Genomic DNA, 56,112 nt, shown 5'->3' on the forward strand with positions numbered 1-56,112 from the left:
CTTGCTGCCGGCATCGGCCATGTCGTGATCAACCTGCCGCTGTGCTTTGCCATCATCTACAGCCAGATGGGCGACCACCAGATCAACATCGAGCGAGCCGCGCGCGACCTCGGCGCGCCCGAATGGAAGGTGCTGCTGCTGATCACCGTGCCTGTCATGGCGCCGGCGATCTTCGCCGGTTTCTTCCTGTCGATGACCTTCTCCTGGGACGAATTCGTGATCTCGTTCCTGCTGACGCGCTTCGACACGACGCTGCCGGTCGAGATCTGGAACCTCCTGCGCTCGGGCCTCAATCCCAAGACCAACGCCGTCGGCTCGCTGGTCTTCGCCGTCTCCATCGTGCTGATCGTGCTTTTTGAACTGATGCTGTTGCGGAGGAAGCCGGCATGACCGCGCCACTGGTCGATGTCCGCGCTGTCTCGCATCGCTTTGGCCAGAACACCGTGTTGAGGAAAGTGTCGCTGCAAATCGAGCCGGGCAGCTACACCATCCTGCTCGGGCCGTCGGGCTCCGGCAAGACGACGCTTTTGTCCATTCTCGGCGGCTTCGTCACGCCGAGCGAAGGCAAAGTGCTGATCCGCGGCGAGGACTGCACCGCGGTGCCGCCGGCGAAGCGGCCGACGACGACGGTTTTTCAGGACTATGCGCTGTTTCCGCATATGAGCGTCGGCAGCAATGTTGGCTTCGGCCTGCGCATGCAAGGCGTCGATGCCGCGACACGGACCGCGCGGGCGCGTGACGCGCTGGCGCTGGTCGGGCTGGCCACCGCCTTCGACAAGAAGCCGCACCAGCTTTCCGGCGGCCAGCGGCAGCGCGTCGCGCTGGCCCGCGCGCTTGTCGTCGAGCCGGCCGTGCTGCTGCTCGACGAACCGCTCGGCGCGCTCGACCTAAAACTGCGCCGGCAGATGCAGGACGAGTTGAAAGCGATCCAGAAACGCGTCGGCACCGCCTTCATCCATGTCACCCACGACCAGGAAGAGGCGATGGCGCTGGCCGACCATTGCGTGGTGATGAATGACGGGCGCATCGAGGACGAAGGGCCGCCGGAGCGCGTCTATGCGCGGCCGGCGACGCGCTTTTCCGCAACCTTCATGGGTGAGAGCACGCTGATATCGGGAACGGTGACGGCGGCGAAGCACGGAACAATCACTGTCGCGACGCAGGTCGGACCGCTTTCGCTGCCCGGTGCAGTGCCTGCTGGCGCTTCTGTCGCCCTCGCCGTCCGTCCGGAGCACCTTGTCCTCGGTGCGGCCGGCGGCGCGGTAAGGCTCGGCACGGCCAAGGTGAGCGACGTGGTGTTTCAAGGCAGCTTCAAGCGCGTGCTTGCTGTCTCCGAGAAAGACCCGGCGCTGCACTTCATCGCCAGGGTTCCCGCTGCTGCGGCCGTCCAGCCGGGCGACATCTCTGCGGTTTCGTGCGACGCTGGCGATGTCATCCTTCTGGCGGACTGAGCCATGGGCACGCTTCCGATCATCGACGCTGCGAATTGGTATGAAGCTATCCGTATGGGCGATGGCGTAACGCTGATCCACGAGCCGTGGATCAAGCCGTTCTTCCGCTGCAACATCTGGCATGTGCGCGGCCGCGATCGCGATCTTCTGTTCGACACCGGCCTCGGCCATTTCAGCCTGCGGCGCCACGTCCCGCTGGTGACGGAGCGAAAGCTCGTTTGCGTGGCCAGCCACACGCATTTCGACCATATTGGCTGTCATCACGAATTTCCGGACCGTTGCGTGCATGCGGCCGAAGCGGAAATCCTCGCCGACCCGCGCAATGAATGGACGGTCGCCGACCGCTACGCGACCGACGCCATGTTCGACGCAATGCCGCAAGGCTGGGATGCCACGCGCTACCGGATCCAGCCGGCGCCGGCCGATCGTTTGCTTGGAGAAGGCGATTTCGTCGATCTCGGCGACCGTGCCTTCGAGGTGATCCACACGCCGGGCCATTCACCCGGTGGCATCGCGCTCTACGAGAGGAAGACCGGCATCCTGATTTCCGGCGACATCGTCTATGACGGCCCGCTGATCGACGATGTCTATCATTCCGCTGTCGACGACTATGTCGAGACGCTGCTGCGGATGCGCGAGCTCGATGTTGCGGTCGTGCATGGCGGCCACTTCCCGAGCTTCGGCAAGGTGCGCTACCGCCAGCTTATCGACGAGTATCTCGCACAAAAGCGGCAGGCCGGCTGCCATCTGCTGCAGGCGCGCTAAGCACCGGCCTCCTATCGCTAGAAGTGCTTGGCGAAGTCACAACGCCCGTTGCGGGCACGGCGTGCCGGCGGCATCGCCGCAGCGTGAAGCCGTGGGTTGGGGTCTCAAACTCGTCTGTTCCGACTGGCGCACCAGTTGGGCAAAGGCAAGCGCAAAACTTCCCAGCATCAAGACGATGACAATCAGGCGTGTTACCGGCAATAAATCGGTCCGACTAGCTGGCCCCACGCCGCCCATCCACTGCCGGCTAACATGGTCGATCCGGCTTTACGAGAGTTTAATTCCCGTCTTAACCATCACATTCGCTTGTCACTCGACACGATGCGCGAGCAGCAGGCCGGCGGCTCCTCCCGGCGCTGTATCAAGCGGCGCCAGATGTCTTGCTTTGCAGATTTGCCAGCCCATGCTAACCCGGCGCTGGCGCGGCCCAAGCAAACCGGTCGCCACCGACCGGTCGCCATCAACACTCGCCATTGGGGAGCCATGAACAAAGCCGCCAGCCGCTTCGCCTTCGTCTCGTCCGACACCGCCGACGCCAAGGCGGCGCTGGAGAGCCTTTCGGCGCGCTATGGCCAAGCACCCATCGAGGATGCAGAGATCGTCGTCGCCCTCGGCGGCGACGGCTTCCTGTTGCAGACCTTGCGCGACACGATGAGCACGGGAAAAAAGGTCTACGGCATGAACCGTGGCACCATCGGCTTCCTGATGAACCAATACCGCGCCAGCGGTTTGACCGGGCGCATCGCGGCGGCCGTTGCCGAAACCATCCGTCCGCTGGAGATGCAGGCGGTGACCGCAGAAGGCGAAACGATCTCGGCGTTGGCGATCAACGAGGTTGCGCTATGGCGCCAGTCCTACCAGACGGCCAAGATCCGTATCACCGTGGACGGGCAAGTGCGGCTGGAGGAATTGAACTGCGACGGTGTGATGGTCGCGACGCCGGCGGGCTCGACCGCCTACAACCTTTCCGCGCACGGACCGATCCTGCCGCTCGACGCGCCGCTGCTGGCGCTGACCCCGGTCAGCCCGTTCCGCCCGCGCCGCTGGCGCGGCGCGCTGCTCTCCAACAAGTCGACCGTTCGTTTCGACATTCTGGAGGCGGAAAAGCGGCCGGTGAACGCCGCCGCCGACCATACCGAGGTGAAGGCCGTAACCTCGGTTACGGTGCAAGAATCGCCAACGGTAACGGCGACGCTGCTGTTCGATCCGAGCCATTCGTGGAACGAGCGCATTCTCGCCGAACAGTTCCGCTATTGAGCCGGCGCAGCGACAGCAGATCGATTAAGCATCGCGATTAAGGTTACGACTTCACAATCGTGCCGTCCCCCGCCTGTTTGTGTTGACAAATCGTGGGCTTGCGCCTACCTGCAATGCCAATCTTGCAGGCGCGCGGCGCTTGCCGCGACCGCTTGCGTTGCGCCCCCGAACCAGCCAAAGACAGCCAAACTTGTCCTCAGACACCCAGATCGCTCAAGACGTGTTGACCTTCGCAGACCTCGGCCTGTCGCCGAAGGTCCTTTCCGCAGTCACCGACGCCGGTTACACCGAACCGACACCGATCCAGGCCGGCGCCATTCCGCACGCCTTGCTCGGCAAGGATATTTTGGGCATCGCCCAGACCGGCACCGGCAAGACGGCCTCGTTCGTGCTGCCGATGCTGACCCGCCTCGAAAAAGGCCGGGCGCGCGCGCGCATGCCACGCACGCTGATCCTTGAGCCAACGCGCGAGCTTGCCGCGCAGGTTGAAGAGAACTTCATCAGATACGGCAAGAACCACAAGCTCAACATCGCGCTGCTGATCGGCGGCGTATCCTTCGACGAGCAGGACAAGAAGCTGGAGCGCGGCGCCGACGTGCTGATCGCGACGCCAGGCCGCCTGCTCGATCATCGCGAGCGCGGAAAGCTTCTGCTCAACGGCGTCGAGATCCTGGTCATCGATGAGGCCGACCGCATGCTCGACATGGGCTTCATTCCCGACATCGAGCGCATCTGCGAGATGATCCCGTTCACGCGGCAGACGCTGTTCTTCTCGGCGACGATGCCGCCTGAGATCACCAAGCTCACCGAGAAATTCCTGCACGCGCCGGTGCGCGTCGAGGTTTCGAAGGCGGCGTCCGCCGCGACCAACATCATCCAGCGGCTGGTGAAATCCGGCTCGAAACCCTGGGACAAGCGCGAGACGCTGCGCAATCTGATAAAGGCCGAGGATGCGGAACTGAAGAACGCCATCATCTTCTGCAACCGCAAGATCGAGGTCTCGGAGCTTTTCCGCTCGCTGCTGAAACATGATTTCGACGCCGGCGCGCTGCATGGCGACATGGACCAGCGCGCGCGCATGCAGATGCTGGCCAATTTCCGTGACGGCAAACTGCGCTACCTCGTTGCGTCGGACGTCGCGGCGCGCGGCCTCGACATCCCCGACGTCAGCCACGTCTTCAATTACGACGTGCCGATCCATGCCGAGGACTATGTCCATCGCATCGGCCGCACCGGCCGCGCCGGCCGCTCGGGCAAATCCTTCACCATCGCCACCAAGTCCGACACCAAATACATCGAGGCGATCGAACGGCTGATCGGCAACAAGATCGAGTGGCATGACGGCGATCTGTCGACAGTCGTCGCCAGCGAGAGCGGGGACGACGATGCTCCCCGCCGTGGCCGCGGCGCGCCCCCCCCCCCCGGCCGCAAGGACGATGGCAAGGAGAGGGGCGAACGCAGGCCACGCGAACGCCACGCCAAGCAAAGGGAAGCTGCAGCACCGGATGCGGCGCGCGAGGAACAGCCGGTGGCAGCCGAGCCCCCGGTCGCCGATGCCGGTGAGCGGCGCGCGCGCAAGGAAGCGATCCGCTCGGAAAACACCGAGCGCCACACTTCACCCGAACGCCAAGCTTCACCCGAACGCCAATCTTCCCCCGATCGCAAGGCTTCCCCCGATCGCCATCGCAACGAACAGCGCGCGCCGGAACGTGGCGACACCAGGCCGCAGCGCGACGGCAATCGCCCGGCCCGCCATCGCCAGGAAGACAACGATGGGACCGTCGGATTCGGTGACGACATGCCCGCGTTCATGCGCATCGTCGCCAAGGGCTGATCACAGCAGAAATTGGGCTGATCACAGCAGAAATTCTCAAAGACCAGCAAAAACGGTCCCTTGCGGGGCCGTTTTCATGTGCAAAGCCGTCTTCTTGCGTGTCTTGCTCAGGTGAGCGGTGAGAGCTGGATCTCGACGCGGCGGTTCTGGGCGCGGCCGGCGGCCGACGCGTTGGAGGCGATCGGACGCGTCTTGCCGAAGCCGGTGACGGCGAAGCGGCGGGTATCGACGCCCTGCCCGGACAGATAATTGGCGACCGCCAGCGCGCGGCGCTGCGACAGGTCGAAATTGTGTTCGTCGCCACCGGTCGAGTCGGTGTGGCCGAACACGTCGACGGTGGTCTGGCGGAACTTGTTCAGCACAACCGCGACCGAATTCAGCACTTGATAGAAGCCGGGCTTCACCGCGTCCTGGTCGACGTTGAAGGTGATGTCGGACGGCATGTTGAGGATGATCTGGTCGCCGCTGCGGGTGACGCTGACGCCGGAACCCTGAAGCTGCCGGCGCAGTTCGGCCTCGTTCTGGTCCATCGTGGCGCCGATGGCGCCGCCAGCGAGAGCGCCGACGCCAGCGCCGATCAGCGCATTGCGGCGATCGTTGCCGCCGGCAAGCAGGCCAAGTCCCGCACCCGCCAGCGCGCCGATGCCGGCGCCGGCCGCAGTGTTGGAAACTTTCTGTTGTCCGGTATACGGATCGGTGGTGGTGCAGGCACTCACGAGCACAGCCGTCGCCACTGCGACGAGCACAGTCTTTTTCATCAGGTAGTCCCTCTCCAGTCCGCGGTCCCACCAGTGGCGCGCCGCATCCCTTGTGCGTCCAAGTGGACGCACGTCGCTCTATGCTTGTAACATGAAATGCGGCGAAAAATGGAAGGGGAAAAGCGGCTGGCCACGGCTTTTCCCGGTCAATTCAACCGCCGCTATTTGCGCAATTCCGATCGGCTGGCAGAGACTGTCGGCTACCAGAGATTCTTGCCGTCGATGACGACGACCTCGACCTGATCGAGGTCGAAATCGTCGAACAGGCGAGAATTCACGCTGATTTTCGGCTTGTCGAAATCCGGCTTGCCGGTCGACCAGTCCGGCGTTTCGGTGAAGGTGCCGCAGCCGCAGGTGGCGCAGAAACCATGTTTTACCGTTTGCGAGCCCCATTGATAGAAAGAGACATTCTTGAGCGGGCTGGTGAGCTTGAATTGCGACGGGACGTAATAGGCCCACAACGAGCCGCGTTTCGAGCAGAAGGAGCAGGTGCATTGCGTCACGGTTAGCGGCGCTTCCGAAACCTCGAACGTCGTCGCCCTGCAGTGGCAGCTTGCCTTTATGGTCATGACGCCTCCCTCGCGATTGCTTCGCGCCAGCGCGGTAAGGCAACATAAAGAGGCGCCGTTGACAACCGTCTGTCAGCAGACTCGGCTTACCTGCGTCGGACGCGTGGCGCGCTTCACTCTTGTTGATGCATGTCGTATCCCAAAACCGCTGCGCAGCCTCGGGTCAGGCCATGGCCCTCGGAGCAAGCTTTTGGGCGACATGCATCAAAACGACGACGGTGGCACGAACAGGCAGATGGTCTTTCCGTCATTGGCGCCGGCGACCGAACACCAGTGATATTCGCCGTCGGGCGAATTCTTGATCCGTGCATCGCTGTAGCCCACGACCTCGCCTGTTCCCTTGATGACATAGCCCTCCGGACGCTCGCTGATCGACGTCTGCGAGACCGCGCGACAATCGTAGCCGGAACAACAGGAGAATGGGTAACTCCAGCCTTGCGGCTTCGCTGCAGTCGGCGTGGCGTCGTGCGCCAAAGCCGGCGCTGCAAATACAATGGTGGCGGCCGTCAGAACCACCACCGCAATGATCGAATTCAGGAGGCGGCGCGCCGTCTTGACGGCAGAGGCCAGTCGGGTTGTGGAAGCAGGCATGGGCGCAATTCCTATCACCGAGTTATCAAGCGTTTCGCTTGCCCGTTCTTGGAACGTATCTTCCCAGTGGCCGGCTCGTCAGGTCGCAGATACGCCGCGTCCGGCCATAAATGCTTTTTCCCCCAACGTTCGGATGCTGGCCTGATTCCTTTGCTGGCGCAAGAAATTGCTGTGCAATCGAGCACCGACATCTGCAGCCGGAACCACCCTGCCGGGGCTGACGAGAGTGACTTCATCAACCCCGGCAGTGGGATCGCGCGGATAACGAGATTGAACTCGCAGTGGTTCCGGGCCAGGCGACGGCAGGCCTGCAACAATGAACCCGGAGGTAGAAGTAATTGTCGAAAATTCGATGAAAAAACAAAGCCATAAAGCACCCGCTCAATTACAGTGAAGAGCCTGTTACTCTAGCGTGATGTTCCTGCTGCTTGGGGCGTAGGAGCTTCAGTCGATGTCGGCCACCACTTCGCCGGCGCCGCCCTCGATGCGCTGCGACAGCGAGGCCTCCATGAAATCGTCGAGGTCGCCGTCCAGCACGCTCGACGGGCTTGTGCTCTCGACGCCGGTGCGCAGATCCTTCACCAGTTGATAAGGCTGCAGAACGTAGGAGCGTATCTGATGGCCCCAGCCGATATCGCTCTTCGACGCTTCGGTGGCGTTGGCCACCGCCTCGCGCTTCTTCAGTTCCTCCTCGTAGAGCCGCGAACGCAGCATCTCCCAGGCCTTCGCCTTGTTCTTGTGCTGGGAGCGCTCAGCCTGGCAGGCGACCGCGATGCCGGTGGCGAGATGGGTGATGCGGACCGCTGAATCGGTGGTGTTGACGTGCTGGCCGCCCGATCCGGACGAACGATAGGTGTCGATGCGGACATCCGATTCGGAAACGTCGATGTCGATCGTATCGTCGATCACGGGATAGACCCAGACGCTGGCGAAGGAGGTGTGACGGCGCGCATTGCTGTCATAGGGGGAAATACGCACGAGACGGTGAACGCCGGATTCCGTCTTCAGCCAACCATAGGCGTTGTGGCCCTTGATCAGCAGCGTGGCGGACTTGATGCCGGCTTCTTCGCCGTCATGCACCTCCAGCACCTCGACCTTGAAGCGGCGCCGCTCGGCCCAACGCGTGTACATGCGCAGGAGCATCGAGGCCCAGTCCTGGCTTTCGGTGCCGCCGGCCCCGGCATGGATTTCGAGATAGCTGTCGTTGGCGTCGGCCTCGCCCGAAAGCAGCGTCTCGATCTGGCGGGCCTTTGCTTCGCCGCGCATCGAGCGGATCGCCGCTTCCGCCTCGGCGACGACGCCCTCATCGCCCTCTTCCTCGCCAAGCTCGATCAAGCCGATATTGTCTTCCAGCGCCTGGGTGAGGCCTTTGACTGCGGCGATGCCTTCCTCGAGGCCCTGGCGCTCACGCATCAGCTTCTGCGCCTCCAGCGGTTCGTTCCAGAGGCTCGAATCCTCGGCACGCACATTCAGGTATTCAAGCCGCTTTATGGCTTGATCCCAGTCAAAGATGCCTCCTCAGCAGGGTTATCGCCTGCCTGATTTCGTCGACAATATTCTGCGTTTCCGCGCGCATGGCTGGCCGTTCTGTCCTGTGCTGAAATGGTGCCCTGTCGCTTAAGCAGAGCTTGGGTTGGCGCGATACATAGGGACGGCACCGCCGCCTGTAAAGCGAAATGGGCCGGCTCGAAAGCCGGCCCAAATACCCTATCCTATGTCAGTAGAGCCCGCCGCCGCCGGACTGGATGGCTTGGTTGGCCTGTGGCGACAGCGCGCCGCCGGAGGCGTTGGAGCCGTCCTCACCCATGCCGATCACCCAATAGCTGTCGGCGGGGCCGGTGCCCGGCTTGAAGGCTTCGATAAAGGCGCCGGCGTCGTCCGGGTTGGCCCGCATGCCGGTTTTGCGATTGATGGCGATCAGCTTCATGCCTTCGGGAACCTGGAAATCGACATTGGGCGTGCCATCCAGCGCCACGCGCATGAAGTCCTTGAAGATCGGCGCAGCAAGGCCGCCGCCGGTCGCGCCCTTGCCAAGACCTTTGGGCTGATCATAGCCCATATAAAGGCCGACAACGAGGTTGGGCGTATAGCCGATGAACCAGGTATCCTTCTCATCGTTTGTCGTTCCAGTCTTGCCGGCGATGTGGCGGCCGAGTTCGGCAACGGTAGCGCCGGTACCGCGCTCGACGACGCCCTCCATCATCGAAGTGATCTGATAGGCGGTCATCGGATCGAGCACCTGCTCGGAATTGTCGACCAGTTCCGGCTCAGGCTGGTTCTGCCATTCAGCCGCATTGCAATTTTTGCAGCCGCGTTCGTCCTGCCTGTAGACCGTCTTGCCGTAGCGGTCCTGGATCCGGTCGATCAGCGTCGGCTTGATCGACTTGCCGCCGTTGGCCATGATCGAATAAGCCGATACCATGCGCATCACGGTCGTCTCGCCCGACCCCAGCGCCATCGGCAGATACGGCGCCAGTCGATCATAGACGCCGAAGCGCTCGGCATATTCGGCGACCAGCTTCATGCCCATGTCGTTGGCCAGGCGCACAGTCATCAGATTGCGCGACCTCTCGATGCCGGACCGCAAGGTCGCCGGGCCCGCAGTCCTTCCATCGTAGTTTTTCGGCGTCCAGGTCGTGTTGCCGCTCTTGATGGTGATCGGGCCATCCATGATCACCGAAGCCGGCGTATAGCCATTGTCGAGAGCGGCCGCATAGACGATCGGCTTGAACGACGAACCCGGCTGCCGCATGGCCTGCGTGGTACGGTTGAATTCGGATAGCGAATAGGAGAACCCGCCGACCATGGCCAGAACGCGCCCGGTATGCGGATCCATGGCGATCAGGCCGCCCTCCACTTCGGGGGCCTGGCGCAAGATATAGGCCCCATCCGTATCTTCTTTCTTCTGCACGAAGATGACGTCGCCAGGCTTCAGCACGTCCGCCGGCGATTTGGCCTTGACGGTCTTGCCGCCGACCACATGACGCATGGCGAAACTCATGTCCTCGCGGCTGACGGTGCCTTCGATGCGATCCTTGACGAGTTCGCCCGAGATCTGCCGGGTCGGCCGAAGGCCGATCGACAGGCCGCTCTCCGAGCTGTCGAGCACGACGGCGAGCGACCATTCGGGCACGTCGTCCAGTCCCTTGACTTCGCTCAAAGGCACGCCCCAGTCGCCGGATACGTCGATGGTCTTCACCGGCCCGCGATAGCCGCGCAGCGTATCGAACTTCATCAGGCCGTTCTGCATGGCTTTGCGGGCGATGAGCTGCATCTTGGGATCGAGCGTCGTACGGACGGACAGGCCGCCCTCGTAGAGCGCATTCTCGCCGTAGCGCGCGCTGATCTGGCGACGCACCTCCTCGGTGAAATATTCGCCGGCGAACAGATAGGTGCCGGAGCGGCGTGGCTTGACGCCGAGCGGCTCGGCCTTGGCCTTGGCGCCTTCCTCTTGCGTGACGTAGCCGTTGCCGACCATCTGGTCGATCACCCAGTTGCGGCGCTCGATGGCGCGGTCGGCATATTTGAATGGGTGATAGTTGGAGGGGCCTTTCGGCAAAGCCGCCAGATAGGCTGCCTCCGCCACGGTGAGTTCATTCACCGCCTTGTCGAAATAGGTGAGTGCTGCGCCGGCGACGCCATAGGCGCCAAGCCCGAAGAAAATCTCGTTAAGGTAGAGCTCGAGGATGCGGTCCTTCGAATAGGCCTGCTCGATGCGGAAGGCGAGGATCATCTCCTTGATCTTGCGCTCGTAGGTCTGGTCCGAGGACAACAGGAAGTTTTTCGCCACCTGCTGGGTGATCGTCGAGGCGCCGACCTGGCGCTTGCCCGAGCCAGCATTCTGCAGATTGACCATGACTGCGCGGCCAAGGCCGGTCATATCGATGCCGGGGTGATTGTAGAAGTTTTTGTCCTCGGCAGACAGGAAGGCTGCCTTGACACGATCCGGCACCGCCTGGATCGGTAAATACAGGCGCCGCTCGCGCGCATATTCGGCCATCAGCGCACCGTCGGACGCATGGATGCGGGTCGTCACCGGCGGTTCATACTTGGCCAGGACCTCGTAATCGGGCAAATCCTTCGACAAATGGCTGATATAGATCGCCACCCCGGCCGCGACCAAAAGGGCCAGCGCGGTGCCGATGCCGAAGAAATAGCCAATAAGACGAATCATGCCCGCTCCAGTCCTTGGTTCGGGAATTGCCTAAACGAAGCCGCCTTTCGCGCAAGCTTTCGAGACGATCCCGACCGGTAATCGAAAATCCATGTCGCCACCATGTGGGCAAAATGCGGCAGCCTGGAATTTCGGCTTCGAATGGCGAAAATATAAGTGCAAAGTGTTGTCGTCGTGCAACGCTGCCTCTGGTTGTGGCGAGGGCTGGCATCTCAGCCTCCGGTTCCGGCTCCGGCCTTGGCTGAAGCGAACAGGGCGATGGCATTGGTTATGCTCTGGGCCGCCTTGCTGCGCCAATCGGCGCTGAGCAGTTGTGCCTCGTCCTTGGCATTCGACAGATAGCCGAGTTCGACCAGCACGGAGGGAACATCCGGCGCCTTCAACACCTTGAAGCTGGCCGAACGCTGCGGATTGTTGATGAGGCCGACACTGGTGGAAAGCTGGCCGACCAGCGTTTGGGCAAAACTCATCGAGAAACTGTGCGTCTCGCGGCGAATCAGGTCGATCAGGATGTCGGTTACTTCCTTGTTGTCGTCCTTGATTTCCATGCCGGCGAATTGGTCGGAAAGGTTTTCACGGTCGGCGAGCGCCTGCGCTTCGGGATCGGAAGCCTTGTCGGAGACGGTGTAGACGGTTGCGCCGCGAAGGCCCTTGACCCTGATGGTGTCGGCGTGGATCGAAATGAGCAGGTCGGCCTCGTGCTGGCGGGCAATGCGCACGCGGTCGTCCAGCCGCAGGAATTGGTCCGTCTCGCGCGTCAAGAACACGTCGTATTTGCCGACTGCGGCGAGTTTGTCCCGCAATTCGGTGGCGAAAGCGAGCGTGACGTTTTTCTCGACGGTGCCGTTCATGCCCTCGGCGCCGCCGTCGATGCCGCCATGGCCTGGATCGATGACGACGGTGAAGCGATGGCCTGGATTGGAGACCGGGCCGGTGCCGACCCTGCCGCCCTTGTCGGAGGAGACCGTCGAGCCGGTGGTCAACGCCTGATTGGCAAGAGCGGCGTCGAACTCCCGCACGGACGCCGCCGACATGTCGATGGCGATGCGGTAGCCGTTGCCGTCATCGTTCTTGAGCACGTCGAACCTGTCGACGGCGAACGGGCCCTTGCCGGTGAGAATCAGCCGCGACACCCCCTCGCCGAGATCGCCGTAGCGCACGCTCCTGACCAGGCCGCGCGCCTTCACGTCCTTGGATTTGATGGCGAATCTCGTGCTTGGCAGGTCGACGACCAGACGGTGGGGGCCGCGCAGCAGGAACCATTTGACGTCGGGCTCACGATCGAAATTCATGACGATGCGCATCTTGGTGGCGTCACCGGCCATTTTGTAGCTCGTCACTGCCAGCGGCGCGTCGGCGGCAAAGGAAACTGGCGAAAGAGCCAGGCAAGCGACAACCAGCAACAGCAGACAAGCGGCGTGGAAGCGGGCGGCGTAGAAAAAAATGCCTCCGGCGCGACCACTCATGTGCGTGAAGACTGCCAGTGCCATCTCTTCCAGTCGCTCCGGTTTGGCGTGAGGCGCCCGATCCTGTTGTCGGCCAATCTTGCTTGTCGGAGTGTCGTCGTCTTGTCGAAACGCCGGTCAGGCCGCGAACTCGATTAACGGTTGGTAACCAGAGAAGGTTAACCAAGCCTTTTCACGCAAAGCTTAAAGCCGTGCTTCCGTTGCGGAACTGCATTTTGCCGGCATCGGAAATCGGGGTTGCCTTCCAACCCGCCAAATCATAAAAGCGATGGTGGATCACTGCAATCCTGGAACCGTCCCTCTCCGCAGCTTCCTGCTACAGGTGAGATGAACGACGGCTCCTTTCGCGTCAGGCGAAAAGGCAACAGGTGATCGCGACGAATTTCGCAGGTGTAAGCCCGTGGCGGGGGAAGCGCCTGCGTGAGGAAAACGGCCGGGATTGTCCCGCGCCGGCTCTGTACGAGCAAACAAGCTGGTCCGGTTTTCCCGGGCTTTGGTTCAAAAAGGTTCTGCTGGTTACGATGGCTTCAAGCGCAATCATGGAAAGGTCCGCAGCAAACCGCGCCATTATGGCTGCGGGCGGCACCGCCATGGCGCTCAGGCAGCGGCCGGCGGACATTCAATTGCCCGGTACCCATGTTCATCCACACTCACAGCGGCGGGCTTTGCCTCGCAAGCTGCGGCTGACGGCTGCCGGGGGGAAACGAAATAATGCCCAACAAAATGCTGATAGACGCCTCCCACCCGGAGGAAACACGAGTTGTCGTCGTTCGCGGTAACCGTATTGAAGAATTCGACTTTGAATCCCAGGACAAGAAGCAGCTCAAAGGAAATATCTACCTCGCCCGCGTAACCCGCGTCGAACCCTCGCTTCAGGCAGCCTTTGTCGAATACGGCGGCAACCGTCACGGTTTCCTCGCCTTCAGTGAAATTCATCCCGACTACTACCAGATTCCGGTCGCCGACCGTCAGGCGCTGTTGCGCGCGGAAGCGCAGGAGGCTGAAGACGAGGACGATGAGGACGGCGATGGCGACGATCGCCAGAACCGCGATCGCGGCCGGCGCGGACGCCGCCGCGGCGGCAAGAGCCGCGACCGAGGCGAACACAAGCGTGATGCAGGTGCGGCCGATTCGGACGCTTCTGGCGATTCCAATGACAGCGGGTCCAATGACAGCGGGTCCAACGACAGCGGCTCCAATGAGGGCGGCGAACACGGCGAGGATGCGGTCGCGCAGAACGTCGATGCCTCAGAAAACGTCGACACGCCGTCCGCTGCTTCGGAACATGGCGAGGATGTCGCCAGTCATAGCGAGGCAAGTCCTGATGAGACGAGCCGTGACGAGACGGGCCATGGCCGTGACGAAACTGGCGGTGACGAAACTGGGCCTTCCGAAGGCAGTCCGAACTCCATCGCCGCCAGCATCGAATCGGATGTGATTTCCGAAGCCGTGCCGCAGGCTGAGGCGGCCGGCGAAGCCACCTCCACCGACAATGATCGCGGCATGCTGGAAGAGGTGCAGTCATCGCATTCGGATGACCATGAGGTCGAATCGGTCGGCGCCGAGGATGCGCTGGAAGAAGCGCGCAACCGCCGCAAGCCGGTGCGCCGCCAGTACAAGATCCAGGAAGTGATCAAGCGCCGGCAGATCCTTCTGGTGCAGGTCGTCAAGGAAGAGCGCGGCAACAAGGGCGCGGCGCTCACCACCTACCTGTCGCTTGCCGGCCGCTATTCGGTGCTGATGCCGAACACGGCGCGCGGCGGCGGCATCTCGCGCAAGATCACCAACGCACAGGACCGCAAGCGGCTGAAGGAGGTCGTCGCCGATCTCGAAGTGCCGCAGGGCATGGGCGTCATCCTGCGCACGGCCGGCGAAAGCCGCACCAAGGCCGAGATCAAGCGCGACTACGAATATCTGATGCGGCTTTGGGAAAACGTCCGCAACCTGACGCTGCAGTCGACGGCCCCTGCCCTCGTCTACGAGGAAGGCAGCCTGATCAAGCGCTCGGTGCGCGACCTCTACAACAAGGACATCGACGAGATCCTGGTCTCCGGCGAAGAGGGCTATCGCGAGGCCAAGGATTTCATGCGCATGCTGATGCCGAGCCACGCCAAGGTCGTGCAGCCGTTCCGCGACACGACGCCGATCTTCGTGCGCAACGGCATCGAGGCGCAGCTCGACCGCATGCTGCAGCCGCAGGTGACGCTGAAGAGCGGCGGCTACATCATCATCAACCAGACCGAAGCGCTGGTCGCCATCGACGTCAATTCGGGCCGCTCCACCAAGGAGCACTCGATCGAGGACACAGCGCTTCACACCAATCTGGAAGCGGCCGAGGAGGTCGCACGGCAGCTGAGGCTGCGCGATCTCGCCGGCCTGATCGTCATCGACTTCATCGACATGGAGGAGAACCGCAACAACCGCTCCGTCGAGAAGCGGCTGAAGGATCACCTCAAGAACGATCGCGCCCGCATCCAGGTCGGCCGCATCTCGCATTTCGGCCTGATGGAGATGTCGCGCCAGCGCATCCGTGCCAGCGTGCTGGAATCGACGATGAAGCCTTGCCCGCATTGCGGCGGCACCGGCCATGTGCGGTCCGATTCGTCCGTCGCGCTGATGGTGGTGCGGGCGATCGAGGAATTCCTGCTCAAGGATTCGCGCAGCCACATCACGGTGCGGACGCCGGCGGCGACCGCGCTCTATGTGCTCAACCACAAGCGCGGCACGCTGGTGGAGCTCGAAAACCGCTTCGGCCTGACCATCACCGTCGAGGCCGACGACACGGTCGGCGCCCAGCACTATGCGATCTTCCGCGGCGCGCTGGCCGAAAAGCCTGAAGGCTTCGTCGAGGTGCGGACCTTGCCCGCCTATGTCGAGCCGGAAGAGCCCGCCGACGAAATCGTCATCGAGGAGGAGGAAGACGAGGTCGTTGCACCGGCGGAACAACCGCGCCAGGCGCAGCAGCCGCAGCAGCCAAGGCCCAGCGAGGATGGCGAAGGCCGCGACCGCAAGCGCCGCAAGCGCCGCAGACGGCGCGGCGGCAAGGATCGCGACCGCGAGCATGGCGCCCCCGTGGAAGGCGCGTCCATCTCGGCCGCTGCCGATGGCGTCTCCGAAGCCGCAAGCGATGAAGGCGCCGAAGCAGACCACGAGGACCAGGTCGGCGTCACCGAGGCGGTGGAAGCGTCGGATGAGGGGCAAGAGCCTGAAGGTCGGGAGCCTGATGAAGGTCCGGAGCCTGATGAAGGTCTGGGCAAGAAGCGTCGGCGCGGCAAGCGCGGCGGCAAGCGCAATCGCCGTGAAGACGGCGAAGGCGAGGTCGATGCAGGCACTGCCGAGTCGGCTGACCGTCCCGAGGTCTTGGAGGCCGTCTCCGGCGAACCGGCAGCAGCAACGCCGGTCGAAGCCACGCCGGTCGAAGAGCCTGTGGACCTTGCTCCGGCCAATGACGACATGCCAAGCGCCGAAAAGCCGAAGAAGCCGCGCCGCGCCGCCAAGCCGAAGAAGGCTGCGGCGGACGTCGTTGCCGAGACGCAGGTAGCCGAGCCGGAAATTTCTGCCGAGGCTCCCGCAGCTGTTTCGGAGGAAACAGCCGTGGCCGCCGTCGACGAGAAACCGAAGGTCCGCCCATCGCGACGCAAGCCCATACCGGTCGATGCTCCGGTTGAGCCGATCGTGTCCTCGACTGTTGCCGAAGAGGAAAAGACCGAGGAGAAGCCGAAGCGTGCCGGCTGGTGGCAGCGGAAAGGCTTTTTCTAAACTTTTCGGTAGTTTAGCCTGATCTTTTGAACAAAAAAATCCCGCGCTGTCCTGTCGACAGCGCGGGATTTTCTTGTCTGAAGCGGGCAAATCTCTATGGCGCCCCCAAATCTCTATGGCGCAAAGACCGACCAGTTCATCATCTTCGCCAGCCTTTCCAGCGCAATCGAACCCAGCCTGGAATTGCCGTTGGCGTTGAGGCCGGGCGACCAGACGGCGAGCGAGGCCACGCCCGGGACGATCGCCAAAATGCCGCCGCCGACGCCGCTCTTGCCGGGGATGCCGACGCGGAAGGCGAAATCGCCGGAGCCGTCATAGTGGCCGCAGGTCAGCATCATCGCGCCGATGCGGCGCGCGCGCTCGGCCGACACCACGGAATGGCCAGTCGCCGGGTTCTTGCCGCCATTGGCGAGGAAGCGGCCGGCCAGAGCCAGTTGCCGGCAGCTCATCGCGATGGCGCAATGGTGGAAATAGACGCCCAGCGCCAGATCCGGCGCGTGGCTGAGATTGCCGAAGGACTTCATGTAGTTGGCGAGCGCCAAGTTGCGAAAACCGGTGGCTCGTTCCGAAGCCGCGACCTCGCGGTCGATGATGATGGTCTCGTCGTCGGCCAGGAACTGGATGAAGCGCAGGATCTCGCCGATCGCCTCGCGCGGCTGGTGACCGGCGAGCAGAATGTCGGAAATGACGATGGCGCCGGCATTGATGAACGGATTGCGCGGAATGCCGTTTTCGTGCTCGAGCTGGACGATCGAGTTGAACGGGTTGCCCGAAGGCTCGCGCCCGACACGCTGCCACAGCGCGTCGCCGACATTGCCGAGCGCCAGTGTCAGCGTGAACACCTTCGAAATGCTCTGGATCGAAAACGGCTCATCGGCGTCGCCCGCCATCAGCACGCGACCGTCATTGGTCACCGCGGCAATGCCGAACTTTTTCGGATCGACCTTGCCGAGCTGCGGTATGTAGGTCGCGACGTCGCCGCGATCCGTGCGCTCGGCCATTTCGGCGGCAATCTCGGTCAAAGCCTGCTCGAGGTCCGGCATCACGCTATCTCAGCCAGCGCTCGATGCGCATCATCGCCTCGACCATCTCGTCGTGGCTGCCGGCGTAGGAAAAGCGCATGGCTCGATGGCCTTGAAGCGGATCGAAATCGCGGCCGGGCGTCGCCGCCACATGCGCCTCGGCCAGCATCTTGCGCGCGAAGGCCATGCTGTCGTTGGTGTGCCTGGTGACATTGCAGAAGGCGTAGAACGCCCCGTCCATCGGTGCCGCCAGGGTAAAGCCGAGTTCGGGCAGGCGTTTCATCAAAAGCTCGCGATTGCCCGCGTAGCGCGCCTTCACAGCTTCCAATTCCGCGGTTGCCTTGAACGCCTCGATCGCGGCGATCTGGGACAGTTCCGGCGGTGAGATGTAGAGACTCTGGGCGATGCGCTCGACCGGCCGCACCAATGGTTCCGGCAGCACCATCCAGCCGATGCGCCAACCGGTCATGCAGTAGTATTTCGAGAAGGAATTGATCACCGTCACGTCAGGGCCGCAGGCAAGTGCTGTGCTGTCCGGCGCAGCGTAAGCCAGCCGGTGGTAGATCTCGTCGGAGATCACGGCGATGCCGAGCTCTTGTGCCGTCGTCACCAGCGCCGACAGCTCGTCGGCGGGGATAATCGCCCCGGTCGGATTGGCGGGGCTGGCAAACAACACGCCCTTCAGATTCTTTTCGCGATGCGCAGCCTTCAGATGTTCGGCGTGGAGATAGGCATCACCGTCGAGCTCGATCTCGACGATCTCGATGCCGAGCGCGGCCGTGATGTTGCGATAGGCCGGATAACCGGGTGCGGCGATGGCGACACGGTCGCCTGGATCGAACATCGCCAGAAATGCCAGGTTGAAGGCGGCCGAGGATCCGGTGGTGACGGCGATCCGGCCGGGTGAAACGGCCAGCCCGTAGTGGTCGGCATAGTGCTGGGCGATAGCCTCGCGCAGGCCCGCAAGACCCAATGCGTCGGTGTAGCCGATGCGCCCCATCTTCAATGCGTTCGTCGCCGCTTGCCTGACTCCGGCCGGCGCCGGATCGGACGGCTGGCCAACGGCCATGGAAACGACCGGCACGCCCCTGGCCTTCAGCCGATTCGCTTCCGCCAGAACGTCCATGGCGTGGAACGGCTCGACGTCGCCGCGACGCGAAAGCGATACAACCATTTGACTTCATTTTCCTTGTTGGCCCTTTGGGTCGGCCCTTTGAGATCGGCCCTCGGGCCGGCGCTTGCCGGCTGCCGGCGCCGAGCTTTGGCGTCCCGCGCCGCACAAATGCCCGATTGATGTGAGGATCACAAGTTCAGTAAAAGTTTCAGTGCCGACTTTTCATCCTTCACCCGCTCGTCTACCAGTGGACCTGCCATGTTGAGCCGACCCAAATCGACGATAGCCAGGGCAGCGCGCGCCTTCGCGACGCTTTCGCTTGCCGCGACGGTCGCTGTGAGCAGCACCGTCAGCGCTTTTGCGCAAAACGTGCCGGTGGTGCGCGATGCCGAGATCGAGGCGCTGGTGCGCGCCTATGCGCGGCCGATCTTCAGGGCCGCGGGCCTGCCGGAAGACGGCGTCGACATCGTGCTGGTCAACGACCAGAGTTTCAACGCCTTCGTTGCCGGGTCCCGCCTGTTCATCAACACCGGCGCCCTGATGTCGGCGGAGACGCCCAACGAGATCATCGGCGTCATCGCCCATGAAGCCGGCCACATCGCCGGCGGCCACCAGCAAAAATTGCGCAACCAGCTCGAACGCGCCAAGACGATGGCCATCATCGCGACGCTGCTTGGCGCCGGTGCCATCGTTGCCGGCGCCACCAGCAAGAGCCGGGGCCTGGCCGGCGCCGGCATGGGGGTTGCCGCTGGCGGTGGCGAGATGGCGCAGCGCAGTATCCTCGCTTATCAGCGCACCGAAGAGATGACCGCCGACCGCTCGGCGATAACCTATCTCAATGCCACCGGCCAGTCCGGCCTGGGCATGCTGAAGACCTTCGGCCGCTTTCAGAGCGCACTTTCGCTGTCGGGGGCGCAGGTCGACCCCTACCGGATCAGCCATCCGCTGCCGCGCGAACGCATCGCCAACCTCGAAGTCCTGGTCAAAAAAAGCCCCTACGTCGAAAAGGTCGATCCGCCGGCGCTGCAGCAGCGGCACGACATGATGCGCATCAAGATCGCCGCCTATATGGGAGGTCAGGCCGCCGCGTCGCGGCTGATGCGCAAGATGCCGGGCAGCCTGGCCTCGCAATATGGCGACGCGCAGACGAGCTATCTTTTCGGCAATCTGGCCGGGGCGCTTGCCAAGACCAACGCGCTGATCAAGGCACAGCCGAAGAACCCCTATTTCCAGGAATTGCGCGGCGACATCCTGATGAAGGCGAACAAACCGAAGGCTGCCGCGGAAGCCTATGCCAAGGCGGTCAGCCTCGACCCAGCGCGATCCGGGCTGCTGCCGGTTTCCTACGGCCAGGCGCTGATGGCAGTCGGCACGCCCGATTCCCTGGAGAAAGCGGTGGTGCAGATCAACAAGGGTCTCGCGCGCGACCGAGAAAACGCCGTCGGTTACCGCCATCTTGCGCAGGCCTATGGCGAGCTTGGCAACATTCCGGCCGCCGACCTTGCGACCGCCGAAGGCCATTTCTATTCCGGCGCCTACAAGGATGCCAAGATCTTCGCAATGCGCGCGCAGATGAAAATGAAGCGTGGCGAGCCGGGCTGGATTCGCGCGCAGGACATCATAAACTACGCACCATCAGGCAAGAAAAAGTGAACCTTCCGGCCGTGCGCGGCGACAAGTGGTTGGACCAATCGGGTAGTCGAACCAATCGGGTAGTCGGGCCAATCGGGTCGGACAACCCGGCCGGAAACCAGGCAAGAGGATCAGGATGATGAAGAAGGCAATTCTGCTGGGCACCACGGGCGTGGCGGTCGCTCTCGCCATGCTGGGTTTCGGGTTCGTGACCGGAAGTCCGCAGACGGCAAAGGCCGATGCCGCGCAGATCGCCCAGGCAGCCTCCGCCGACACCAAGATCGACCGGGCTGAAGTCGAAGGCATCATCCGCGACTATCTGCTGAAGAACCCGGAAGTGCTGCTGGAAGCTCAGGAGGCGCTCGAGGCCAAGCAGAAGGAGGCGCAGCGCGTCGCCAGTCTCGACGTCATCAAGGATGCCAAGGACCAGATCTTCAACTCGGCCTTCGACGGCGTCGTCGGCAATCCGAACGGCAAGGTCACCATCGTCGAATTCTACGACTACAATTGCGGCTACTGCAAACGCGCCATGGAGGACATGCAGACGCTGACGACAGCCGATCCGGATCTGCGCTTCGTGCTCAAGGAGTTCCCGATCCTCGGCCCGGATTCGCAGAAGGCAAGCGTCGTCTCGATGGCCTTCCACCTGATGATGCCGGAGAAATACGGCGAGTTCCACAACGCGCTGCTCGGCGCCCAGGGACGCGCCACCGAAGCGGCGGCCATCAAGGTAGCGCTTTCGCTCGGCGCCGACGAAGCGACGCTCCGCGAGACGATGAAGGATCCGTCGATCGCCGAGGCCCTCTCCAAGACCTATGATCTTGCCAACAAGCTGGCCATCACCGGAACGCCTTCCTATGTGGTCGGCAACGAGGTGGTGTTCGGTGCGCTCGGCCAGGACGTGCTGGCGGAGAAGATCGAAGCGGCCAAGGCCGCACTCTGATCGGCGGCTGGCTTTCGGCGCAAGCCATTTTCCGCCTGTTGTGGACAGCGAAAGAACCCACTTGCGCTCTTTTCGCAGGCGTCTAAGCCCATTATAGAGGCCCGGTGCGCCGACTGATGCCGGCGCTGATGTGGTGGATTTGAAGTTCCTGCTGCTTTGGTGGCGTCAGTGTTCAGGAACTTTAAATCCACCACATCAGAAATGTATAAATTGCCAGTGTGGCTTTGAAGCCGAAATTCGTTCAAAGCGCTGCTCCAAGGTATTGCGAATTTCGGATTCGAAACCACACCGGGAAAAGGTCGGCATTTTGAAAACGGTTTTCGTCCTGAACGGTCCCAACCTCAACGCGCTCGGCAAACGCGAGCCGGGCATCTATGGCGGCAAGACGCTGGCCGCGATCGCCGACGATTGCAAGCAGGCAGGTGCGGCACTTGGGCTCGAGATCGATTTCCGTCAGTCGAACCATGAGGGCGACCTCGTCGACTGGATACAGGAAGCCGCCGACAAGGCTGTCGGCATCGTCATCAATCCGGGCGCCTACAGCCACACCTCGATCGCCATTCACGACGCCATCCGCTCCGTCGCGCCATTGCCCGTCGCCGAAGTTCATCTTTCCAACATCCATGCGCGGGAATCATTCCGCCACGTCTCCATGGTCTCGCTGGTCGCCGTCGGCGTGATCTGCGGGTTCGGGCCGCTCGGCTACACACTGGCGCTGCAGGCGCTGGCCGCACGCCTATGACCGGCCAACAAACAGAAGGCTCGAAAATGTCGATAAAAAAGAATGGTGTTGACCAGCAGCTTATCCGCGATCTGGCGGGCATACTGAACGACACCAACCTCACCGAGATCGAGGTCGAGCTGGGCGACTTGAAGGTGCGTGTGTCGCGACAGGCGCCGGCCGTCCATGCGGTCGCCGCAGCGCAGCCCGCCTATGCGCCGCCGGCAGCCCAGCCGGCTGGCGCAGCCGCCCCGGCAGCGGCCGACGTGTCCAAGAACGCAGTGGCCTCGCCGATGGTCGGCACCGCCTACCTGGCGCCATCGCCCGACGCCAAGGCGTTCATCGAAGTCGGCCAACAGGTCAAGGAAGGCCAGACGCTGCTGATCATCGAGGCGATGAAGACGATGAACCAGATCCCCTCGCCGCGTGCCGGAACGGTGACGGCGATCCTGTTCGAGGATGCGCAGCCGGTCGAATACGGCATGCCGCTCGTCGTGATCGAGTAGAGCCGGGAACAGCCGAAAAATGTTCCAGAAAATCCTCATCGCCAATCGCGGCGAAATCGCTCTGAGGGTGCTGCGCGCCTGCAAGGAGCTCGGCATCCAGACGGTGGTGGTGCATTCCACCGCCGACGCCGACGCCATGCATGTGCGTCTCGCCGACGAGAGCGTCTGCATCGGCCCACCGCCGTCGCGCGACAGCTATCTCAACATCCACCAGATCGTTGCGGCGTGCGAGATCACCGGCGCCGACGCGGTGCATCCGGGCTACGGATTCCTGTCGGAGAATGCCAAATTCGCCGATATCCTCGCCGCGCACAACATCACGTTCATCGGCCCGTCCGGCGATCACATCCGCATCATGGGCGACAAGATCGAGGCCAAGCGCACCGCAAAGCGCCTCGGCATTCCGGTGGTGCCCGGCTCCGACGGGGCGGTCACCGAGGAAAAGGAAGCCAGACGCATCGCCGCCGAGATCGGCTACCCCGTGATCATCAAGGCGTCGGCCGGCGGCGGCGGACGCGGCATGAAGGTGGCGCGCAGCGAGGCCGATCTTGTGGTCGCACTGCAGACGGCGCGCTCGGAAGCTGGTGCCGCTTTCGGCGACGACGCCGTCTACATCGAGAAGTATCTCGAAAAGCCGCGCCACATCGAGGTCCAGGTGTTCGGCGACGGTGCCGGCCGCGGCGTGCATTTCGGCGAACGCGACTGTTCGCTGCAGCGCCGCCACCAGAAGGTCTGGGAAGAGGCGCCCTCGCCGGCGCTCAATGCCGAGGAGCGCGCACATATCGGCGGCGTCTGTGCCAGGGCGATTGCCGATCTCGGCTACTCCGGCGCCGGCACCATCGAATTCCTCTATGAGAACGGCGACTTCTATTTCATCGAGATGAACACGCGCCTGCAGGTCGAGCATCCGGTGACGGAGGCAATCACCGGCATCGACCTCGTGCACGAGCAGATCCGCGTCGCCTCGGGCGGCGGGCTTTCCATGCGCCAGGAAGAGATCCGCTTTCAGGGCCACGCCATCGAATGCCGCATCAATGCCGAGGATCCGCGCACCTTCACCCCCTCGCCCGGCACGATCACCCACTTCCACACGCCGGGCGGCCTCGGCATCCGTGTCGATTCCGGCGTCTATTCCGGCTACAAGATCCCGCCCTACTACGACAGTTTGATCGGCAAGCTGATCGTGCACGGCCGCAATCGCGTCGAATGCATGATGCGGCTGCGGCGGGCGCTCGACGAATTCGTCGTCGACGGCATCAAGACGACGCTGCCGCTGTTTCGCGATCTCGTCGGCAATGCCGATATCGCCAATGGCGAGTATGACATCCACTGGCTGGAAAAATATCTGGCCGATGAGGATTAGGACGTGAACTTATAGAATATAATGACGCGATGACCCGTCCCTACGCGCCAGGCTATCGCATCCCGACCGACCTGTTGCTCAAGGCCTACGCCTCGGGGGTCTTTCCGATGGCCGAAAGCGCCACCGATCCGGAAGTGTTCTGGGTGCGGCCGGAGACGCGCGGCATCATCCCGCTGGACGGATTTCACTCGCCCAAAAGCCTGAGGAAGGCGATCCGGAAAAACCTGTTCGATATCCGTTTCGATTTTGATTTCGAGGCGACCATCGACGGCTGCGCCGAGAGGCGCGAGGAACGCCGGTCGACCTGGATCAATGTGCCGATCCGCGAGGCCTATGTCGAACTCCATCGGATGGGCCATTGCCATTCGGTCGAAGCCTGGCGCGAGGGTCGGCTGGTTGGCGGCCTCTACGGCGTGTCTCTCGGCCGGGTGTTCTTCGGCGAAAGCATGTTCGCCAGGGAAACGGACGCGTCGAAGGTCTGCCTGGTGCACCTGGTCGAACGCCTGAAGGAACGGCGCTTTGCGTTGCTCGACACGCAGTTCACCACCGAGCACCTCAAACGCTTCGGCGCGGTCGACGTGCCAAGGGGCAAGTATGAAAAGATGCTGGCTGACGCGCTGAAGGGCGAGACGGTCTTTTTCCCATGATCTGAGCCAAAGGTCGGGTTTTTGGTCAGGTTTTTGCGGCAGGCTCAAGCGGCGTCTGCGCGTGGAACATCATCTTCCAGCCATTGACGCGATGGACATAGCCGGTGCTGACCAGTGCCGCATAAGGCTCGCCCTTCTCGCGCGTGGCATGGGCCTCGTAGGTAAGCATGACAATGTCGCTGCCCGGCTCGATGATGCCCTTGAGGTCGATGTCGAGATCGCGCCAGCGATTTGGGTCCGTCGCGGTTTCGGCCAGATCGGCGTTGCTCATCGTTTGCGCCATCTGTGGGAAAGCCACCAGGCATTTGGTGTCGGCATTGGCTTTGAAATAGGCAGCGTCGCCGGTCCAGAACCCTTTTTCGAGATCGAGGAGTTCGTTCTTGTTGGCCATCATGGGAACATCTCCGTAACGCCAGCCATGACCAACGCACGAAGAATAAGGCGGTTCCGGAAGGCTCAGTAAGTGATTGCGAACGGGCGATCCCGCACGCCAGGGATTATAACTGGTCTGGCTAATTGGTTTTGGCCGCGTCGGGTGCCGGCACCTCCGACTTCTGCTTGCAGCCCTTCAGCCAGACGTCGTAGACGGCGTGCTCGACGGCGTTGAGGCCGGGGCTTTCGGCAAACATCCAGCCGGTGAAGATACGGCGGATCTTGCGATCCAGCGTGATCTCGTCGACCTCGACGAAAGAATCGGTCTTCGGCTCTTCGGTTTGCGGCTGCGAATAGCAGATGCGCGGCGTCACCTGCAAAGCGCCGAACTGCACCGTTTCGTCGATATAGACATCGAACGTGATGATGCGGCCGGTGATCTTGTCGATACCGGCGAATTCGGCGACAGGATTGGTGATGCGTTGTGGTGCGGCCGGTGCCGCCGGCGCCACTGTCGCATCCGGTTCCACTGTCGCATCCGGTTCCATTGGCGCATCCGGGTCCACTGGCGCCTCAAATTCCGTCGGCGCCCCCGGGTCCACTGGCGCCTCAAATTCCGTCGGGGCCCCCGGGTCCACTGGCGCCTCAAATTCCGTCGGCGCCCCCGGGTCCACTGGCGCCTCCAGCGTCTGAGCGGCGGCCACGGCGCAAGCGACAAAAGCGGCGGCCGTCGTCAGTCCGCCCATCGAAATTCGGCTGAAAATGGTCATGCAGGGATCCGGTGGTTTGCGCCCGGGGTGATTCTGTCGCGCCCAAGGCTAGTCGCTGCTGTCAGATCGACAAGCAGCTAAACGCCAATTGTGGCGATAAAGGATCGATCCGCCCTTGGCGAGCGGTTAGAGACCGTTTGGAAACTCTACTCTGGCGGCCATCTGACGGCGTTTTCTGCGCTTACCTACAGCGCCGCGCGTCCTTTGGACGCGCAAAGGACGCTGTAGCACTTTTGGTTTTGCGCATGAACCTTTCCGAAAATCTTTCGGATTTTCGGGGCCATGCGCGGGCTCACGGACCCAAATGTCCGCTCCGCGCCGGTTCTCGAAACCACCACCATATGACTCGCCAGAGCGAATTTCGAAACAGTCTCTTACGACCCCGGCGTCCAGGCGTCGTAATCGCCGGTCACCTGCGGGCGGTGCTGATTGCTGAGTATGGAGCCCTTGGGGCGATAGGCCGCGGCACTTCCGGTGAGGTTCGGCTGATGCGGCTTCTGCCAGTCGTGCGGCTTGTAGTTGTCGCTCGGCGGCGGGACATCGACGCGGTGATGCATCCAGCCATGCCAGCCGGGCGGAATCATCGAGGCTTCCGAATAGTCGCGATAGATGACCCAGCGGCGGGTGCGGCCTTCCGAATCGACACCACCCTCGTAGTAGACGTTGCCAGCCTCGTCCTGCCCGACTTTCTTGCCATGCCGCCAGGTATGGAAGCGCGTGCCCAGCGTCTGGCTGTTCCACCAGGTGAAAAACTGCAGAAGGAAAGTCTTCATCCAAAATCCCCGTGGCAAATCCCCGCGGTGGCGACAGCGGCGGCGCCTGTTTCCTGCTTATGGCGTCAGGCCATCGCCAAGGCAAGGGTTTTGCCGCACGAGCCACGCAAATGGCCGTCGGAAAACCGACGCACAGTGGCAAGCCTTTCGCGTCCTTTCGAGGCATGCCTTGCCAAGGCTGCCGGGTCTTTCTAAAGCTCAGCGCGCCGCATGCAGGAACCAGCCTGATTGACGGTTGAGGGAGTGAATGATGGCCCCAGACGCATCCGGCGCCGATCCGCGGATCAGTGCCAGCTCCATTCGCCTACGCAAGGGCGGCGAGCCGATCGTCTGCCTCACCGCCTATACCTACCCCATCGCTCGCCTGCTCGACGATCATGTCGACCTGCTTCTGGTCGGCGACAGCGTGGCCATGGTTCTCCATGGCCACAAGACCACGCTGGGCGCCTCGCTGGAGATGATGATCGCCCACGGTCAAGCGGTGATGCGAGGGTCAGCCAAGGCCTGCGTGGTGGTCGACATGCCGGCCGGAAGCTATGAGGCGACGGCGCGCCAAGCCGTCGCCTCGGCGCGGCGGATTGTCGGCGAAACCGGTTGCCAGGCCGTCAAGCTGGAGGGTGGCGTGACAGTTGCCCGACAGATTGCGGCGATTGTCGCTGCCGGCATTCCCGTCATGGGACATATCGGCTTGCAGCCGCAATCGGTGGAAAGCGACGGCGGCTACAGGATCAAGGGCCGGACCGACGAGAATGTGGCTGCGCTTTATCGCGACGCCGAAGCGGTCGAAAAAGCCGGCGCGTTCTCGGTGGTCATCGAAGGCACCGTCGAGACCGTCGCCGCCGACCTCACCCGGCACATTTCCATTCCAACCATCGGCATCGGCGCTAGCGGCGACTGCGACGGCCAGATCCTGGTCATCGACGACATGGTCGGCCTGACCGTCGACCGGGTGCCGAAATTCGTCAAGCAATATGCCGACCTGCGCAGCGTCATATCGCAGGCGGCAGCCAGCTATGCGGCGGAGGTGCGCAGCCGGACATTCCCCGGCCCGAACCACGTTTTTTCGGCCGCAGCCGACAAGAGCGAAGCATGAGCCGGGGCGAAGCATGAGCCGACCTCTCGTCGTCGACAGCGTCGCCGCCCTTCGCGCGCAAATCCGCGACTGGCGTCGCGATGGCGTTAGCCTTGCCATGGTGCCGACCATGGGTGCGCTGCATGACGGCCATATCTCGCTGATCAGGATCGCGCTGGAGAAGGCCGATCGCTGCGTTGTCTCGATCTTCGTCAACCCAACCCAGTTCGCGCCGAGCGAAGACCTCGACAAATATCCGCGCCAGCTCGGCCGCGACCTCGATCGGCTGGCCGAGGCCGGCGCACAACTTGCCTTCACCCCTGGTGTGGCGCAGATGTACCCGGCCGGCTTCGCCACCAGGATCTCGGTCGGCGGGCCAGCCGCCGGGCTGGACTCGGATTTCCGGCCGACCTTCTTCGACGGCGTCGCAACCGTCGTGGCAAAGCTCTTCCTGCAGGCGTCGCCCGACTGCGCGGTCTTTGGCGAAAAGGATTATCAGCAGCTTTGCGTCGTCAGGCAGCTCTGCAGCGATCTTGATCTGCCGGTGGACATCATCGGCGCGCCAACAATACGCGACGCGCATGGGCTCGCCATGTCGTCACGCAACGCCTATCTCGGCGAAACCGAGCTCGCGGTGGCGCGCCAGCTCAATGCCATCTTGCGCCGAACGGCGGCGGCACTCGCGGCAGGCGCGGATGAAGGCAGCGCAACCGCCGGGGCCAGCCGCGCGCTGGTCGAGGCCGGCTTCGACAAAGTCGATTATGTCGCGGCGCGCGAGAGCCTGACGCTCGCCCCGTGGCGGCCAGACCGCGACGGGCGACTGCTCGCAGCTGCCTGGCTGGGCAAGACCCGGCTGATCGACAATGTGGAAGTTCCCTCCGCCTGAAGCGCCTGCGGTTTGGATGGATTCATGCGACGCGCTTCAAGTTGTTGCTTTGATGCATGTCGTTATTGCAAAACCCTTCGCACCCTCGGTTCAAGCCCGAGGGCGTGCTTTTGCGCGACATGCCTTAGGGCCAATCAGGCATCAGGGCCAATCAGGCGACCTTGAGATCCTTCATCGCCTTCTCGTAGACATCCTTGATCGGCTTGGATACGTCTTCAGCGGCTTTCGTCGCCGCCGCCTGAAGCTCCTTGCTCTGCTCGACCGTCTTTTCCACCTGCTTGCGCAAGAAGTCTGTCTGCAGTTCGACGAACTCGGAGGGCGATTTCACGGTAACCAGGGCTTCGAGGTGAGAAAAGCTGGCCTCAACATTTGCGCGCAAAGCGGCGATCGTCTTCAGCGACAGCTCATTGCTAGCGGTCTTGGCTGTTTCGAAGGATGACTCAAGAGCCTTCTGGGTCGCCTCGGCGCCGGTCGCCAATTTCGATAATGCTTCTTTCGATTGCTCGACGCCCTTTTCGGCGACAGCGCGGAACTGATCGGTTACCTCGGTCTGGACTTCTGCATTCTCAACGTTTTCAGCAGTTTTATCAGCGGTCTTGGTCATAGTTTCCATCCTTTGCGGTGGGCGACCTTTGTAGAAAGGCCGTCTCGTTCATCTAGAACCTGACGTTACGGCATCTGCAGTGCATTGCAATATTTTTGTGCGTCGCACCATGCTTTTTTGCCTCAGCGTTAGCCACTGGTGAATTTCTACCTTCGGGCGTGTTTTTTGCGGACCGCGATTCCGCAATTCAGCCCGCAACCGACCGGCGCAGCCCCGTAAAAACGCAACTGACTGCGACCTGTCAGGCCAGGCAAATCTATTCGATCGCCTTTTCCAAAATCAGCGCCGGCAGCCCTGAGCCACCGCCACAGTCGGCAGTGTTCCCGGCCGGCAAAAACCCTTTCGAGCGATAGAAGGCGACGGCGGGAGCATTTGCCTCTTCCACTTCGACACGCAGCGTCCGCGCCTCGGGAAAGCTGGCCTCGACCTCTTCCAGCAGCGCCTGGCCGATCCCTTGCCTCTGGCAGGCCGGATGCACGTAGAGCTGGTTCAGCATGACGATCCTCGCATCCGTGGTGGTTGCGGCGAACGCCATCCCGCCAATGCGGTTGCCATCGTCTGCGACCAGGAATTCGGAGTTCGGCCGTGTCAGCCGCGCCTTGAGCGAGGCGATCGAATGCCATTCATCTGTTATCTCAGCAACTTTGGCAGCACCATAGATGGCGTCGTAGGTGGCATGCCACGTTTCGACCAGCAGCGCCCGGACCGCGGCAAGATCGCGCTCGCCAGCGGTGCGAACAAACATCATCCTATTCGATCCCGAGCTTGGCCTTGACGAGGTCGTTGACGGCCTGCGGGTTGGCCTTGCCGCCAGTCGCCTTCATCACCTGGCCGACGAACCAGCCGGCCATGCTCGGCTTGGCGCGCGCCTGCTCGACCTTGTCGGGATTGGCTGATATCACCTCGTCGACCGCCTTTTCGATGGCGCCGGTGTCGGTGACCTGTTTCATGCCGCGGCTTTCGACCAGCTGGCGCGGATCGCCGCCTTCGTTCCAGACGATCTCGAACAGATCCTTGGCGATCTTGCCGGAGATCGTGCCCTCTTTGATCAGGTCAATGACCGTGCCGAGCTGATCGGGCGAAACCGGCGCATTTTCAATACCCTTGCCGGCTCTGTTCAACGCACCCAGCAGATCGTTGATGACCCAGTTGGCGGCAAGCTTGCCGTCGCGACCAGCGGCCACCTTTTCGAAATAGTCGGCGACCGCCTTTTCCGACACCAGGATCGAGGCGTCGTAGGTCGACAGGCCGAGCGAGGAGATCAGCCGCGCCTTCTTGGCGTCGGGCAGTTCAGGCAGATCCTTTGCCAGCGCATCGACATAGGCCTGGTCGAATTCCAGCGGCAACAGGTCGGGATCCGGGAAATAGCGGTAGTCGTGCGCTTCTTCCTTGGAACGCATCGAGCGCGTCTCGCCCTTGTTGGGATCGAACAGCCGCGTTTCCTGGTCGATCTTGCCACCGTCCTCGAGGATGGCGATCTGGCGGCGCGCCTCGTAGTCGATGGCCTGGCCGATGAAGCGGATCGAGTTGACGTTCTTGATCTCGCAGCGCGTGCCGAATTCGCCGCCGGGCCGGCGCACCGAGACGTTGACATCGGCGCGCAGCGAGCCTTCGTCCATGTTGCCGTCGCAAGTGCCGAGGTATCGCACGATGGTGCGCAGCTTGGTGACATAGGCCTTGGCCTCGTCGGCGGATCGCATGTCGGGCTTGGAGACGATCTCCATCAGCGCCACGCCGGAGCGGTTGAGGTCGACATAGGACATCGTCGCATGCTGGTCGTGCATCGACTTGCCGGCATCCTGCTCCAGATGCAGGCGCTCGATGCCGACCTCGATGTCCTCGAACTCGCCCTGCCGGTCGGGACCGACGGAGACGATCACCTTGCCCTCGCCGACGATCGGCTGCTTGAACTGTGAAATCTGATAGCCCTGCGGCAGATCGGGATAAAAATAGTTTTTCCGGTCGAAGACCGATTTGTGGTTGATCTCGGCCTTCAGCCCGAGGCCGGTGCGGATCGCCTGCTTGACGCATTCCTCGTTGATGACCGGCAGCATGCCCGGCATCGCCGCATCGACGAGGCTGACATTGGCGTTTGGCGGCGCACCGAACGCCGTCGAGGCGCCGGAGAACAGTTTTGCTTGCGAGGTCACCTGCGCATGGACCTCGAGGCCGATGATGATCTCCCAGTCGCCGGTGGCGCCTGATATCAGGCGCTTGGCGTCGGGTGTGCGGGTGTCGATGAGGGCCATGGCGATCCAGATAATTGTTGTTCAAATTGTCTGGCGTTGTCGGCCGACAAAATCAACCGTTCGCTAGATCAATCGGCCGGAACTGGCAAGGGAGTCCCCCTGTTGACAGAGACTCCCCTTGTTGATCGAGAACCTCTGTTGACCGAGATCAATGTCGTCGGTTGCCACTATGGCATGATCGCCAAGAGGCAGGAGTGACCGACATGAGTTTTTTCGACTATTTGAATTCAGTCGACGTCCGGACCGAATTGACGGGCCGCATGATGCAAAAGCTGGGCGTCGACCGGCAATTGAAAACCGTACCCGACCAAGCAGCCGTCACAAGTCGCGCCGTCGACCGCTGCCGTTCGTACGGCCGTCAGGACGAATGCGCGGTTTGGCTCGACGAAAACGAGCAACCGGACGATCCGCCGGATTATTGCCGCAACAGTGACCTGATCGCACGGCTGCAACGTGCGGGCGGCCTACGCTGGAGGGCGGGCTGAAGAGAAAAGCCGTCACGCCGTCGCGATATAGGCCCTGATCTCCGCGGCCTCGCGCTCGACATCCTCGATGCGCCGCTTGACCACGTCGCCGATCGACACGATGCCGTCGAGCAGGCCGTCCTTTTCCACCGGCAGATGGCGGAAACGGCCACTGGTCATGATCTCCATGACCTCGTTGACGGTGTGGTTCTCATTGCAGATCTTCACCTTGGGGGTCATCGCCGAACGCACCGCGATATCCAATGCGGCGGCCCCTTCCCTGGCGAGGACCCGCACCACGTCGCGCTCGGAAAGGATGCCGACGATCTTGTGATCACCATTGGTGATGACCAGCGCACCGATCCTGTGCTCGGCCAGGATGCGAATGGCCTCGCTCAGTTTTTCGTTCGGCCCGAGCGTCAACACGTCGTGGCCCTTCTGCTCGAGAATTGCCTTAACAGTCATGGCGTCCTCCTCAGTTTACCTTGCCGGTTCCTGCCCTGACCGGCTTTCCCTAGTGCCAGACATCGTGCGCCGCGATCGATTGGTTTTCAAGTGCGGCGAGGCTCAGGCCCTGAACTCGTCCGCCTGCTGCCGCCGATCGAAAGCCCGCAGGCCGAAGAAGCCGGCGACGAAACCGCCAATATGAGCCTCCCAGGCGATCTGGCTGTCGATGCCGGGCGCGAAGGCAACGAGGCCGGTGGCGAGATTGATCACCATCCAGATGGCAAGAAAAGTCACAACGCCGCGCGAGCGGAACACCGCCGCCATCGGCAGCGGCGCGCCGGCGAAGGCGGCTTTGCCGGACGAGCGGTCGGTGCGGAAGCCGAAGCGCGCGGCGGCCCCCATCATGCCGGAAATCGCCCCCGATGCGCCGACCAGCGGCGCCTCGCCGAGCGGATGCACGGCCCAGAACAGCACCACCGCCGCCAGCCCGGTCGCGGCGAAGAACAGGCTGAAACGAAGCGCGCCGAAGCGGTTCGCCAGTGGTGAGCCAAAAGCCGCCAGCCACACCATGTTGACGGCCAGATGAGCAAAGCCGCCATGCAGGAAGGCATAGGTGAAGGGCCGGGAAAACAGGAACCAGTCGAAGCCATATTGGCCAGTATAAAGAACTGGAATGAAGGCCGCATCGTACAACAATGTCAGCAACTGGCTTTGGCTAAGCACGTATTCCTGGATGAGATAGAGGACGACGCAGATGCCGATCACCGCCAGCACAACGGGCGGCATGTTGAACACCGGCTCGCGGCGCGGCTCCGGCTCATGGCCGACAGGTCCGCCCTCGCCCTGTTCGATTTCCGAGGGGCTTGCTGGTTCGCTCATATGGCTCGCACTCAGTCGCTGGTTTCGACTTCGCGAGCATGTAGATCACGGTCACCCGATTCACAAAGGGCGAATCGCCCCACGCAAATCAAAACGGCGCGAATCAAAATTGGCGCGAATCAAAAAGAAGCCGTCCAAGGTTGCCCTTGAACGGCTGGTCGAGCCCCCATGCTCCCCCAAACTCTTGACTGAAATGCTGCCGATCGCTGCGAAACGACCGCTTCTGGAGTGGTTTTAATGTGCCACGGGCCTGGGCGGAGCGCAACGTAAACCACTTGTTAACCTTAACGGCCCCGACCCGTGAACAAGTGTTAACGATGCTGGCACGCATCCTGCTCCGCAACGCATGTAGGTCCCCGGAGGGCGCCCTTCTGTTCACCGATGGGACATCAGACGACAGATTGCGCGGAGCAGCATAACATGAACCAGAACGGATCGATCACGCTGTTCCATTATTGGAACCGGCTGCGTGACGGGCGCCCTGCCCCGAAGCGTTCGGAAGTCGAGCCGGCCGATATCAAGTCGCTGCTGGCCGACACATTCATCCTGGAAAAGGATACGCGCGGCGAAGCGGTATTCCGGCTCGCCGGCACCAGGCTTTGCGCGGTCTATGGCCGTGAACTCAAGGGGTTTTCCTTTCCCTCGCTGTGGCGCGAGAAGGACCAGCGGCTTATCTCGAAACTGATCCAGGGCGTCTTCGATCAAAAATCCGTCGTGCTCATCACCTATGAAGGTTTCAGCCGCACCGACCGTTCCAGCAAGTTCGAGCTGCTCGCCCTGCCGCTCGACGGCGGCGTCGACAATCCGCGCTGCCTCGGCGTGATAAGCGCCGCTGAAAAACCCTTCTGGCTGGGCGCGGATCCGATCGCCGACGCCCTGATCGATTCGATCCGTCTCGTCGATCCGGAGAAGGAACCGAAATTCCTAAAGAACCGGCCGGCCATCGACGTTCCCTCGCTTGTCCCGTCGGAACTCGATCCGTCCCAAGCGATTTCGGCGCTCGGCCAGGCGCGCCGCATCCGTCATCTGGTCGTATTCGACGGCGGGCGCGGGGAATAATCCAAAATCCTAAAGTAGCGGTATCAGGCTTTCCCCTTTGTTAACCCACTTCGCTGTAGCTTGCCGACGAAATTCCTCGCATCAACGCGCGGAATGCCAACCGGGTGTAGGCAGTCATGAGGTCAGCGGCGGTCGACACCGCGCCGTCCCAAGCTGAAAGGCGCAACTTTCAGCGCGTCCGCGTGAAGATCTATGGACGCTTCATGCTGGAGGATCGCACCGAACATCCTTGCCAGGTGGCCGACATGTCGCCGGGCAATGTAGCGCTTCGCACCGAGCGCATCGGCATGCCGGGCGAGAAAGTCATCGCCTATATCGATCACATCGGCCGCATCGAAGGCGTCGTCACCCGCATCTTGCAGGACGGTTTCGCGATGACGGTCATCGCGTCGGAACGCAAGAAAGACAAGCTTGCAGCGCAATTGACCTGGCTTGCCAACAAGCACGAACTCGATCTGCCGGAAGACCGCCGCCACGAACGCGTGGCGCCGCGCAATCCGAACAGCGTGCTTCAACTCGGCGACGGGCGCCAATACCAGTGCCGCATCATCGACCTGTCGCTTTCGGGCGCCGCGGTCGAGATCGACGTCAAGCCGGCAATCGGCATTCAGGTCATGCTGGGCACCATGCGCGGCCAGGTGGTGCGCCATTTCGAGGACGGCGTCGCCATCGAGTTCGCGGTCATCCAGCGACCCGAAACACTTGATTCCGAATTCAACGCATCCGGCACCTGACAACTGCGAACCTTGCCGCAATCGAACCGGCCCATTTCGGCCGGTTTTTTGTTGCCTCGCGCCGGCCGACGCGGCCGGCCGGCCGATTCCGCGCCAGGGCGCGGCGCCGATGTGATCCCCGCGAAAAACGCATCAACAATTTTATACTGAAATGATTCAAATTTTATGTTTATTATAGCGACGTTTTACTTAATGTCTACTTCGAACCTTTGCGTCGAATAAATCCAATCGTGTCATTGTCTCCTCAAACGGGGAGACTGGACGATGAAGAAGACGAGGGGCAAGCTGTTGCTCTTGGCAATGGCGACGCAGCTTACCGCCTGGGGAACAGCGTATGCAGCGGGACCTGCCTTCATGCACACCGGCAGCCGCACCACACAGCCGGTCGGCCATTACGAGTTCTGCCAGAAAATTCCGCAGGAATGCAATCAGCGGACGCCGAAGCAGGCGCCGATCGAACTGACCCGCAAGCTGTGGGCGAAGATCGTGAGCATCAACAATTCGGTCAACAGCAGGATCGCGCCGCGCACCGATATGGAACTGTGGGGCAAGGAAGAGGTCTGGTCCTATTCCAGCAGCGAATTCGGCGACTGCGAGGACTACGCGCTGGAAAAGCGCCGCGCTTTGATGAACATCGGGGTTCCGGCCGGCGACCTGCTGATGACTGTTGCGCGCCAGCCGAACGGGGACGGCCACGCGGTGCTGACCGTGCGCACCAGCCTCGGAGAGTTCATCCTCGACAATCTCGAAACCAGGGTGCTTCCCTGGACCAACACCGACTACACCTACCTGAAGCGCCAATCGAGCCAGAATTCGGGCGCTTGGGTAACGATCAGCGACGGCCGCTCCGGCGCGGTTGCCAGCGTCCGCTAAGGACGCGACGCAAAAACCCGGTCGAGCCCCACCCTCCCCGTCCCCAACGACCGGGTTTTAGGAGCCGGCCCCGTCCCCGGGCCGGCTCCACTTTTTTGAAGCGGCACGCTGTCCCGGAAGCGCCGCGCGTTTTTGCGCGACATGCATTTGCGACGGCCGCGCCAGATAGCGTCCGCACTCTAAAGCGCGTCGCGTTTGAGCGGCCTCATGCGACGCGCTTTAGGTCGTTGTTTCGCATTAGGGGCGAGCCTCCAGCACCATGTTGAACGGCGTCTCGGCGGCGCGACGGAAGCGCTTGAAGCCACCGCCGGTCACCACCTTGCGCAACCTCGCCTCGCCGGCCTGGGCGCCAAGCCCAAGCCAGACTTCCTGCGACAGCGAGGCGGGCGTGCACACGAATGTGGGCATTCTTCCGGGCCTCTATTTGCCGGCCTCGTTTTCCGGATCGACGCGGAAATCGGGGGACAATACCGGCAATCGCCGACGAGGCGGCCGGCCTCGCAGACCATCTCATCAAAAGGCGAGTCGGCTAGTTGTAGAGACGCTTGCAGTTCTCTAACGCTGCACCTCAGAATGTCAGCGACGTGGTCAGATCGTGGCCTCCCCTCCCGCCGGTAGCCGGGACGACGCACGTACCGCGTACAGCGTCCTTGATACACCGGCTTGATCCCCTAGTTACCCTCCGTGGGCGGTTAGTCGCGAGGTTTGCCTGGGGGCGGCGGCGGTTGCGCCTTTCTGACTGCATGGCGCGGAAAGACGGTTCGACCGACGCACTTTATGGAGGTGGTCGTGCGTCAATCCTCTGAATCCAGCTGGGCATATTTCGTATTCGTTTGCTCGATCGCGGTAGCTTGCGCAGGAGCTACCGCCGGCGGCGAGCGCGGCGGAGGCAAAAGCGGTGGCAACCATGGTGGCGGAGGCAATAGCGCTGCCAGCCAGGGTGGCGGAGGCAATAGCGCTGCCAGCCATCACGGTGAAGGCCGCAAAGACGGCGCGCACAAAGGACCCAGCGGCTCCAGCAGCAGGTCACCGGTGGATGACGATGGGACCAGCACTACTGCAACGGCGGCAGTTGCGGCAACCACGGCCGCCACTGCCGTCAGTGTCGCCCGGTCCGCAAGTGGACGGTCGCTCGACCTTCCGTCCAGCCTTCAGCCTCCTGGTGACGTCGACAGTCCAGCAACGGTCAGTCCAATCAAGGCGCTGCCGGGCGTCCCGGATGAAGTCGTTCGCGCCTGCCGTGATGCGATCGAGTCGGCCGCCGCCCCGTTTGGCGCGACCAGTGTGCGCGTCAGCAGCGCAGGTTCCATACGTCGGTTGAGCCCGGATACAATCTCAGCTCCCGTCGAGGTCAGCATCGACTATGGACGGCAAGGCAACGTGGAGACGCGGCAGGCGCCGATCAAATGCGAATTGAATGCTACAGGCAGTGTGATCGGGCTGACATAGCGTATCGCGCAGAACTACTCGCCGACGAGAGCAGAATGAATTCGAATGGGGTGATTCGATTCATCCTAGTCTACTCTCGCAATACACACGTGTCGCAATGATCTCAAAGAGCTTGGGCCTTCAACAGGAGGACCGCGCAGTCGTTTTGGAAATCACTCCAATGTCGCCTGTCTTGGCCTGAGGGGATAGGGAAGTGTGAGAGAACGCACCCCCGCAATCCGCGCCGGGTCGCGAGCCTTGCTGCGTGCAGTCTTCTGGCTGACAGCCTTCACCCCGCCGGCAGCGGCGGCTGCGCGGCCAGCGCGCCGCTTCAGCGGCGGCTCAATCTTGGCGCTGCGACGCTCAGCCCTGAGCCTGTCATTGTCCGCGCGCGCGGCGGCCAGGTCGCGGGAAAGAGAAACAGTGACGTCACGTTGCTTGTCCAAAGCCTCCTTCAGCTTGGCGACCTGTAGCAAAAGTGCTCGGGCGGCGTCGCGCTCGAGGCGAGCTTTATCGAGGTCCTCATGGGTCGACACTGCCACAGCGCGTTCTCGTGCCAGAGCCTGCGATGTCTCGGTTGCAGTCTGCTCGGCACGCTTTCTCGCTGAGACTGCCCTGGCTCGTTCCTGTTCAGCCGCGTCGCGCTCGAGGCGAGCTTTTTTCAGCTCCTCACGCGTCGACGCTGCTGCCGCCTGTTGTCGCGCCAGCGCCCGCTCCGTCTCGGCTGCCGTCTGCTCCACTCGTTCTCTCGCTGTGACGGCACCGGTCAATTCCTGCTCAGCCGCGTCCGCGCGCTCCATGAGCGCAGCATTGGACAGTTTCACTTTGGAGAGCTCGCCACGAAGTTCGTCTGACTTTCGGCGTTCGTCATCGAGCATTCCGCTCGCTTGCGCCAGCGAAGCCTTGGCCTTGGCGCGATCCTCGGCGGCCTCGGTCTCAAGCCGCTCAATTTGCGCCTGCGCTCGCGATAGATCGCGCGCCACCCATCCGGCTCGCTGACGCTCCAGGTGAGCAGCGGGCATCTCCGTAAAGACATAGTTGGTGGCCTCGCTCAGCATCGTGCGGGCATCTCCCGCAAGGCGCCGCAATGCGTCAGCTGTACGGGCTGCCGCGAGCTCGTTGCGCAATTGCTCCTGGCGTGCGTTGGCGGCGGCTGCCATGCTTGTCCTCAGCGCGTCGATCTCCTTGCGCGATTCGAGCAGCGCTCGCTGCAGAGCGGCGCTCCTGGCGCGCTCACCTTCCGCCGCCCGGCGCTCCTGGCCGTCCAATTCCTTCGCTGCGGCTGCCTGAGCACCAGCTGCTCCGACTTGCGCCCGGGCAGCCGTGAGATCCGGGCTGAGCAATTCGACACTCGTGCGCTCGTCTCCCTGGGCTGGCCTACGCACATCCAATGCAGCACTCGCCGGAAGCTCGAAGGATCGCGAAAGCTCCGGATTGACGTTGCCCTGGACCAGCGAAATGGCGGGGGCGCTTTCGACCCAGTTTTGTCTCGTCATCGCATAGCTAAGCGGCACGGCCAGACAGATTGCTGCGACGCCAAAGCGGGGCACAAGACCGATCGGCCTGCGAATGCGAGGAGGTGAGGCCGTCGCCGTGGTGGGGTCGGGATTCTCCGCGAGGGCGAGTTGTGTTGGCATACGGCTCAGAGCCGTCAATACTGGACTAGTTAGGGCGGCAAGATTTGCCGCCACCTGCCTATGAACATAGCCAGCGATTTCCCTGATCGATGTCGCAAGTCGGCCGGATTGCGCTATGTTCGTCGCGGAAGCGACAGCGTTGGTCTGGGTGACAGACGAGCTCTCGCAAGCTTCGGAGATCACGTCGAAATACTCGATTCGCACCCCGAACCGAAGGCAATTGGCATCCTGACGCCGAATATCCAGGTCTGCCGCGTCTGAGGGCACGGCAATCTGAGAAGAAGAAGCAGGCTCGGTTGCAAGGTCGACCGGGATTTCCCAATCCCAAAACACCTCCTCCTCGGGGAGGTCAGATCCGCGTTCGCTCACATCTGATTTGAGGCGACGCCGTTGCACCCCGATAAGGATACGCCTTAGCACAAGATAGAGGCCCATCGAGGCAAATGCTGCTATCCCGCCCAGGACGGCGAGATCTGCGCTGTTTGCGTAAATTTCGGCAAGATGATTTGGCATTGCCGTGCCTGTGCGGTTTTGGGTGTAATCTTAAGATCGTGAAGCGTTGTTGGCCCCTCGCCTTGGTGCTGGCTAAAGCCTTTGGTCGCGTTCGAAGCTGTCACTTGCTTCGAGGTCCCTCCAGTGCTCGAATTGTTGTTGCATGGCGGAGCGGCGGTCGCGCGTTGATAGGCGTGCCGGCGCAGATGACTTTTGTTTGAAACGAAACTTGACAGGCCGTGGCCGCCGATTGTCGGCCGCCAAGGGCGCACAGGCTCTGAAAAGCCGACTTGCACCTCTGCATCTCAACGTCCCCAGAGTTCTCCCACGGTAGCGCACCATCCCACCATTTCCGGCTCTGGACGGTCCGGCTAAGCTTTAAGCTAGGTCACAGGCCTCCACGGTCAACCGTCACCTTATAGTTAGCATCCATCGGCAGTACGTCGGCCATCTGGTGCCGAAGCCGTTTGCCTCGCTTCACGCTGACACCGCGTTAATCGGGCAGGCCCGCCTTGCGAAGTCCTTCGATATATCTGCTGCGATCGTCCGGTCGACAAAACGGCGGCAGCACCTCAGCGAGATTCGAAAGCCGCAACGTAGGGTCGAGTTCGCGCAGGCGGGCCATCATCTTCTCGGCTTCCGAAAGCCGACCGGCCAAGACGTAACTTGCCGTCGCCACACGCGTCGCACTCGCGTAGTTTGGTTGCGAGCGCAAAGACCTTTTCGCCCACTCAGCAGCATCGTTGTGGCGCCCGGCACAAAAGTGAGCGAGTGCGGTGCAAAATTCCCAAACAAAAAAGCGAGGATCGAACGGACTGAGGCGCATTGCCTGCGCGGCGCGCTCGACGGCTTTCTCCGGCTCACCTAAGCACGCTTGAACCCAGGCGCTGTAACCCCACGCCGCAGCCAAGTTCGGGTTCAGGCCAAGCGCGCGTTCGACGCACGCCGCGCTTTCCTCCACATCGCCGCCTACATAGCCGAGCACGTATCCGCCGTACGAAAGGGCAATTGCATCGTCCCATCCAAGTTCGATCGCTCTCTTTGCCAGTCGGGTCGCCTCGGCAGTCTCTTCTAGGCGATCGATCATCCAGCGGTTGCTCTTTCGCGCCGCATAGCAGCGCGCCGCCCGGGCATAGGCGGCAGCGAACACCGGGTCACAGCCGATCGCCTTCATGAAGAACCGCAGAGCGTCATCCATGGTTTCCTTGGTAGTGACCGCTCGGTCGTGGGACGCTAACCCGCGCAGATAATAGTCGTAGGCGTCGAGGTCCTCAGTCGGCTTGCGCTTGGCGCGCTCAATTTCCGCCTCCTCGACCTTTGGGGTGATCGCGCCGACGATGCTCGAGGCGATCTGGTCCTGAAAATCGAAAACCTCGGCTAGAGTACCTTCAAAACGGTCAGCCCACAGGTGGAGGCCGCTCGAAGCGTCGAGGAGTTGTCCGGTGATGCGCAGGCGCTCACCCGCTTTCCGCACACTTCCCTCGACCACATAGCGCACGCCCAGTTCACGCCCGACCTGCTTTATGTCTATCGAGCGTCCCTTGTAGGTAAAACTCGAATTCCGTGCGACTACGAACAGGTGACGAAAGTGAGCCAGGGCGGTGACGATGTCTTCCACCATACCGTCGGCAAAGTATTCCTGCTCCATATCACCGCTTAGGTTCTGAAACGGCAGCACCGCAATCGACGGCTGGTCGTCGTGTCTCGTTGGAACTGCCAGCACCTGCACCGGCGACGCGACGCCAGAGCTTGGCCCGGGCCGCCGATCTCTAGTTCGTCCGCGGGACTGCAGAGAAGCCGCCAGTGAGCTTGTCTGCGCCTCCGGCTCCGCATCCAGCTGCTTTTTCAGGGCAGTCCGACAAAGCTCGAACTGGCGCAAGGCGGCGTTTTCGTGACCGCGATGAGCATGGATCCGGATAAGCGCCCGATGGGCGGCCTCCGCGGTAGGATCTGAGGCAAGCAATCTCTCTGCCAGCCCTTCGCAGGCCGTCTCTTCCGCTGAGCCGGGTATCGGCAGCGCGAGGCTCAGCCGATCGACCAACTGCAGGGCCTTACGCTGATACCTGTCCAGATAGGGTCCAAACCACTCATCCAGTTCCTCAGGAATGGATTCCCCCGCAAGCACCCCACCGCGGTAGAGGTCGGCGGCGACGGCGAGATCGGCCGCCCCGCCCTGCTCCAGTTTCCGGTCGAAGATCGAAATGTCCGCGTCATCCGGACCGGCAACCAGCGCGATGGCTTCCTGATCCCCATCGATGTAGAGGGTGGCATCCTTGCTGGTCGGGAACGAGCGCCGGATGTCGACCAGCGCTTGCCGCAAACTATTGCGGGCCTGGCCATTGCTTCGTCCCGGCCAAAAGGCCTCGGAAAGCTGCTCGCGACGCTGGCCGCGGTGGCCCGCCAGCACCAGGGCAGCAAAAAGAAGCGAAGTCTTGCGCGTGGCGAAACGGACGGGCCGGCGCTCCGGCGAAGTAACCTCGAGGCCGCCCAGCAACCTGATGCGCACAGATGGTCTCCAGACTTTGACCGCCGCGGCGGAATACATTTCGGAGGATAGTTTTAACACCGATTTAACGGCAGCTCGTCGGGCTTTTCGGTTTTTTTCACGCACAGCCGAACAGCCCGAAAACACTCGCGTGGCACGCTCTCATCCGCAAATCTCGAAATGGGAGACTAAAAATGGCTGACACGCAAACTCGCGCCGCCCGCACCTCGAAAGGACCCAGCCTGAAAAGCGTAACAATGATGATCGCCGATTTCAGGGGGTGGCGACGGACCGTCGCAAGACGCAGGGCACTAGCCGACTTGACGGCCGATCAGCTGGACGACATCGGTCATCCGGAGGCCCATCGACCCGCACTCGACATCAAGGCACGTCTGATCACGAACTTGATGTCGATGCGATAAGTTCGGCGTACGGCTGCGCAAGCTATCGACCTGCTCTCCAATCGCAACCCGCCCATGAGGCTTTCAGGCAGCGGCGGATGGGAGCAATATGGCGGCCAATTCAACCTCCGGATCGCTGCGATGTTGGAAATCCCGGAAGATCGATGCGAGCGCCACCGCCTGTTCAAGGCCATCGACGACGCGTTCAAGGCGGGCGACTTCGAGGCCCTCGGTGTGGCTCTCGGCGGCTCACCCGGCTGGTTCGACGAGCAGATGCCCTTTGAACTCGGCCTTGGGCATCCACTGGAGTATGCGATCTATTGGAGCCCCGCCGCTTTCATCTCGATCTTACTGGATGCGGGCTCGGACCCGAACTATCACCACCACGGCGGTTTTCCGGCAATCATTGCGGCACTCTCCGCCGACCGGGCTGACAGACTGGAAATAGTCCGAACCCTGATCGATGGGGGCGCAGACCTGAACATGCGGGGCGTAAACGACTGGACGCCGCTTCACTATGCGGTCGCCATCCGTAGCGTCGATGCCATCCGCCTGCTGTTGGCGGGCGCCGACCCATCGCTCGAAACCCGCATCGACGACTATACGACAGCCCTCGAGGACGCCGACAATGCCGGCTTTGAAGCCGGCGCTTCGTTGCTGCGCGATGCAATACCAGGCGCGGCTCCAATGGACGGTGAGTTGGGCGACGATGCCGGTGAACCATATAGCCGAAGATTTGACCAAGGCTGGCCTCAGGTCTTCGTCAGCCCCGCCTTGAAGCGTTTGCCGTTGGCGACGTAGTGCGCGGCCGAAGCGCGCAGGCTTGCGACCGCGGCATCGTCCAGTGTTCGCACTAAGCGGGCGGGCGAGCCGATGATCAGCGAATTGTCGGGGAATTCCTTGCCTTCGGTGACCAGGGCGCCGGCGCCGACCAGCGAATTCCTGCCGATCTTCGCGCCGTTCAGCACGATGGCGCCCATGCCGATCAGGCTGTTGTCGCCGATCGTGCAGCCATGCAGCAAGGCGCGATGGCCGATCGTGCAGCCTTGCCCGATGGTCAGGGGAAAACCGACATCGGTATGCATGACCGTGTGTTCCTGCACATTGGTGTCGGCGCCGATGATGATCGGCTCGTCGTCGCCGCGGATGACGACGCCGAACCAGAAGCCCGCGTTGCGGCCGATCTGTATGTCGCCGATCAGGGTAGCGTCGGGCGCGATCCAGTTGCTGTCGGCGTCCTCGAAACCGGGGGCTTTTCCATCGATCGCATAGAGCGGCATTTTTCTCCTCCGAATCGTCTCAGGCTGAAAGATCGGTCGACCCTAGGAGAGTGCCTGCCTGGGATGCAATGTCGATCAGCACGACGCCCAACGCCAAAGATCGTCGCCGTGCAACCGCAAGAGATCAGCGCCGTCAGGCAACTATAAAAGCAACGAGTACGTGTGTCCGACCGGACCCATCTTTACCTTCCATTTACCATGAAATCGCACAGTCGTGTTTCGACAGGCGTGCAACAAGAGCCGTGCCACGCACATGGGTCGCTCAAGGACAGCCCAAGGGAACAGACACATTGGGACAGGCTGCCGATAATCGGGGATCGCGATGAAGCAGGCAGCCGCCGCCAACGGTCCGCAACTCACCATCGTCGATTCCAAGCTGATGAAGCGGGTGTTCTACGTGTTCGCTGCGCTGGCAGTGCTTTCGATGACGATCAGCCTTGGCGGCAAATGGTTGGGCCGCTCGATCGCCATGGCCGGATATACCGACGACACGACAGTCCACGAGGTGGTGATCGGCAACAACGTCATCGCCGTGCCGGCCAATGTCATCCGCTTCGACCAGGCGCGGCGCGATGGCATCGCCTCGCGCCTCGACCTCTATCTGCGTTATCCCGAAATGGACGGCTACAGCGAGGCCGCCCGCGACGATTTCAACCACACAGGACCCAGCAGGAGCATCATTTTTCTGTCGTTCGAACGACAGGTCATGTCGCGTGACATGAGCGGCCGCTTCGCGCCGATCTACAGCGCCCTTATCGTCGAGCCTGGCACGCCCGGTCCGGGCGGCACGACGCTTTACGGCTTCAGTGAAAAATCAGGCTATTTCAATGAAGTGCTGGCGGTCGGCAATCGCCGGGGCAAGGACCCGTTCGTGGCCCGCTGCCTGAGCGGCGCAAGTGCTGCGCAATCGCTGGCGCCCTGCGAACGCGACATTCTGGTCGGCGACAATCTCAGCCTCACCTACCGCTTTCCCATGGAATTTCTGAGCGACTGGCAGGCGCTCGACGCAGCCATCGCCGCCAAGGCTGCGCGTATGCTGAAGGCCGGGCTCTAACGCATTGTGTCTGAAGGATTATGCGAGGCGCTTTGGGGCAATCGCAAACGGCGGAGATTGGCGAAAACGCCTCTCCTTTCGTCATCCTCGGGCGGAGTGGGAGCGAAGCGAACCGCGAAGGCCCGAGGATCCATTCCGTGACTTTCGAGCGCCGAAGCGATGCAGAATAGCAGTGCCGGGAGCGGCCTTTGCCAGGATTGCCTTCCTTATCTTGCCGCGAAGCAGCGGAGGACAGTTCTTGACCGCTGCATTCTTCGGCCGATGTCACGGCCTGGATCCCAGGGTCTGCGCTCCGCTTCGCGCTTCGCCCTAGGATGACGAAAGCATGGCGGCCTGCCGCCGGTCGTAAACTCCCGGCTCAGGCGAGGTCGATGTCGAGGATCGCCATCGAGAAATTATAGTCGCCGTCGTCCTCGTCCTTGAAGACGATGCCGAGGAATTCGTCGCCGACGTAGACCTCGGCCGAATCATCCTTGCGCGGCCGCGCCTTCACTTCAAGCTTAGGGTTCTGGAAGACGCGCTTGAAATAGGCGTCCAGCTTTCTGATTTCGTCCGGCTTCAAAAGTCTTCTCCGATCGTCGGTCTTGCTCGTTTGAGCGCGCTTCTGGCACGTCGACAATGGCGATGTAAAGGCAAGCCGGCGAGAGAGACAGGGCAATCGCTTGAGGTTTGCGCTGCCCCTCATTGCCCTGCCGGGCATTTCTCCCCGTATAGTGACGGGAGAAAGACGCCTTTGCAAAGGGCCCCTGCCCGAGCGCTCAAATATCGAAGCTGACGACGTGGTCCATCGACTGCGACGGCAAAAGCTGGTCCATCTGCCGCGAGGGCCGGTCGCAGCCGGTCTCGCCGACGACGCGGGCCGGCACGCCGGCAACCGTCTTGTTGTGCGGCACCGGCGACAGCACCACCGAGCCTGCCGCGATCTTGGAGCAATGGCCGACTTCGATGTTGCCGAGGATTTTTGCACCGGCGCCAATCAGCACGCCGTAGCGGATTTTTGGATGGCGGTCGCCGCCGGCTTTGCCCGTACCGCCCAGCGTCACGCCGTGCAGGATCGACACGTCGTCCTCGATCACCGCCGTCTGGCCGACGACGAGGCCGGTGGCGTGGTCGAGGAAGATGCCCTTGCCGATGCGGGCGGCCGGGTTGATGTCGGTCTGGAACACCGAGGACGACCGGCTCTGCAGGTAGAGCGCGAAATCCTGGCGGCCCTGGTTCCACAGCCAATGCGCCAGCCGGTGCGTCTGGATGGCATGAAAACCCTTGAAATAGAGCACCGGCATGATGAAGCGGTCGCAGGCCGGATCGCGGTCGTAGTAGGCCTGAATGTCGACACGCACCGTCGACGCCCAATCCTTGTCGTCGGCTGCCATCGCCTTGAATGTCTGGCGGATGAGATCGGAACCGATATCCTGATGGGCGAGCCGCTCGGCCAGCCGATGGATGACCGCTTCCTCCAGGCTTTCCTGGTTGAGGATGGTCGAATAGAGGAACGCCGCCAGCAGCGGATCGCGGTTGACCGCCTCCATCGCTTCGTCGCGGATCGAGCGCCAGATCGGGTCGATCGGCTTCACCATGGTCGGGCGGGCAATCGTAACGCTGTTCATCAATGGTCTCCGGCCTAATGTCTCCGGCTTGGCACCAAAACCGCTGCGCACTTTTGCGCGACATGCTCTATAAGCCAGATCATAGCACGGTTGAACTCAATTTTCCTTAGTGCTTTGTCAAATGGATTTGGTTCACGGAAATTCAAGCGGCCATGGAAAACCAAGCCTTGATCGACGAGCCGCTGAAGCGCGAGCTTTCCGCGTTCTATGAGGCCGAAGGCCGCCACTATCACAGCCTTGCCCATATCGAGGCGATGCTGGCGCTGGCCGGCCACTATCGGGCATCGTTGCACGACCCCGAGGCGGTCGAGGCGGCGATCTGGTTCCACGACGCCATCTATGACAGCCGGGCCAAGGACAACGAGGCGAGGAGTGCCGCCCTTGCCGAGACAAAGCTCGCCGGCCGCACCGATGCGCAGCGCCTTGGCCGCATCACCGCGATGATATCAGCCACCGCCACGCATGAGTTGCCGCAGTTTGACGACGAAAATGCCGCCCGCGATGCAGCGCTGTTCCTCGACATGGACCTGGCGATCCTGGGGGCGCCGCCTGATGCGTTCGACGCCTATGAACAGGCGGTGCGCCGCGAATATGGCTGGGTGGAAGAGCCGATGTGGCGTGCCGGCCGCAGTGCTGTCCTGAAGGGCTTCCTCGCCCGCCCGCACATCTTCCACACCGAGGAGTTCCGGCAGCGGTTCGAGGCTCAGGCTCGGCAAAACATGGCGCGTTCGCTCGAAGCACTTGAGGCATGAGCGCTGCTGCGGGTGCAGCACCTTTGATGCCGGCGGGCACCCAACTCAACCACCTACCTGCTCACAGCGGATTTTCGGCATAAAACTCCAGCACCCGCTGCTTGAAGGTCTTGTCGCCGACGGCCAGCATGTGGTCGCGGCCCTCGATATGGAAAGCTTTGGCGTTCGGCATCAAGGCGGCCAGTTCGTCGGGCGAACCGCCGATATCGTCCTTGGTGCCGACGGCAATCAACGTCGGCTGGGCAATGCGCGCAATGTCGGCCTCGGCCAGCAATTCTCGCGAGGTGGCAATGCAGGCGGCCAGCGCCCGGCGGTCGCTGCGGGTCTGGTCGGCGAAGGCGCGAAACGAGCGGCCGCGCGGATGGCTGGTGCTATCTGGATCGTCGGCCAGAAGGGCGGCCGCGATCGGATCCCAGTCGCCGACGCCGTCGACCATGCCGACGCCGAGACCGCCGAAGACCAGCGTCGCCACCTTGTCCGGATCGGAAAGCGCCAGGAAAGCGGAAATCCGCGCGCCCATCGAATAGCCCACGACATGGGCGCGTTCGATGCCGAGATGGTTCAGCAACGCTGCCCCGTCGGACGCCATCCTTGCCGGCGTATAATCGGCGTCCTGATAGCTCTTCGACGAGGCGCCGTGGCCGCGATTGTCGAAGGCGATGGCGCGGTAGCCGGCATCGTTCAGCGCCTTGAACCAGCCGGGCGACACCCAGTTGACGTAATGGGTCGAGGCAAAGCCATGGATCATGAGCACCGGATCGCCCTGCCCCGATGCCGGCTGGCGGTCGAGGAAGGCAAGGTCAAAACCGTCATGGGCGAAAAACTGCATCTGCGATGGATCCTGCGCGTTCAGTTGTGCGCAGTGCCGATTGCCGGGTGACGCAACAGGTCGCCGTCCTCGATGCTGCTCCTGGCGGCCGTGCCCGCCTTGAGCTCGAGCACGAAGCGAACCGGCTCGCCGGGCGAGATCATCGCCTCGGATTGCGGCTCGCCTTGCTTGATCGCCCGGATTCTGCCGTCCTGACCGACAAAGATCAGGTCGAGCGGCATCGGCGTGTTCTTCATCCAGAAGCTGACATCCCGAGCCTCCTCGAACACGAATAGCATGCCATGATCGTCGGCCATCTCCTCGCGAAACATCAGGCCAGCCTCGCGCTCGGCCGAGGTGTCGGCGATTTCGACGGAGAAAGAGCGTTCGCCGCCTTTCGTCACCGCGACCAGCGGCTGCGGGTCGACGGCAAGGATCATCGCCCGGCTGTCTGCCGAAGCCGGTCGCTGCGAATGGAAGAAAGCGCCTGTGGCGATGACAAAGGCGATCGCGGCGCAGACTATGCCCGTTGTCAGCCAGTTCCTGTAAGTCATTCAGACTCCTCGGCCATCATCCTAGGTATGTTGAAATTCAGGTGAGGTCGGCCTGCAAACGGCGGTTTCCTGTGCTTCCGGTGCTCACGTACCCAAAAGTACGCTCCGCTCCGGTTCTCGGAACCCACCATTTTCGGCACGGCCTGACCTGAATCTCAAACTACCTGGACCATGATCGCGAACCTACGGTTCGAAAAAGATCACGGTCAAGCAGAAAGCACCAGGTCGCTTTGCGATTCGATCGGGGTGAGGCTTAGTGCGAGACGGGCAAGGTACCCATATCCGGGTGAATTTCGGCAGCCATAAGGCCTTTGTCGCCGCGCCCGAAGCGGACCAGCACGACCTGCCCCGGCCTGAGTTCGGTAATACCGTAACGGCGCAGCGTCTCCATGTGGACGAAAATGTCCTCGGTGCCCTCGCCCCGGGTCAAGAAACCGAACCCCTTGGTGCGGTTGAACCATTTCACCAGCGCCCGTTCGAGGCCGCTTTCCGGCGTCACCGAGACGTGGGTGCGCTGCTCCTGCATCTCCGCCGGATGGGTCGCCGTGGTGAGATCCATGGAGAGCACGCGGAACGCCTGCAATCCGCGCTCACCTTGCTTGACCAGGCAGACGACGCGCGCACCTTCCAAGGCGGTCTGGAAACCGTCTTTTCGAAGACAGGTCACATGGAGGAGAATATCGCCGGAAGAGCCGTCATCGGGAAGAATGAAACCGTAACCCTTGGCCACGTCGAACCATTTGATAGCGCCCGCAATCTCGACAAGACCGGCCGTGTCGCCGCTCTCGTCTCTTTGCAAGGCGTCGTGACCGGTTCCGTCCCGCCCCATGAAAGAGGCTTTTTCCCCCATAACAACGCCCCCCTTTTTCCAAGAATACCGCAACTGATTCTTGACGTTAGATTAACACTTCCGTTTCCGGTGTGTGCAAGACCTGAGCTGCGTTTTTTCACGGTTCATTGCGGGAATACCGGATTTGTTGTTTGCCGGCAGGAGCGGCTATCGGGAATTGCCCTTTGGCCGGGTGGCCCCTATGTTCCGCCGCAACGCAACATTTCGAGGAAAACCACATGCGCTACCTCCACACCATGGTCCGTGTCGCCGACATCGATGCCTCGCTCGATTTCTACTGCAACAAGCTTGGCCTCAAGGAAGTGCGCCGCCACGAAAACGAACAGGGGCGCTACACGCTGATCTTCCTCGCAGCGGACGAGGACGAGCAAAGCGGCATCACCGACAAGGCGCCGCTGATCGAGCTCACCTACAATTGGGATCCGGAAGACTACAAGGGCGGCCGCAATTTCGGCCACCTCGCCTACGAGGTCGACGACATCTACGCCACCTGCCAGCAGCTGATGGACAAGGGCGTCACCATCAACCGGCCGCCGCGCGACGGCAACATGGCCTTCGTCAAATCGCCGGACGGCATCTCGATCGAGCTTTTGCAGAAAGGCCCGGCCAAGGCCAAGGCCGAGCCCTGGGCGTCGATGCCCAATACCGGAAGCTGGTAACGGGCCGCATTGGGGAAGAATTCATTCATGCCGACCAGCCATGCCGATGTCGTCACTGAACATGCGAGCCGCTATCTGCAGCAGCTCTGCAAGCACTGGGCGCACAAGTTTCCCGTCGCGTTCGATCCGAACCACGGCACGATCGATCTCTCACTGGGCCGCACGGTTCTCGATGCCGACCCGGCAGCGCTGCATATCGCGGTGACCGCCGACGAAGCCGGCTCGCTGGAGCGGCTGGAGACGGTCGTCGCCGACCACATCAAACGCTTCGCTTTCCGCGAAGAGCTGACCTTCGATTGGAGAAAGGCTTCGGCAGCGTAGGCGACTACGCTCCGCCATTCCGGCCGGCCATCGCCAGCAGCATCAGCACCGTGCGCCAGTTGCGCGCGGTGGCGGGCACTTTCAGCGTGCGCGGGATGAGGTTGGCAAATACCGATTTGCCGAGGCCTTCCGGTGCATGCAGGTAAAGCACGTCGCCCCTGATCTCGAACCGTTCGGGACCGGTGCATTTTTCGGCCAGCCGCGCGACCTCGTCGGCGGTCGGCGGGCGCTCCAGCACATAGGCGTGAAGCTTGGTCGGCTCGCCGGCGACTTCCGGATAGGGATTTTCCGCCACCAGCCGCTCGAACCAGCCGAGATCGCGCACCATGATGCGCGAGTGAAATCCCCATTTCTTCTCGAAGGCCGCTTCCAGCTGTTTGGCCAGCGTGGCCGCGTCGCCCTTTGCCGAACGGAACACGACGTTGCCGCTCTGCACATAGGTGGCGACGTCGCCAAAGCCGAGCTCCTCGAAGAACGACCGGAGTTCGGCCATCTTGACGATGCGGTTGCCGCCGACATTGATGCCAGAAAACAACGCAACGAATATCTTCGCCCGGGCGCTCATATGATGAACCCGGCGAGCGTCTCGTTGTCGGTGATGTCCTGATACTGGACGCCCTCGGCCTCGAAATTGGCGTTGAGCAGTTCGAAATTGCGGCGGTCCTTGGTTTCGATGCCGATCAGCACCGAACCGAAATTGCGCGCCGATTTCTTCAGATATTCGAAGCGGGCAATGTCGTCGTCGGGACCGAGCAATTCGAGGAAGTCGCGCAGCGCGCCCGGCCGCTGCGGAAAGCGGATGATGAAATACTTCTTCAGCCCCTCGAAACGCAGCGCCCTTTCCTTCACGTCCGGCAGCCGCTCAAAATCGAAATTGCCGCCCGAAACCACCGCGACGATGGTCTTGCCCCTGATTTCCTTCTTCGAAAAATCCTTCAGCGCGTCAATCGCCAGTGCGCCGGCCGGCTCCAGCACCACGCCTTCGACGTTCAGCATCTCGATCATCGTCGCGCAGAGCCGGTTTTCCGGGATCAGCCGCACCGATTCAGTGGCAAACGCCCTGAGATGCCGCAACGGCTCGCGGCCGATCTCGGCCACCGCCGCGCCATCGACGAAATTGTCGACCCTGGCGAGCTTGATACGCTTGCCGGTGGCGAGGCTCTCGCTCAGGCTTGGCGCGCCGGCCGGCTCGCAGAAGACGAAGCGCGTGTCGCGGCGCTGGTCGGCGAAATAATGCGTCACACCCGCTGCCAGACCGCCGCCGCCGACCGGCAGCATGATGATGTCGGGCGTGCGCGCGCCCGGCATCTGGCCTGATATCTCGTAGGCGACCGTCGCCTGCCCCTCGATGATGTCCTTGTGGTCGAACGGCGGCACCATGTGCGCGCCGGCGCTTTCGGTGAATTCGGAGGCGGCGCGGTAGCAGTCGTCGAAAAAGTCGCCGACCAGCCTGATCTCGACGAATTCGCCGCCGAACAGCCGCGTCTTGTCGATCTTCTGCTGCGGTGTCGTCACCGGCATGAACACCACGCCTCGCTTGCCGAAATGACGGCAGACGAAGGCAAAGCCCTGGGCATGGTTGCCGGCGGAAGCGCAGACGAACAGCTCGGCATCGTTGCCGGCGGCGAGCGCCTTGCGGAAGAAATTGAAGGCGCCCCTGATCTTGTAGGAGCGCACCGGCGACAGGTCCTCGCGCTTCAGCAGCACGCGCGCGCCGGTCTTCTTCGACAGATAATCGTTTTCCTGCAGCGGTGTTTCCGGGAAGATCTGGCGGATCGCGGCAGCGGCGACAGCGACGCGGGAAGAGAAACTGGTCATCGAAAAAATTACCCCGGATCGTCTGTGGTGTTCGCGAAGCTAGCACACGCCGTACGTGTTTGATCAGGGCAATCGTTCTGGCTTTCGCGCAACAGTGCGATGACTGTCGCAAGCCGCTGAGCGCATTTCGGCAGGAAACGACTTACTTCTGCCGCACTTCGGCTGTCCGGGAGGGGTCGCGGAGGTTGGATCAAGCCTTTCGGCCGGAGTGGAATTCTAGAGTTGAAGAAGATTTGTATCCTTGTCCTTGCCTTGCTCGTTGCCGGCTGTGGCGGCCGGCAGACCGAGGAACTGCTCGGCAGCGTCATGGTGTCGGCGCCGGTGACCGATATAGCCGGCAACCACAGCATCTTCATCGCCACGACGCGCAAGCGCTCCGACGATCCCAGCAAGGTTTTCGACCGCGAGCGCTCGGCCACGCTGAACTATGCCCGCGTCAACGTCACCGTGCCGGGAACCCACGAAGCCGGTCAGATCGAGCGGCGCTCGCGCGGCAAGTCGAACGACCCGGCCAAATATTTCATGGCCTCCGACGTCGTCGGCTACGACACCGCGCCGAAATTCTCCAACGCGCTCAGTGCCGACATCGCCGCGCGCGGCGGCCGCGTCATGCTTTTCGTCCATGGCTACAACACCGGCTTCGACGCCGCCGTCTACCGCGTCACCCAGATCGCCCATGATTCCGGCTACCCGGGCACGCCGGTGCTGTTTTCCTGGGCATCGGGCGCCAAGACCCGGGACTATGTCTACGACAGGGAAAGCGCCAGTGCTGCCCGCGACCAACTGGAAGTCACGCTGAGAATGCTCTCCCAGACCGGCGCGCGGCGCATCGACATCGTCGCCCATTCGCTGGGGACCTGGGTTACCATGGAAGCGCTGCGCCAGCTCGCCATCAATGGCGACCGCGATCTCAGCGGCAAGCTCGGCGACGTCGTGCTGGCCTCGCCCGACATCGATGTCGACGTGTTCAAGAGCCAGATGCGCCGCTACGGCAAGCCGAACAAGCCATTCATCCTTCTACTGTCCGACGACGACCGTGCGCTGCGGCTCTCCGGCCTGATCGCCGGCTCGCGGCCGCGCGTCGGCGATTACAAGGACGCCGCCGACCTCGCCGACTATGGCGTGAGCGTCGTCGATCTCTCCAGCGTCAAGGGATCGGATCGCTTCAACCACACCAAATTTGCCGACAACCCCGAGCTGGTGAAGATGATCGGCCAGCGGCTGCGCGAGGATGACGGATTTGCCAGCGACCGCGAGGTGACAGACCGCATCAGCCTGCTCGGGCAGTGAGGTGCGTTCGAAGACTTTTCTCGTCGTAGCGTTTGCGCTCGCTGTGACCGGCTGCGCCGGCCGCAAGACACACGACCTTCTCAACATGACGACCGTGACGGTGCCTGCCTCCGACATCGCCGCCACGCATGAGATCTTCGTCGCCACCACCCGAAAAAAGGCGACGAAGGACCCGCGGCAGGTGTTCGACGGTGACCGTTCACCGACCACCAGTTTTGCCAGTGTCGAGGTCACCGTCCCGAAAATCCATCAGGTCGGCGCCATCGAGCGGGTCAGGGGTTCTGCCAACAGCAATCCGGCGAAGGATTTCACGGCAACCGAGGTCGAATTCTACGAAGGCGCCCCGCAATTCGCCAAGGCGGTCGGCGCCGATATCGCCATGCGCGGCGACCGCGCTCTGGTTTTCGTGCACGGCTTCAACAACGGTTTCGACGACGGCATCTACCGGCTGACGCAGATCGCGCACGACACAAAATACTCCGGCACGCCGGTGCTGTTCTCATGGGCGTCGAGCGGCAAGACCACGGGCTATATCTACGACAAGGAAAGCGCCAACGCGGCGCGCGACGATCTCGAAGAGACGTTGCGGATGCTGGCCAAGACCAAGGCCAAGAGCATCGACATCATCGCCCATTCGATGGGCACCTGGGTGACGATGGAGGCGCTGCGCCAGCTTGCCATCACCGGCGACCGTGATCTCGGCGACAAGCTCGGCTATGTCATCCTGGCCTCGCCCGACATCGATGTCGATGTATTCAAGAAGCAGATGATCCGTTACGGCAAGCCCGACAAGCCTTTCGCCATCCTGCTTTCGGGCGACGATCGCGCCCTGAGGCTGTCCTCCCTGATCTCCGGCGACAAGCCGCGCGTCGGCGACTATGGCGACGCGGCCGACCTCGCCAGCTATGGCGTGTCGGTGGTCGACTTGAGCAAGACCAAAGGCGGCGACCGCCTGAACCACGCCAAATTCGCCGACAACCCGTTCCTGGTGCAACTGCTCGGCGACCGGTTGCGCGCCCCGGCCGGCCTGGCATCAGACGAGGTCGATCCGGCGCAGCCGATCAACAATCTCGGCCAGGGCATCGGCAAGGCCGTCGGCTCCGTCGCCGAGATCGTCATCACCACGCCGTTCAAGGTGCTGACCATCGCGACCGGCGGATGAGGAGTGGACACGCCCTTGGTCGTTGTCAGACGAACAGGTCGACCTTCTGGAACGTCGTCACGTCGATCAGGCCGACGTCGGAAATCCTCAGTTCCGGGATGACGACCAGCGCCAGCAGCGAGTGCTGCATGTAGGCGTTGTTCAGCGAACAGCCCATCTTGCGCATTGCCTCGGTCAGCTTGTCGGCCTTGGCGGCGACGATTTCGGCGCGCTCGTCCGACATCAGGCCGGCGATCGGCATTTCGACCAGCGCCAGTTCCTTGCCCCTGGAGAACAGCACGACGCCACCGCCGACCTCGCCCAGCCGGTTGACCGCCAATGCCATGTCCTGCTTGCTGGTGCCGACGACGATGATGTGGTGCGCATCATGCGCCACGCTGGAGGCCATGGCGCAGTCGCTCATATAGCCGAAGCCGGAGACGAAGGCGTTGGTGACGCCGCCCGTGCCGCGGTGGCGCTCGACCAGCGCGATCTGGCAGACGTCGTTGCGACGGTCCATGGCGACCAGGCCGTCCTCCACCGGAAGATCGGCCTCAAGCGCCCGCGTCGGCGCCTGGTTCTCGATCACGCCGATGACCCGCACCCGAATTTCGTTGGCGCCGACAGGCGCCACGATGTCGAAATCCCCCGGTTTGAGCTTCTTGCCGAGCTTGACGGTGTTCTTTGCCGTCTTCGGATAGTCATAGGCCGGAATGTCGATGTCGAGCTTGCCGCCCTTGGCCAGCCTGGCGCCGCGGCCATAGACTTCGTCGATGGTCATTGCGGCCAGATCGGAAACGATCAGCAGATCGGCGAGCCGCCCCGGTGCGATCGACCCCAGCTCGCGCTCCAGCCTGAAATGCTGGGCGGTGTTGAGCGTCGCCATCTGGATCGCGGTCACCGGCTTCACCCCCTGGCTGATGGCGTGGCGGACCACCCGGTCCATATGGCCTTCATGGACGAGCGTCCCGGAATGGCTGTCGTCGGTGCACAGGATGAAGTTGCGCGGATCGAGCCCGCCCTCCGTCACCGCCTTGATCTGCGAGGCAACGTCGTACCATGCCGAGCCCAGCCTCAGCATTGCCTTCATGCCCTGGCGGACGCGGGCGATGGCGTCCTCGGCGCGCGTGCCTTCGTGGTCGTCCTCGGGGCCGCCGGCGACGTAGCCGTGGAACGGCAGGCCGAGATCGCGCGAGGCATAATGGCCGCCGACGGTCTTGCCCGCCCTCACCGTCGCGGCGATCTCGCCGGCCATCACCGGATCGTTGGCAGCGACACCGGGAAAGTTCATCACCTCGCCAAGTCCGACGATGTTCTCCCAGCCCATCGCCTCGGTCACATCGGCAACCGTCAGCTCGGCGCCGGCATGCTCCAGCCCAGGTGCGGAAGGCACGCAGGACGGCATCTGCACAAGGACGTTGATCGGCATGGCGACCGCCTCGTCATGCATCAGCCGCACACCCGGCAGGCCGAGCACGTTGGCGATCTCGTGCGGGTCGATGAACATCGAGGTGGTGCCATGCGGGATGACCGCGCGGCAAAACTCCGTCACCGTCACCATGCCGCTCTCGACATGCATGTGCGCGTCGCAAAGGCCCGGCACCAGATAGCGCCCGCCGGCGTCGACCACCTTGGTGCCCTGGCCGATGGCATGGCCGGCATTCGGCCCGCAATAGGCGAAACGGCCGCCGGCAATGGCAATGTCTGTGCCGGCGATGATCTCGCCGGAATGAACGTTGACCCAGCGCCCGTTGCGGATGACGAGATCGGCGGGCCTCCTG

At 62.4% G+C, this 56,112-nt stretch carries 53 protein-coding genes and 1 pseudogene (2 of these 54 only partly in view); 26 read left to right on the forward strand and 28 right to left on the reverse strand.

Going from position 1 to position 56,112, the window contains the following annotated elements; translation table 11 throughout:
- The 5 genes from AC0L28_RS17920 to AC0L28_RS17940 form a co-directional block, all read left to right on the forward strand.
- On the forward strand, positions 1-390 hold the 3' end of the coding sequence (locus AC0L28_RS17920; protein WP_473479060.1) for an ABC transporter permease. It extends 393 nt beyond the left edge of the window; the window shows 390 of its 783 coding nt (coding positions 394-783); its start codon lies off the left edge, out of view; its stop codon occupies positions 388-390.
- Positions 387-1,451 carry an ABC transporter ATP-binding protein gene (locus tag AC0L28_RS17925; RefSeq protein WP_473479063.1) on the forward strand — a complete coding sequence of 355 codons (1,065 nt, stop codon included), beginning with the start codon at positions 387-389 and terminating at the stop codon, positions 1,449-1,451. The genes AC0L28_RS17920 and AC0L28_RS17925 overlap by 4 nt, the downstream gene beginning before the upstream one ends.
- A gap of 3 nt (positions 1,452-1,454) precedes the next feature.
- On the forward strand, positions 1,455-2,216 hold the full coding sequence (locus AC0L28_RS17930) for an MBL fold metallo-hydrolase (protein WP_473479065.1): 762 nt from the start codon (positions 1,455-1,457) through the stop codon (positions 2,214-2,216).
- Between the two features lie 483 nt (positions 2,217-2,699).
- On the forward strand, positions 2,700-3,473 hold the full coding sequence (locus AC0L28_RS17935; RefSeq protein ID WP_473479155.1) for an NAD kinase: 774 nt from the start codon (positions 2,700-2,702) through the stop codon (positions 3,471-3,473).
- A 190-nt stretch (positions 3,474-3,663) separates the two neighbouring features.
- Complete coding sequence (locus tag AC0L28_RS17940) at positions 3,664-5,307, forward strand: DEAD/DEAH box helicase (RefSeq protein WP_473479068.1); 1,644 nt, start codon at positions 3,664-3,666, stop codon at positions 5,305-5,307.
- A 107-nt stretch (positions 5,308-5,414) separates the two neighbouring features.
- Here AC0L28_RS17940 and AC0L28_RS17945 read toward each other — a convergent pair whose 3' ends face one another.
- The 6 genes from AC0L28_RS17945 to AC0L28_RS17970 all read right to left on the reverse strand — a co-directional run bounded on the left by AC0L28_RS17945 (position 5,415) and on the right by AC0L28_RS17970 (position 12,889).
- Positions 5,415-6,065 carry a YiaD family glycine zipper/OmpA-like lipoprotein gene (locus tag AC0L28_RS17945; protein ID WP_473479071.1) on the reverse strand — a complete coding sequence of 217 codons (651 nt, stop codon included), beginning with the start codon at positions 6,063-6,065 and terminating at the stop codon, positions 5,415-5,417.
- 200 nt (positions 6,066-6,265) lie between these two features.
- The gene (locus tag AC0L28_RS17950; protein WP_473479074.1) at positions 6,266-6,634 is read right to left on the reverse strand and encodes a GFA family protein; all 369 of its coding nucleotides are present in this window, start codon (positions 6,632-6,634) and stop codon (positions 6,266-6,268) included.
- Between the two features lie 204 nt (positions 6,635-6,838).
- A complete protein-coding gene (locus AC0L28_RS17955; RefSeq protein WP_023798148.1) occupies positions 6,839-7,225 on the reverse strand; it encodes a hypothetical protein in 387 nt (128 codons plus the stop codon).
- Between the two features lie 444 nt (positions 7,226-7,669).
- A protein-coding gene (gene prfB / locus AC0L28_RS17960; protein WP_128182291.1) for a peptide chain release factor 2 occupies positions 7,670-8,801 on the reverse strand; the annotation gives its coding sequence in 2 pieces (ribosomal slippage) (positions 7,670-8,734 and positions 8,736-8,801; 1,131 coding nt in all).
- Positions 8,802-8,942: 141 nt separating this feature from the next.
- Positions 8,943-11,399 carry a penicillin-binding protein 1A gene (locus AC0L28_RS17965; RefSeq protein WP_473479078.1) on the reverse strand — a complete coding sequence of 819 codons (2,457 nt, stop codon included), beginning with the start codon at positions 11,397-11,399 and terminating at the stop codon, positions 8,943-8,945.
- Between the two features lie 212 nt (positions 11,400-11,611).
- On the reverse strand, positions 11,612-12,889 hold the full coding sequence (locus AC0L28_RS17970; RefSeq protein ID WP_473479079.1) for an N-acetylmuramoyl-L-alanine amidase: 1,278 nt from the start codon (positions 12,887-12,889) through the stop codon (positions 11,612-11,614).
- Positions 12,890-13,576: 687 nt separating this feature from the next.
- On the opposite strand from AC0L28_RS17970, the gene AC0L28_RS17975 reads away from it, so the two are divergent.
- Positions 13,577-16,624: an Rne/Rng family ribonuclease gene (locus AC0L28_RS17975; RefSeq protein ID WP_473479081.1), complete on the forward strand. Its 3,048-nt coding sequence runs from the start codon at positions 13,577-13,579 to the stop codon at positions 16,622-16,624.
- A gap of 113 nt (positions 16,625-16,737) precedes the next feature.
- Here the strand turns inward: AC0L28_RS17975 and AC0L28_RS17980 are convergent, their stop codons facing one another.
- Both AC0L28_RS17980 and AC0L28_RS17985 read right to left on the reverse strand, forming a co-directional pair.
- Complete coding sequence (locus AC0L28_RS17980; RefSeq protein WP_023798153.1) at positions 16,738-17,667, reverse strand: glutaminase; 930 nt, start codon at positions 17,665-17,667, stop codon at positions 16,738-16,740.
- A gap of 4 nt (positions 17,668-17,671) precedes the next feature.
- A complete protein-coding gene (locus tag AC0L28_RS17985; RefSeq protein ID WP_287363245.1) occupies positions 17,672-18,820 on the reverse strand; it encodes a pyridoxal phosphate-dependent aminotransferase in 1,149 nt (382 codons plus the stop codon).
- 198 nt (positions 18,821-19,018) lie between these two features.
- On the opposite strand from AC0L28_RS17985, the gene AC0L28_RS17990 reads away from it, so the two are divergent.
- The 6 genes from AC0L28_RS17990 to aat all read left to right on the forward strand — a co-directional run bounded on the left by AC0L28_RS17990 (position 19,019) and on the right by aat (position 24,572).
- Positions 19,019-20,413, forward strand: a complete 1,395-nt coding sequence (locus tag AC0L28_RS17990) for a M48 family metalloprotease (protein ID WP_023798155.1) — start codon at positions 19,019-19,021, stop codon at positions 20,411-20,413.
- 118 nt (positions 20,414-20,531) lie between these two features.
- Positions 20,532-21,335, forward strand: a complete 804-nt coding sequence (locus tag AC0L28_RS17995) for a DsbA family protein (RefSeq protein ID WP_473479083.1) — start codon at positions 20,532-20,534, stop codon at positions 21,333-21,335.
- Positions 21,336-21,642: 307 nt separating this feature from the next.
- A complete protein-coding gene (gene aroQ / locus AC0L28_RS18000; protein ID WP_128173250.1) occupies positions 21,643-22,077 on the forward strand; it encodes a type II 3-dehydroquinate dehydratase in 435 nt (144 codons plus the stop codon).
- A 26-nt stretch (positions 22,078-22,103) separates the two neighbouring features.
- Positions 22,104-22,562 carry an acetyl-CoA carboxylase biotin carboxyl carrier protein gene (accB, locus tag AC0L28_RS18005; protein WP_023798158.1) on the forward strand — a complete coding sequence of 153 codons (459 nt, stop codon included), beginning with the start codon at positions 22,104-22,106 and terminating at the stop codon, positions 22,560-22,562.
- 19 nt (positions 22,563-22,581) lie between these two features.
- Complete coding sequence (gene accC / locus AC0L28_RS18010) at positions 22,582-23,925, forward strand: acetyl-CoA carboxylase biotin carboxylase subunit (RefSeq protein WP_128173249.1); 1,344 nt, start codon at positions 22,582-22,584, stop codon at positions 23,923-23,925.
- A gap of 29 nt (positions 23,926-23,954) precedes the next feature.
- On the forward strand, positions 23,955-24,572 hold the full coding sequence (gene aat / locus AC0L28_RS18015; protein WP_473479087.1) for a leucyl/phenylalanyl-tRNA--protein transferase: 618 nt from the start codon (positions 23,955-23,957) through the stop codon (positions 24,570-24,572).
- A gap of 25 nt (positions 24,573-24,597) precedes the next feature.
- Here the strand turns inward: aat and AC0L28_RS18020 are convergent, their stop codons facing one another.
- From AC0L28_RS18020 to AC0L28_RS18030, 3 genes are all read right to left on the reverse strand, one after another.
- Positions 24,598-24,966, reverse strand: coding sequence for a hypothetical protein (locus tag AC0L28_RS18020; protein WP_473479090.1), 369 nt, complete (start codon positions 24,964-24,966; stop codon positions 24,598-24,600).
- Positions 24,967-25,084: 118 nt separating this feature from the next.
- Complete coding sequence (locus AC0L28_RS18025; RefSeq protein ID WP_473479093.1) at positions 25,085-25,714, reverse strand: DUF2155 domain-containing protein; 630 nt, start codon at positions 25,712-25,714, stop codon at positions 25,085-25,087.
- A gap of 374 nt (positions 25,715-26,088) precedes the next feature.
- Complete coding sequence (locus AC0L28_RS18030; RefSeq protein ID WP_473479095.1) at positions 26,089-26,487, reverse strand: NADH:ubiquinone oxidoreductase subunit NDUFA12; 399 nt, start codon at positions 26,485-26,487, stop codon at positions 26,089-26,091.
- A 250-nt stretch (positions 26,488-26,737) separates the two neighbouring features.
- On the opposite strand from AC0L28_RS18030, the gene panB reads away from it, so the two are divergent.
- Both panB and panC read left to right on the forward strand, forming a co-directional pair.
- A complete protein-coding gene (gene panB, locus AC0L28_RS18035; protein WP_473479097.1) occupies positions 26,738-27,580 on the forward strand; it encodes a 3-methyl-2-oxobutanoate hydroxymethyltransferase in 843 nt (280 codons plus the stop codon).
- 13 nt (positions 27,581-27,593) lie between these two features.
- A complete protein-coding gene (panC, locus tag AC0L28_RS18040) occupies positions 27,594-28,445 on the forward strand; it encodes a pantoate--beta-alanine ligase (protein ID WP_473479099.1) in 852 nt (283 codons plus the stop codon).
- Between the two features lie 151 nt (positions 28,446-28,596).
- On the opposite strand, the gene AC0L28_RS18045 is transcribed toward panC, so the two are convergent.
- The 3 genes from AC0L28_RS18045 to gatB form a co-directional block, all read right to left on the reverse strand.
- Positions 28,597-29,049, reverse strand: coding sequence for a phasin (locus AC0L28_RS18045; protein ID WP_027154463.1), 453 nt, complete (start codon positions 29,047-29,049; stop codon positions 28,597-28,599).
- 256 nt (positions 29,050-29,305) lie between these two features.
- Positions 29,306-29,794, reverse strand: coding sequence for a GNAT family N-acetyltransferase (locus AC0L28_RS18050; protein ID WP_473479158.1), 489 nt, complete (start codon positions 29,792-29,794; stop codon positions 29,306-29,308).
- A gap of 4 nt (positions 29,795-29,798) precedes the next feature.
- Entirely contained in the window at positions 29,799-31,298 is a 1,500-nt protein-coding gene (gatB, locus tag AC0L28_RS18055) for an Asp-tRNA(Asn)/Glu-tRNA(Gln) amidotransferase subunit GatB (protein WP_473479101.1), read from the reverse strand.
- Between the two features lie 203 nt (positions 31,299-31,501).
- Here gatB and AC0L28_RS18060 point away from each other — a divergent pair, with 203 nt between their 5' ends.
- Positions 31,502-31,783, forward strand: a complete 282-nt coding sequence (locus AC0L28_RS18060; protein ID WP_473479103.1) for a DUF6455 family protein — start codon at positions 31,502-31,504, stop codon at positions 31,781-31,783.
- A gap of 12 nt (positions 31,784-31,795) precedes the next feature.
- On the opposite strand, the gene AC0L28_RS18065 is transcribed toward AC0L28_RS18060, so the two are convergent.
- Together AC0L28_RS18065 and AC0L28_RS18070 are read right to left on the reverse strand one after the other, a co-directional pair.
- Positions 31,796-32,227, reverse strand: a complete 432-nt coding sequence (locus AC0L28_RS18065; RefSeq protein ID WP_023798170.1) for a CBS domain-containing protein — start codon at positions 32,225-32,227, stop codon at positions 31,796-31,798.
- 102 nt (positions 32,228-32,329) lie between these two features.
- Positions 32,330-33,088, reverse strand: coding sequence for a rhomboid family intramembrane serine protease (locus tag AC0L28_RS18070; protein WP_128168515.1), 759 nt, complete (start codon positions 33,086-33,088; stop codon positions 32,330-32,332).
- 420 nt (positions 33,089-33,508) lie between these two features.
- Between AC0L28_RS18070 and AC0L28_RS18075 the strand changes: the two genes are divergently transcribed.
- The 3 genes from AC0L28_RS18075 (at position 33,509) to AC0L28_RS18085 (ending at position 35,754) form a co-directional block, all read left to right on the forward strand.
- On the forward strand, positions 33,509-34,147 hold the full coding sequence (locus tag AC0L28_RS18075) for a PAS domain-containing protein (RefSeq protein ID WP_128173243.1): 639 nt from the start codon (positions 33,509-33,511) through the stop codon (positions 34,145-34,147).
- Positions 34,148-34,263: 116 nt separating this feature from the next.
- Complete coding sequence (locus AC0L28_RS18080) at positions 34,264-34,881, forward strand: PilZ domain-containing protein (protein WP_023798173.1); 618 nt, start codon at positions 34,264-34,266, stop codon at positions 34,879-34,881.
- A 264-nt stretch (positions 34,882-35,145) separates the two neighbouring features.
- A complete protein-coding gene (locus tag AC0L28_RS18085) occupies positions 35,146-35,754 on the forward strand; it encodes a transglutaminase-like cysteine peptidase (RefSeq protein ID WP_473479106.1) in 609 nt (202 codons plus the stop codon).
- Positions 35,755-35,991: 237 nt separating this feature from the next.
- On the opposite strand, the pseudogene AC0L28_RS18090 reads toward AC0L28_RS18085, so the two are convergent.
- The 3 genes and pseudogenes from AC0L28_RS18090 to AC0L28_RS18100 form a co-directional block, all read right to left on the reverse strand.
- Positions 35,992-36,156, reverse strand: a pseudogene (locus AC0L28_RS18090) (SAM-dependent methyltransferase); the annotation flags it as partial.
- A 1,199-nt stretch (positions 36,157-37,355) separates the two neighbouring features.
- Positions 37,356-38,342, reverse strand: coding sequence for a hypothetical protein (locus AC0L28_RS18095; protein WP_473479107.1), 987 nt, complete (start codon positions 38,340-38,342; stop codon positions 37,356-37,358).
- 1,462 nt (positions 38,343-39,804) lie between these two features.
- The gene (locus AC0L28_RS18100) at positions 39,805-41,817 is read right to left on the reverse strand and encodes a BTAD domain-containing putative transcriptional regulator (protein WP_473479109.1); all 2,013 of its coding nucleotides are present in this window, start codon (positions 41,815-41,817) and stop codon (positions 39,805-39,807) included.
- Between the two features lie 173 nt (positions 41,818-41,990).
- On the opposite strand from AC0L28_RS18100, the gene AC0L28_RS18105 reads away from it, so the two are divergent.
- Together AC0L28_RS18105 and AC0L28_RS18110 are read left to right on the forward strand one after the other, a co-directional pair.
- Entirely contained in the window at positions 41,991-42,218 is a 228-nt protein-coding gene (locus AC0L28_RS18105; RefSeq protein ID WP_473479111.1) for a DUF1127 domain-containing protein, read from the forward strand.
- A gap of 120 nt (positions 42,219-42,338) precedes the next feature.
- Positions 42,339-42,998, forward strand: coding sequence for an ankyrin repeat domain-containing protein (locus AC0L28_RS18110; RefSeq protein ID WP_473479113.1), 660 nt, complete (start codon positions 42,339-42,341; stop codon positions 42,996-42,998).
- On the opposite strand, the gene AC0L28_RS18115 is transcribed toward AC0L28_RS18110, so the two are convergent.
- Positions 42,950-43,477: a gamma carbonic anhydrase family protein gene (locus AC0L28_RS18115; protein WP_128246578.1), complete on the reverse strand. Its 528-nt coding sequence runs from the start codon at positions 43,475-43,477 to the stop codon at positions 42,950-42,952. The genes AC0L28_RS18110 and AC0L28_RS18115 overlap by 49 nt on opposite strands.
- A 322-nt stretch (positions 43,478-43,799) precedes the next feature.
- Between AC0L28_RS18115 and AC0L28_RS18120 the strand changes: the two genes are divergently transcribed.
- Entirely contained in the window at positions 43,800-44,531 is a 732-nt protein-coding gene (locus AC0L28_RS18120; RefSeq protein WP_287321351.1) for a hypothetical protein, read from the forward strand.
- A 358-nt stretch (positions 44,532-44,889) separates the two neighbouring features.
- On the opposite strand, the gene AC0L28_RS18125 is transcribed toward AC0L28_RS18120, so the two are convergent.
- Entirely contained in the window at positions 44,890-45,093 is a 204-nt protein-coding gene (locus tag AC0L28_RS18125) for a DUF3126 family protein (protein ID WP_013531334.1), read from the reverse strand.
- A gap of 196 nt (positions 45,094-45,289) precedes the next feature.
- On the reverse strand, positions 45,290-46,138 hold the full coding sequence (gene cysE / locus AC0L28_RS18130) for a serine O-acetyltransferase (protein WP_023798183.1): 849 nt from the start codon (positions 46,136-46,138) through the stop codon (positions 45,290-45,292).
- Positions 46,139-46,290: 152 nt separating this feature from the next.
- Between cysE and AC0L28_RS18135 the strand changes: the two genes are divergently transcribed.
- Positions 46,291-46,890, forward strand: coding sequence for an HD domain-containing protein (locus AC0L28_RS18135; protein WP_473479117.1), 600 nt, complete (start codon positions 46,291-46,293; stop codon positions 46,888-46,890).
- Between the two features lie 61 nt (positions 46,891-46,951).
- Here AC0L28_RS18135 and AC0L28_RS18140 read toward each other — a convergent pair whose 3' ends face one another.
- The 3 genes from AC0L28_RS18140 to AC0L28_RS18150 form a co-directional block, all read right to left on the reverse strand.
- A complete protein-coding gene (locus AC0L28_RS18140; RefSeq protein WP_473479119.1) occupies positions 46,952-47,719 on the reverse strand; it encodes an alpha/beta fold hydrolase in 768 nt (255 codons plus the stop codon).
- A 20-nt stretch (positions 47,720-47,739) separates the two neighbouring features.
- Positions 47,740-48,252, reverse strand: a complete 513-nt coding sequence (locus tag AC0L28_RS18145) for a DUF192 domain-containing protein (protein WP_128168508.1) — start codon at positions 48,250-48,252, stop codon at positions 47,740-47,742.
- 253 nt (positions 48,253-48,505) lie between these two features.
- Positions 48,506-49,081: a cold-shock protein gene (locus AC0L28_RS18150; RefSeq protein WP_329608822.1), complete on the reverse strand. Its 576-nt coding sequence runs from the start codon at positions 49,079-49,081 to the stop codon at positions 48,506-48,508.
- A gap of 239 nt (positions 49,082-49,320) precedes the next feature.
- Between AC0L28_RS18150 and gloA the strand changes: the two genes are divergently transcribed.
- Both gloA and AC0L28_RS18160 read left to right on the forward strand, forming a co-directional pair.
- A complete protein-coding gene (gene gloA, locus AC0L28_RS18155) occupies positions 49,321-49,761 on the forward strand; it encodes a lactoylglutathione lyase (protein WP_128173234.1) in 441 nt (146 codons plus the stop codon).
- Between the two features lie 27 nt (positions 49,762-49,788).
- Positions 49,789-50,082 carry a DUF2218 domain-containing protein gene (locus AC0L28_RS18160; protein ID WP_128182250.1) on the forward strand — a complete coding sequence of 98 codons (294 nt, stop codon included), beginning with the start codon at positions 49,789-49,791 and terminating at the stop codon, positions 50,080-50,082.
- 4 nt (positions 50,083-50,086) lie between these two features.
- Here AC0L28_RS18160 and AC0L28_RS18165 read toward each other — a convergent pair whose 3' ends face one another.
- The gene (locus AC0L28_RS18165) at positions 50,087-50,647 is read right to left on the reverse strand and encodes a DUF1697 domain-containing protein (RefSeq protein WP_473479121.1); all 561 of its coding nucleotides are present in this window, start codon (positions 50,645-50,647) and stop codon (positions 50,087-50,089) included.
- Positions 50,644-51,900, reverse strand: coding sequence for a threonine ammonia-lyase IlvA (gene ilvA, locus AC0L28_RS18170; RefSeq protein ID WP_473479124.1), 1,257 nt, complete (start codon positions 51,898-51,900; stop codon positions 50,644-50,646). Before ilvA ends, AC0L28_RS18165 begins: the two co-directional genes overlap by 4 nt.
- Positions 51,901-52,122: 222 nt before the next feature.
- On the opposite strand from ilvA, the gene AC0L28_RS18175 reads away from it, so the two are divergent.
- A complete protein-coding gene (locus AC0L28_RS18175) occupies positions 52,123-53,190 on the forward strand; it encodes an alpha/beta hydrolase (RefSeq protein ID WP_473479127.1) in 1,068 nt (355 codons plus the stop codon).
- 1 nt (position 53,191) lies between these two features.
- The gene (locus AC0L28_RS18180; protein ID WP_473479130.1) at positions 53,192-54,352 is read left to right on the forward strand and encodes an alpha/beta hydrolase; all 1,161 of its coding nucleotides are present in this window, start codon (positions 53,192-53,194) and stop codon (positions 54,350-54,352) included.
- Positions 54,353-54,377: 25 nt separating this feature from the next.
- Here the strand turns inward: AC0L28_RS18180 and ade are convergent, their stop codons facing one another.
- Positions 54,378-56,112, reverse strand: partial view of an adenine deaminase gene (gene ade, locus AC0L28_RS18185; RefSeq protein WP_473479133.1) — the 3' portion only. Its footprint extends 77 nt past the window's final position; the window shows 1,735 of its 1,812 coding nt (coding positions 78-1,812); the start codon falls outside the window, past its right edge; its stop codon occupies positions 54,378-54,380.

Source organism: Mesorhizobium sp. WSM4847, from assembly GCF_055811335.1.

Excerpts from the sequence above, each read along its gene's own strand:
- AC0L28_RS18030 (WP_473479095.1), bottom strand. The coding sequence starts at position 26,487 with ATGAAGACTTTCCTTCTGCAGTTTTTCACCTGGTGGAACAGCCAGACG.
- panC (WP_473479099.1), top strand. The coding sequence starts at position 27,594 with ATGAGCCGACCTCTCGTCGTCGACAGCGTCGCCGCCCTTCGCGCGCAA.
- AC0L28_RS17955 (WP_023798148.1), bottom strand. The coding sequence starts at position 7,225 with ATGCCTGCTTCCACAACCCGACTGGCCTCTGCCGTCAAGACGGCGCGC.
- AC0L28_RS18110 (WP_473479113.1), top strand. The coding sequence starts at position 42,339 with ATGTTGGAAATCCCGGAAGATCGATGCGAGCGCCACCGCCTGTTCAAG.
- AC0L28_RS18065 (WP_023798170.1), bottom strand. The coding sequence starts at position 32,227 with ATGACTGTTAAGGCAATTCTCGAGCAGAAGGGCCACGACGTGTTGACG.
- AC0L28_RS17950 (WP_473479074.1), bottom strand. The coding sequence starts at position 6,634 with ATGACCATAAAGGCAAGCTGCCACTGCAGGGCGACGACGTTCGAGGTT.
- panB (WP_473479097.1), top strand. The coding sequence starts at position 26,738 with ATGGCCCCAGACGCATCCGGCGCCGATCCGCGGATCAGTGCCAGCTCC.
- AC0L28_RS18140 (WP_473479119.1), bottom strand. The coding sequence starts at position 47,719 with ATGCAGTTTTTCGCCCATGACGGTTTTGACCTTGCCTTCCTCGACCGC.
- AC0L28_RS18060 (WP_473479103.1), top strand. The coding sequence starts at position 31,502 with ATGAGTTTTTTCGACTATTTGAATTCAGTCGACGTCCGGACCGAATTG.
- AC0L28_RS18095 (WP_473479107.1), bottom strand. The coding sequence starts at position 38,342 with ATGGCAGCCGCCGCCAACGCACGCCAGGAGCAATTGCGCAACGAGCTC.
- AC0L28_RS18145 (WP_128168508.1), bottom strand. The coding sequence starts at position 48,252 with ATGACTTACAGGAACTGGCTGACAACGGGCATAGTCTGCGCCGCGATC.
- accC (WP_128173249.1), top strand. The coding sequence starts at position 22,582 with ATGTTCCAGAAAATCCTCATCGCCAATCGCGGCGAAATCGCTCTGAGG.
- AC0L28_RS17965 (WP_473479078.1), bottom strand. The coding sequence starts at position 11,399 with ATGATTCGTCTTATTGGCTATTTCTTCGGCATCGGCACCGCGCTGGCC.
- AC0L28_RS18135 (WP_473479117.1), top strand. The coding sequence starts at position 46,291 with ATGGAAAACCAAGCCTTGATCGACGAGCCGCTGAAGCGCGAGCTTTCC.
- gatB (WP_473479101.1), bottom strand. The coding sequence starts at position 31,298 with ATGGCCCTCATCGACACCCGCACACCCGACGCCAAGCGCCTGATATCA.
- AC0L28_RS18050 (WP_473479158.1), bottom strand. The coding sequence starts at position 29,794 with ATGTTTGTTCGCACCGCTGGCGAGCGCGATCTTGCCGCGGTCCGGGCG.
- AC0L28_RS18115 (WP_128246578.1), bottom strand. The coding sequence starts at position 43,477 with ATGCCGCTCTATGCGATCGATGGAAAAGCCCCCGGTTTCGAGGACGCC.
- AC0L28_RS17995 (WP_473479083.1), top strand. The coding sequence starts at position 20,532 with ATGAAGAAGGCAATTCTGCTGGGCACCACGGGCGTGGCGGTCGCTCTC.
- AC0L28_RS18120 (WP_287321351.1), top strand. The coding sequence starts at position 43,800 with ATGAAGCAGGCAGCCGCCGCCAACGGTCCGCAACTCACCATCGTCGAT.
- gloA (WP_128173234.1), top strand. The coding sequence starts at position 49,321 with ATGCGCTACCTCCACACCATGGTCCGTGTCGCCGACATCGATGCCTCG.
- AC0L28_RS18150 (WP_329608822.1), bottom strand. The coding sequence starts at position 49,081 with ATGGGGCGGGACGGAACCGGTCACGACGCCTTGCAAAGAGACGAGAGC.
- AC0L28_RS18080 (WP_023798173.1), top strand. The coding sequence starts at position 34,264 with ATGAGGTCAGCGGCGGTCGACACCGCGCCGTCCCAAGCTGAAAGGCGC.
- AC0L28_RS17975 (WP_473479081.1), top strand. The coding sequence starts at position 13,577 with ATGCCCAACAAAATGCTGATAGACGCCTCCCACCCGGAGGAAACACGA.
- aat (WP_473479087.1), top strand. The coding sequence starts at position 23,955 with ATGACCCGTCCCTACGCGCCAGGCTATCGCATCCCGACCGACCTGTTG.
- ilvA (WP_473479124.1), bottom strand. The coding sequence starts at position 51,900 with ATGACCAGTTTCTCTTCCCGCGTCGCTGTCGCCGCTGCCGCGATCCGC.
- AC0L28_RS17935 (WP_473479155.1), top strand. The coding sequence starts at position 2,700 with ATGAACAAAGCCGCCAGCCGCTTCGCCTTCGTCTCGTCCGACACCGCC.
- AC0L28_RS18165 (WP_473479121.1), bottom strand. The coding sequence starts at position 50,647 with ATGAGCGCCCGGGCGAAGATATTCGTTGCGTTGTTTTCTGGCATCAAT.
- AC0L28_RS17980 (WP_023798153.1), bottom strand. The coding sequence starts at position 17,667 with ATGCCGGACCTCGAGCAGGCTTTGACCGAGATTGCCGCCGAAATGGCC.
- AC0L28_RS18070 (WP_128168515.1), bottom strand. The coding sequence starts at position 33,088 with ATGAGCGAACCAGCAAGCCCCTCGGAAATCGAACAGGGCGAGGGCGGA.
- AC0L28_RS17990 (WP_023798155.1), top strand. The coding sequence starts at position 19,019 with ATGTTGAGCCGACCCAAATCGACGATAGCCAGGGCAGCGCGCGCCTTC.
- AC0L28_RS18075 (WP_128173243.1), top strand. The coding sequence starts at position 33,509 with ATGAACCAGAACGGATCGATCACGCTGTTCCATTATTGGAACCGGCTG.
- AC0L28_RS17970 (WP_473479079.1), bottom strand. The coding sequence starts at position 12,889 with ATGGCACTGGCAGTCTTCACGCACATGAGTGGTCGCGCCGGAGGCATT.
- cysE (WP_023798183.1), bottom strand. The coding sequence starts at position 46,138 with ATGAACAGCGTTACGATTGCCCGCCCGACCATGGTGAAGCCGATCGAC.
- AC0L28_RS18025 (WP_473479093.1), bottom strand. The coding sequence starts at position 25,714 with ATGACCATTTTCAGCCGAATTTCGATGGGCGGACTGACGACGGCCGCC.
- AC0L28_RS18020 (WP_473479090.1), bottom strand. The coding sequence starts at position 24,966 with ATGATGGCCAACAAGAACGAACTCCTCGATCTCGAAAAAGGGTTCTGG.
- AC0L28_RS18105 (WP_473479111.1), top strand. The coding sequence starts at position 41,991 with ATGGCTGACACGCAAACTCGCGCCGCCCGCACCTCGAAAGGACCCAGC.
- AC0L28_RS18045 (WP_027154463.1), bottom strand. The coding sequence starts at position 29,049 with ATGACCAAGACCGCTGATAAAACTGCTGAAAACGTTGAGAATGCAGAA.
- AC0L28_RS17945 (WP_473479071.1), bottom strand. The coding sequence starts at position 6,065 with ATGAAAAAGACTGTGCTCGTCGCAGTGGCGACGGCTGTGCTCGTGAGT.
- AC0L28_RS17925 (WP_473479063.1), top strand. The coding sequence starts at position 387 with ATGACCGCGCCACTGGTCGATGTCCGCGCTGTCTCGCATCGCTTTGGC.
- AC0L28_RS18160 (WP_128182250.1), top strand. The coding sequence starts at position 49,789 with ATGCCGACCAGCCATGCCGATGTCGTCACTGAACATGCGAGCCGCTAT.
- AC0L28_RS18085 (WP_473479106.1), top strand. The coding sequence starts at position 35,146 with ATGAAGAAGACGAGGGGCAAGCTGTTGCTCTTGGCAATGGCGACGCAG.
- AC0L28_RS17930 (WP_473479065.1), top strand. The coding sequence starts at position 1,455 with ATGGGCACGCTTCCGATCATCGACGCTGCGAATTGGTATGAAGCTATC.
- AC0L28_RS17985 (WP_287363245.1), bottom strand. The coding sequence starts at position 18,820 with ATGGTTGTATCGCTTTCGCGTCGCGGCGACGTCGAGCCGTTCCACGCC.
- accB (WP_023798158.1), top strand. The coding sequence starts at position 22,104 with ATGTCGATAAAAAAGAATGGTGTTGACCAGCAGCTTATCCGCGATCTG.